The 57,671-nt window shown below is 64.2% G+C and carries 47 protein-coding genes and 1 pseudogene (2 of these 48 cut by a window edge); 29 read left to right on the top strand and 19 right to left on the bottom strand.

The window, feature by feature from the left end; translation table 11 throughout:
* The 4 genes from CXY73_RS13645 to CXY73_RS13630 form a co-directional block, all read right to left on the bottom strand.
* Window positions 1–907: the 5' portion of a hemolysin family protein gene (locus CXY73_RS13645; protein WP_104135225.1), read on the bottom strand. Its footprint begins 461 nt before the window's first position; 907 of the gene's 1,368 nt are visible here — the first part of the coding sequence; it begins with the start codon at window positions 905–907; the stop codon falls past the left edge of the window.
* 249 nt (window positions 908–1,156) lie between these two features.
* Window positions 1,157–2,803, bottom strand: a complete 1,647-nt coding sequence (locus CXY73_RS13640) for an AMP-binding protein (protein WP_369831244.1) — start codon at window positions 2,801–2,803, stop codon at window positions 1,157–1,159.
* Window positions 2,804–2,842: 39 nt separating this feature from the next.
* Window positions 2,843–4,024 carry an acyl-CoA dehydrogenase family protein gene (locus CXY73_RS13635; protein ID WP_233198341.1) on the bottom strand — a complete coding sequence of 394 codons (1,182 nt, stop codon included), beginning with the start codon at window positions 4,022–4,024 and terminating at the stop codon, window positions 2,843–2,845.
* A gap of 57 nt (window positions 4,025–4,081) precedes the next feature.
* Window positions 4,082–4,828, bottom strand: a complete 747-nt coding sequence (locus tag CXY73_RS13630) for a TetR/AcrR family transcriptional regulator (RefSeq protein ID WP_104135223.1) — start codon at window positions 4,826–4,828, stop codon at window positions 4,082–4,084.
* A gap of 166 nt (window positions 4,829–4,994) precedes the next feature.
* Here CXY73_RS13630 and CXY73_RS13625 point away from each other — a divergent pair, with 166 nt between their 5' ends.
* From CXY73_RS13625 to CXY73_RS13615, 3 genes are all read left to right on the top strand, one after another.
* Window positions 4,995–10,868 carry a peroxidase family protein gene (locus tag CXY73_RS13625; RefSeq protein WP_146071761.1) on the top strand — a complete coding sequence of 1,958 codons (5,874 nt, stop codon included), beginning with the start codon at window positions 4,995–4,997 and terminating at the stop codon, window positions 10,866–10,868.
* A gap of 107 nt (window positions 10,869–10,975) precedes the next feature.
* Window positions 10,976–12,673 carry a multicopper oxidase family protein gene (locus CXY73_RS13620; protein ID WP_104178011.1) on the top strand — a complete coding sequence of 566 codons (1,698 nt, stop codon included), beginning with the start codon at window positions 10,976–10,978 and terminating at the stop codon, window positions 12,671–12,673.
* Window positions 12,673–13,623, top strand: a complete 951-nt coding sequence (locus tag CXY73_RS13615) for a hypothetical protein (RefSeq protein WP_146071760.1) — start codon at window positions 12,673–12,675, stop codon at window positions 13,621–13,623. The genes CXY73_RS13620 and CXY73_RS13615 overlap by 1 nt, the downstream gene beginning before the upstream one ends.
* Here the strand turns inward: CXY73_RS13615 and CXY73_RS13610 are convergent.
* The 4 genes from CXY73_RS13610 to CXY73_RS13595 all read right to left on the bottom strand — a co-directional run bounded on the left by CXY73_RS13610 (window position 13,580) and on the right by CXY73_RS13595 (window position 17,416).
* On the bottom strand, window positions 13,580–14,923 hold the full coding sequence (locus CXY73_RS13610; protein ID WP_104135220.1) for a sensor histidine kinase: 1,344 nt from the start codon (window positions 14,921–14,923) through the stop codon (window positions 13,580–13,582). The two genes, CXY73_RS13615 and CXY73_RS13610, sit on opposite strands and share 44 nt — an antisense overlap.
* Complete coding sequence (locus tag CXY73_RS13605; RefSeq protein WP_104135219.1) at window positions 14,916–15,629, bottom strand: response regulator; 714 nt, start codon at window positions 15,627–15,629, stop codon at window positions 14,916–14,918. The genes CXY73_RS13610 and CXY73_RS13605 overlap by 8 nt, the downstream gene beginning before the upstream one ends.
* Window positions 15,630–15,752: 123 nt before the next feature.
* A complete protein-coding gene (locus tag CXY73_RS13600; RefSeq protein WP_104135218.1) occupies window positions 15,753–16,736 on the bottom strand; it encodes a BTAD domain-containing putative transcriptional regulator in 984 nt (327 codons plus the stop codon).
* Between the two features lie 101 nt (window positions 16,737–16,837).
* Window positions 16,838–17,416 (bottom strand): hypothetical protein, encoded by a 579-nt coding sequence (locus CXY73_RS13595; RefSeq protein ID WP_233198340.1) that lies wholly within the window; start codon window positions 17,414–17,416, stop codon window positions 16,838–16,840.
* 93 nt (window positions 17,417–17,509) lie between these two features.
* Here CXY73_RS13595 and CXY73_RS22025 point away from each other — a divergent pair, with 93 nt between their 5' ends.
* On the top strand, window positions 17,510–17,965 hold the full coding sequence (locus CXY73_RS22025; protein ID WP_158254127.1) for a hypothetical protein: 456 nt from the start codon (window positions 17,510–17,512) through the stop codon (window positions 17,963–17,965).
* Between the two features lie 65 nt (window positions 17,966–18,030).
* Here the strand turns inward: CXY73_RS22025 and CXY73_RS13585 are convergent, their stop codons facing one another.
* The gene (locus CXY73_RS13585; RefSeq protein ID WP_104135216.1) at window positions 18,031–19,014 is read right to left on the bottom strand and encodes a LuxR C-terminal-related transcriptional regulator; all 984 of its coding nucleotides are present in this window, start codon (window positions 19,012–19,014) and stop codon (window positions 18,031–18,033) included.
* A 113-nt stretch (window positions 19,015–19,127) separates the two neighbouring features.
* On the opposite strand from CXY73_RS13585, the gene hxlB reads away from it, so the two are divergent.
* The 3 genes from hxlB to CXY73_RS13570 all read left to right on the top strand — a co-directional run bounded on the left by hxlB (window position 19,128) and on the right by CXY73_RS13570 (window position 22,115).
* Window positions 19,128–19,712 (top strand): 6-phospho-3-hexuloisomerase, encoded by a 585-nt coding sequence (gene hxlB, locus CXY73_RS13580; protein ID WP_104135215.1) that lies wholly within the window; start codon window positions 19,128–19,130, stop codon window positions 19,710–19,712.
* A 53-nt stretch (window positions 19,713–19,765) separates the two neighbouring features.
* Window positions 19,766–20,389, top strand: a complete 624-nt coding sequence (gene hxlA, locus CXY73_RS13575; RefSeq protein ID WP_104135214.1) for a 3-hexulose-6-phosphate synthase — start codon at window positions 19,766–19,768, stop codon at window positions 20,387–20,389.
* Window positions 20,390–20,684: 295 nt separating this feature from the next.
* Entirely contained in the window at window positions 20,685–22,115 is a 1,431-nt protein-coding gene (locus tag CXY73_RS13570) for an FAD-binding oxidoreductase (protein ID WP_104178009.1), read from the top strand.
* Window positions 22,116–22,118: 3 nt separating this feature from the next.
* On the opposite strand, the gene CXY73_RS13565 is transcribed toward CXY73_RS13570, so the two are convergent.
* Window positions 22,119–22,787, bottom strand: a complete 669-nt coding sequence (locus CXY73_RS13565) for an HAD hydrolase-like protein (RefSeq protein WP_104135212.1) — start codon at window positions 22,785–22,787, stop codon at window positions 22,119–22,121.
* Window positions 22,788–22,882: 95 nt separating this feature from the next.
* Entirely contained in the window at window positions 22,883–23,578 is a 696-nt protein-coding gene (gene nucS, locus CXY73_RS13560) for an endonuclease NucS (protein WP_104135211.1), read from the bottom strand.
* A 145-nt stretch (window positions 23,579–23,723) separates the two neighbouring features.
* On the opposite strand from nucS, the gene CXY73_RS13555 reads away from it, so the two are divergent.
* On the top strand, window positions 23,724–24,779 hold the full coding sequence (locus tag CXY73_RS13555; protein ID WP_104135210.1) for a zinc-dependent alcohol dehydrogenase family protein: 1,056 nt from the start codon (window positions 23,724–23,726) through the stop codon (window positions 24,777–24,779).
* A 40-nt stretch (window positions 24,780–24,819) separates the two neighbouring features.
* On the opposite strand, the gene CXY73_RS13550 is transcribed toward CXY73_RS13555, so the two are convergent.
* Together CXY73_RS13550 and CXY73_RS13545 are read right to left on the bottom strand one after the other, a co-directional pair.
* Window positions 24,820–26,073: an MFS transporter gene (locus CXY73_RS13550; RefSeq protein WP_104178008.1), complete on the bottom strand. Its 1,254-nt coding sequence runs from the start codon at window positions 26,071–26,073 to the stop codon at window positions 24,820–24,822.
* A 92-nt stretch (window positions 26,074–26,165) separates the two neighbouring features.
* Entirely contained in the window at window positions 26,166–26,984 is an 819-nt protein-coding gene (locus CXY73_RS13545; protein WP_158253031.1) for an SDR family oxidoreductase, read from the bottom strand.
* A gap of 213 nt (window positions 26,985–27,197) precedes the next feature.
* Between CXY73_RS13545 and CXY73_RS13540 the strand changes: the two genes are divergently transcribed.
* From CXY73_RS13540 to CXY73_RS13480, 13 genes and pseudogenes are all read left to right on the top strand, one after another.
* On the top strand, window positions 27,198–28,238 hold the full coding sequence (locus tag CXY73_RS13540) for an extracellular solute-binding protein (RefSeq protein WP_104178007.1): 1,041 nt from the start codon (window positions 27,198–27,200) through the stop codon (window positions 28,236–28,238).
* Window positions 28,239–28,412: 174 nt separating this feature from the next.
* Window positions 28,413–29,984, top strand: a complete 1,572-nt coding sequence (locus CXY73_RS22870) for an iron ABC transporter permease (protein ID WP_233198339.1) — start codon at window positions 28,413–28,415, stop codon at window positions 29,982–29,984.
* Window positions 29,984–31,225, top strand: coding sequence for an ABC transporter ATP-binding protein (locus CXY73_RS13530; protein WP_104178006.1), 1,242 nt, complete (start codon window positions 29,984–29,986; stop codon window positions 31,223–31,225). The genes CXY73_RS22870 and CXY73_RS13530 overlap by 1 nt, the downstream gene beginning before the upstream one ends.
* 228 nt (window positions 31,226–31,453) lie before the next feature.
* The gene (locus tag CXY73_RS13525) at window positions 31,454–32,260 is read left to right on the top strand and encodes an IclR family transcriptional regulator (RefSeq protein ID WP_104178005.1); all 807 of its coding nucleotides are present in this window, start codon (window positions 31,454–31,456) and stop codon (window positions 32,258–32,260) included.
* Window positions 32,261–32,364: 104 nt separating this feature from the next.
* Entirely contained in the window at window positions 32,365–33,684 is a 1,320-nt protein-coding gene (locus CXY73_RS13520; RefSeq protein WP_233198338.1) for a cytochrome P450, read from the top strand.
* The gene (locus CXY73_RS13515) at window positions 33,681–34,772 is read left to right on the top strand and encodes a PEP/pyruvate-binding domain-containing protein (protein ID WP_104178004.1); all 1,092 of its coding nucleotides are present in this window, start codon (window positions 33,681–33,683) and stop codon (window positions 34,770–34,772) included. The genes CXY73_RS13520 and CXY73_RS13515 overlap by 4 nt, the downstream gene beginning before the upstream one ends.
* Window positions 34,773–34,841: 69 nt before the next feature.
* On the top strand, window positions 34,842–36,758 hold the full coding sequence (locus CXY73_RS13510) for a PEP-utilizing enzyme (protein WP_104178003.1): 1,917 nt from the start codon (window positions 34,842–34,844) through the stop codon (window positions 36,756–36,758).
* A gap of 40 nt (window positions 36,759–36,798) precedes the next feature.
* Window positions 36,799–37,530, top strand: coding sequence for an SDR family NAD(P)-dependent oxidoreductase (locus CXY73_RS13505; protein ID WP_233198337.1), 732 nt, complete (start codon window positions 36,799–36,801; stop codon window positions 37,528–37,530).
* Between the two features lie 10 nt (window positions 37,531–37,540).
* Window positions 37,541–37,852, top strand: coding sequence for a 2Fe-2S iron-sulfur cluster-binding protein (locus CXY73_RS13500; protein ID WP_104135201.1), 312 nt, complete (start codon window positions 37,541–37,543; stop codon window positions 37,850–37,852).
* Window positions 37,853–37,855: 3 nt separating this feature from the next.
* Window positions 37,856–39,151 (top strand): NAD(P)/FAD-dependent oxidoreductase, encoded by a 1,296-nt coding sequence (locus tag CXY73_RS13495; RefSeq protein ID WP_104178001.1) that lies wholly within the window; start codon window positions 37,856–37,858, stop codon window positions 39,149–39,151.
* A 4-nt stretch (window positions 39,152–39,155) separates the two neighbouring features.
* The gene (locus CXY73_RS13490; protein ID WP_104178000.1) at window positions 39,156–39,839 is read left to right on the top strand and encodes an HD domain-containing protein; all 684 of its coding nucleotides are present in this window, start codon (window positions 39,156–39,158) and stop codon (window positions 39,837–39,839) included.
* The gene (locus CXY73_RS13485) at window positions 39,836–41,314 is read left to right on the top strand and encodes an aldehyde dehydrogenase family protein (RefSeq protein ID WP_104177999.1); all 1,479 of its coding nucleotides are present in this window, start codon (window positions 39,836–39,838) and stop codon (window positions 41,312–41,314) included. Before CXY73_RS13490 ends, CXY73_RS13485 begins: the two co-directional genes overlap by 4 nt.
* 170 nt (window positions 41,315–41,484) lie before the next feature.
* Window positions 41,485–42,656, top strand: a pseudogene (locus CXY73_RS13480) (APC family permease).
* 89 nt (window positions 42,657–42,745) lie between these two features.
* Here CXY73_RS13480 and CXY73_RS13475 read toward each other — a convergent pair.
* Entirely contained in the window at window positions 42,746–44,068 is a 1,323-nt protein-coding gene (locus tag CXY73_RS13475; RefSeq protein ID WP_104177998.1) for an MATE family efflux transporter, read from the bottom strand.
* Window positions 44,069–44,486: 418 nt separating this feature from the next.
* Here CXY73_RS13475 and CXY73_RS13470 point away from each other — a divergent pair, with 418 nt between their 5' ends.
* The 3 genes from CXY73_RS13470 to CXY73_RS13460 are packed head-to-tail and all read left to right on the top strand — an operon-like array spanning window position 44,487 to window position 47,342.
* Entirely contained in the window at window positions 44,487–45,602 is a 1,116-nt protein-coding gene (locus CXY73_RS13470; protein WP_199185375.1) for an NAD(P) transhydrogenase subunit alpha, read from the top strand.
* A 1-nt stretch (window position 45,603) separates the two neighbouring features.
* On the top strand, window positions 45,604–45,921 hold the full coding sequence (locus CXY73_RS13465) for an NAD(P) transhydrogenase subunit alpha (protein WP_104135196.1): 318 nt from the start codon (window positions 45,604–45,606) through the stop codon (window positions 45,919–45,921).
* Window positions 45,922–45,923: 2 nt separating this feature from the next.
* Entirely contained in the window at window positions 45,924–47,342 is a 1,419-nt protein-coding gene (locus CXY73_RS13460; RefSeq protein ID WP_104135195.1) for an NAD(P)(+) transhydrogenase (Re/Si-specific) subunit beta, read from the top strand.
* Between the two features lie 216 nt (window positions 47,343–47,558).
* Here CXY73_RS13460 and CXY73_RS13455 read toward each other — a convergent pair whose 3' ends face one another.
* The 4 genes from CXY73_RS13455 to CXY73_RS13440 all read right to left on the bottom strand — a co-directional run bounded on the left by CXY73_RS13455 (window position 47,559) and on the right by CXY73_RS13440 (window position 50,556).
* The gene (locus tag CXY73_RS13455; RefSeq protein WP_104135194.1) at window positions 47,559–47,897 is read right to left on the bottom strand and encodes a hypothetical protein; all 339 of its coding nucleotides are present in this window, start codon (window positions 47,895–47,897) and stop codon (window positions 47,559–47,561) included.
* 57 nt (window positions 47,898–47,954) lie between these two features.
* Complete coding sequence (locus CXY73_RS13450; protein ID WP_104135193.1) at window positions 47,955–49,181, bottom strand: calcium:proton antiporter; 1,227 nt, start codon at window positions 49,179–49,181, stop codon at window positions 47,955–47,957.
* Between the two features lie 123 nt (window positions 49,182–49,304).
* Window positions 49,305–50,090 carry a DUF6671 family protein gene (locus tag CXY73_RS13445; RefSeq protein WP_233198336.1) on the bottom strand — a complete coding sequence of 262 codons (786 nt, stop codon included), beginning with the start codon at window positions 50,088–50,090 and terminating at the stop codon, window positions 49,305–49,307.
* A gap of 181 nt (window positions 50,091–50,271) precedes the next feature.
* Window positions 50,272–50,556 (bottom strand): MarR family transcriptional regulator, encoded by a 285-nt coding sequence (locus tag CXY73_RS13440; protein ID WP_104177996.1) that lies wholly within the window; start codon window positions 50,554–50,556, stop codon window positions 50,272–50,274.
* A 140-nt stretch (window positions 50,557–50,696) separates the two neighbouring features.
* Here CXY73_RS13440 and CXY73_RS13435 point away from each other — a divergent pair, with 140 nt between their 5' ends.
* The 5 genes from CXY73_RS13435 to mmsB all read left to right on the top strand — a co-directional run bounded on the left by CXY73_RS13435 (window position 50,697) and on the right by mmsB (window position 56,667).
* Window positions 50,697–51,641, top strand: a complete 945-nt coding sequence (locus CXY73_RS13435) for a sodium-dependent bicarbonate transport family permease (RefSeq protein WP_104135191.1) — start codon at window positions 50,697–50,699, stop codon at window positions 51,639–51,641.
* Between the two features lie 5 nt (window positions 51,642–51,646).
* Complete coding sequence (locus CXY73_RS13430) at window positions 51,647–51,949, top strand: transcriptional regulator (protein WP_104135190.1); 303 nt, start codon at window positions 51,647–51,649, stop codon at window positions 51,947–51,949.
* Window positions 51,950–52,410: 461 nt separating this feature from the next.
* Window positions 52,411–54,375, top strand: a complete 1,965-nt coding sequence (locus CXY73_RS13425; protein WP_104135189.1) for a M13 family metallopeptidase — start codon at window positions 52,411–52,413, stop codon at window positions 54,373–54,375.
* 261 nt (window positions 54,376–54,636) lie between these two features.
* The gene (locus CXY73_RS13420; protein WP_104135188.1) at window positions 54,637–55,620 is read left to right on the top strand and encodes a serine hydrolase; all 984 of its coding nucleotides are present in this window, start codon (window positions 54,637–54,639) and stop codon (window positions 55,618–55,620) included.
* 153 nt (window positions 55,621–55,773) lie between these two features.
* Window positions 55,774–56,667, top strand: a complete 894-nt coding sequence (mmsB, locus tag CXY73_RS13415) for a 3-hydroxyisobutyrate dehydrogenase (protein ID WP_104177995.1) — start codon at window positions 55,774–55,776, stop codon at window positions 56,665–56,667.
* A gap of 245 nt (window positions 56,668–56,912) precedes the next feature.
* On the opposite strand, the gene CXY73_RS13410 is transcribed toward mmsB, so the two are convergent.
* Window positions 56,913–57,671, bottom strand: the 3' portion of a protein-coding gene (locus CXY73_RS13410; protein WP_104133917.1) for a Gfo/Idh/MocA family protein. It continues 216 nt past the right edge of the window; 759 of the gene's 975 nt are visible here — the last part of the coding sequence; the start codon falls outside the window, past its right edge — the gene reads right to left on this strand; it ends in the stop codon at window positions 56,913–56,915.

The following is a 57,671-nucleotide window of genomic DNA, read 5'->3' as shown; positions in this document are numbered from 1 at the left end:
GCAGGGAATCCACGCCCATGGTCTCGGGAACGCGTAGCGCGGGGGCCTTCAGGTCGGCGGCGGTTACCGTCGCCCGCTCATCCAGCGTGACGGCGAAGGCTTGTTTTACGTGCAACACGCCGACGATGTCGTCGGAGTTCTTGTCGATCACGGGAAACCGTGAGTAACCAGTGCTGGTCGCGAGGCGCACGATGCTATCGGCGGTGTCGGTAATGTGCACCGAAGCCATGCGCACCCGGGGGGTCATGACATCCGCTGCTGAGTGGTCGGAGAATCGCAGCGTGCGGTGCAGCATCGCGGCGTGGTCGTCGTCCAACACGCCCTCGAGGGCCGATCGGCGCACCAGAAAGCTCAGTTCTTCGGCGCTGCGGGCGCCCGACAGCTCTTCTTTAGGTTCAATTCCAAACAGGCGAATGATCGAGTTGGCCGTGTTGTTGAACAATAGAATGACCGGTTTAAACACGGTCGTGAACACGGTTTGAGCCGGCACGACGATCTTCGCGGTTGCCAGCGGCACGGCGAGGGCGAAGTTCTTCGGAACGAGCTCGCCGATCACCATTGAGAACAGCGTCGCGAGCGAGATTGCGATGATCGTTCCCAGCAGTGGCACAATGCCGGCGGGCACGCCGACGCTGGTCAGCGGCCCGCTGAGTAGGGAGCGGATGGCAGGCTCGAAGGTGAATCCGGTCAGCAGCGTAGTGAGGGTAATGCCCAGTTGCGCGCTCGACAGGTGCGTCGAGGTGATCTTGAGCGCCTTGATGGTCGGACCGAGCCGCTTCTCGCCGCGATCCCGCCGAGTCTCGAGCTCATTGCGGTCGAGCGTGACGAGCGCGAACTCGGAGGCTACGAAAATGCCCGTTCCGACGGTGAGAACGAGTCCTACGCCCACCATGATCCACTCATACATGTTGTGCTCCTCTCAGATTGAAAGGCATGTCGGTGGTGGCGGGCGAGGGTTTATGCGAGGGAGGGTCTTCCATTGTGCTTATAAACCTATAGACGGATGCTGACAAAGCGCCGGTCTCTTGCGTTTCGGCCGTACAAGGACCGGGGTACCGGGGTGGGCGTACAGACCTGCGGAGCTTGTCGAAAGTGGTCCCCGTTAGGTCTTCACCGGGCAGATTTGCGGTTCTGAACGACATGGCCGACAGAAAGGTTAGGAGACGGCGGGCTCAGCGACCTCCTCGGGCAGTTCGCGCAGCACGACCTTCATGATCTTGCCGGTGGCCGTGCGCGGCAGGGCATCGACGAACGTAACGTAATCGGGAACCTTGAAGGCGGCGATCAGGTACCGGGTGTGGGCGAGCAGGTCGACCTCGGTCACCAGGGAGTCCGGACGCAACACGACGTAGGCCTTGGGCCGCTCGCCCCATTTCGGGTGCGGAATGCCGACCACGGCAACGTCGAGCACGGTCGGGTGGGTGAGCATCGCATTTTCCACCTCGATGGTGGAGATGTTCTCGCCGCCGGAGATGATGATGTCCTTTGCTCGGTCTTTGATCTCAATATATCCATCCGGATGCATGACGCCGAGATCGCCTGTGTGGAACCAGCCGCCGCGAAAGGCATCCGCCGTCGCCGTGGCGTCTTTGAAGTAGCCGAGCATCACGTTGTTGCCGCGCAGCACGATCTCGCCGATTGTCTGCGCATCCGCGGGAACGTCGCGCATGGCGGAGTCGACGATGCGGGCTGATTCGGCTTGCACCATGCCGACGCCCTGGCGGGAGATCTTGCGGGCACGCTCGTCGACAGGCAGGTCGTCCCACTTGCGCTGGTATTCGCAGATCGTGTACGGGCCGTAGACCTCGGTCAGTCCGTAGACGTGCACGACCGTGATCCCGAGCGCGTCGAGCTGCTCGATCACGCTCGGCGACGGCGGTGCACCCGCTGTGGTGATGGAGAGCGGCGTCTCGAGCACGTGCTTCATCGGCGCGTTCGCGATGACGCCGCACACAGTGGGGGCGCCGCACAGGTTGGTCACGCCCAGGGTGTCAATGGCCGACCAGACCGATTCGGCCCGCACCGTGCGCAGGCAGACGTGGGTGGCGCCGGCGGCAGTGACCGCCCACGGTGTGCACCAGCCGTTGCAGTGGAACATGGGCAGGGTCCACAGATAGACCGAATCACTGGTGAACTTGTTATGGAACACCTCGCCGAAGGAATTGAGGTAGGCCCCGCGGTGCGAGTACATCACGCCCTTGGGCTTGCCGGTCGTACCCGAGGTGTAGTTGATTGAGATCACCGCGCGTTCGTCGGAGACCTCCCAGGCCAGCGGTTCGGCGGTGTCATTGTCGGCTTCGACCAGAAATGACTCAAGGGTCTGCTGGCCGACGCTCCGGTCGCTTTCGGTCAGACCAAACTCGCCGTCGACGATTTCGATCACACCCTTTAGCGAAGCGGATGCCGCGATCGCGTCACAGACACCGTTGACCAGCTCGGCGTCAATGAAGAGCAGGGTCGCCTCGGAGTGCTCGAGCACGTAGCGAACTTCGGGCCCGGCCAGCCGAGAATTCAACGCGACCAGCACCCCACCGGCCAGTGGAACGGCGTAGTGGGCGATCAGCATCTCGGGTATATTCGGCGCAAGGAATATAACGCGGTCGCCCGGTGTGATGCGCGAACGGATGGCGTGGGCCAGCTCCTCGGCGGCCTGCGCGAACTGTTGGTAACTGTACCGACGAGCGCCGTAAACGATCGCATTCTTGTCCGGGAATACTTCCGCGCTGCGCTGCAGAAACCGCATCGGGGTTAGCGGTGAATCGTTGGGCGAGCCGATCGGGGTTATATTCATCGTTTCAATCACGCGGGACTCCTTTGTCCGGAAAGATGTAGCGAAGTGGGTTTAGTGGAAGGCGCTGACCCCGGTGAGGTCCCGGCCGATGAGCAGCGACTGGATGCTTTCGGTACCCTCGTAGGTGTGGATTGACTCGATGTCGGCGAGGTGCCGAATAACGTGGTTTTCGAGCAGGATGCCATTGCCACCGAGCATGTCGCGGGCCAGCGACGCGAGCGACCGCGCGGCCCGGGTGTTGTGGAATTTGGCCAGGCTGGCCTGGATCGGGCGCAGCGATCCGGCGGCGTCGAGTTCGGCCAGGCGCATGCAGTGCAACTGCATCGAGGTGAGCTCGGAGAGCATGAGGGTGAGACGTTCCTGCACGATCTGAAAACCGGCAATCGGCTTGCCGAACTGTACCCGCTGCTGGGCATAGTTGAGGGCTGCTTCGAACACCGCGGTGGCGTGTCCGAGTGCTGACCAGGCCACACCGAGCCGGGTTGCGAACAGCACGGCCGCGGTGTCCTTGAAGGTGTGGGCGCCGGGCAGCACGGCGTCGAGTGGTACCCGCACGTCGGTCAGGGTGATGCGGGCCTGGTGCACGGCGCGCAGCGAGCCCTTGCCCGTCATGGTCTCGCCGTGGTATCCCGCCAGCGACTGGTCGACCAGAAACCCACGCACGTTGCCGCCGTCGTCGCGGGCCCAGACCACGGTCACATCGCCGACCGAGCCGTTGCCGATCCACTTCTTTTCTCCGTTGATCACCAATTCGTCACCGTCGCGGTGGGCGGTGGTCTCAAGCGCGACCGAGTCCGAGCCGTGGTCGGGTTCGGTCAGGGCGAAGGCGCCGAGCTTCTCGGCCCGGGCCAGCGGCACCAGCCACGTCGCCTTTTGCTCGTCGCTGCCGAACATGGCGATGCTGCGCAGGGCCAGACCACCCTGAACGCCCACCACGGTGCCCATCGATCCGTCGCCGCGGGAGATCTCCATGTTCACGAGACCGGCCGCGAGCGGTGACATGGGGGTGAGGCCGGGGCCGGCCACGCCGTCGGTGAGCAGATCTAGCTCGCCGAGGCGGCGAGCTAGATGCAGTGGGTATTCCGCCTTGTCCCAGGCCTCGCTCAGCTCGTCGAGCGTCTCCAGGGCAAAGGTGCGTGCCCGGTTCCAGAACGCTCGATCCGTCTCGGGAACATCGGCGAAGATGCCGTAATAGTCGGTGTCAAGCGGGGCGGACACATCATAATCGGGCATCATTGCCTTTCACAGCAGCGGGTATAACTACAGTTCTACCTGACACTGCGTTTCAGGTCAAGTGACACTTGGTGTCACACTGCTCGATAGGAAGCGACTCGCGATTGCCCGAGCCACATCGTCGGGCAGGGCGGAGGCAGGAAACACCGCGACCAGCAGCTCGCTGGCGGGGGTGGCCGCGGCAACGCCGCCAGGGGCAAAGCGGGTGCGTACCGCCTGCAGGTGGGCGGCCAGTCCTGCCGAATCGAGCATCCGTTCCGTTTCGGCAGCGCGAATCATGCGGCGCAGCTCATAGTTGTGCGTGGCCGTCACCGCCGCAGCGAATTGAATGGCCAAGACCGGGTCGACGCCTGGCAATCGTCTCCGCAGATAGGCGGAGAAGGTCTTCTCGTAGCGCGAGACCATCACGGTTTCCCGGTCACGCAGAACGGATGTCTGGCGCACGACCCGGTCGCGTACCCGCACAATCTCGAGGCGCTCCCGAAACCGCTCGAACACGAGCGCGGCTGCCTCGCAGACGGCGAGCCACGGGTCATCGTGCTCGGCGGCGAAATACTCGCCAATCTGCTCGAGCAGCTCGTCGTGGTCGGCGAAGATCACGTCATCTTTCGAGTGGAACTGTCGAAAGAAGGTGCTGCGGGACACCCCGGCTGCGGCGGCGATCTGGGCCGCACTTGTGGCCTCATACCCCTGGGTGTGAAACAAGCCGACAGCGATGTCTCCGACGGCGACGCGGCTGCGGAGATCCGCTGGTCGCGAGCTGGAAACTGCGCTGAGGGCGGCTGGTGCAGACGGATCAGACATTGTCTGGTGAAACTAGCACGGAATGAGGTTGGCGCCCGTAGCGAGTGCCCGGCGAAAGGCGACCGGGCCAGGAAAGCAGGGGTGGGGGCGGAGGGTGCACAAGGTTTCCATAAGGCCCGCACAGCACTCTTGCAGCGTTCGCTCATCCTGAAGAGATAGGTGCGTCATGAGCAGGTTCGAAGGCAAAGGAATCGTTCGCAGCAACAGCAATTCCAGCGGAATGCGAGGTAATCCACGTTCCCAGGACAGTGCAAGACCCAAGCGGGTTTTCGGCAAGCCCATGCGCATACTCGCCGCCGGCATGGCCGCAGTGCTCTACGCCGGACTCGGCCTGTCGGCCGCCCTCCCGGCCCAGGCCGCCTTCGCCCCGGTCGGCCAGGGATTCGCCGTCACGGCCTCCGACCTCGCCTACATTCTCAAGCAGATCAAGATTGCTGAAGCCCACGTGGCCAACACTACTTCGACCACCGGACCCTGTGGCGCCCTGGTCGGAACGGGCCCCAACCAAATCGCCAGCCCGTTGCTCTCGCTCGGCCTGCGCACCGTCGACGGTTCCTGCAACAACCTGCAGCCCGGCCAGGATCAGTTCGGCGCCGCCGACCAAGTCTTCCCGCGAATGGCCGCTCCGGTCTTCTCCGACGCGGACGTCACGCCGGCCGGATTCGGCCCACCGAACGGTACCTCCTACATCCAGAAAAAGGGCCTGGTTTTCGATTCGGAGCCGCGCACGGTGAGCAACCTGATCGTTGATCAGACCTCCACCAACCCGGCCGCCATCGCCGCCGCCGGAAACCCGGTGCGCACCCAAGGCAACGAGGGCGTCATGGCGTGCACGACCGACCCGAGCACCTCCGTGCCATTCGGCGTCCCGGGTGGCTGTATCCCCTCCCACGAGACGCTGTTCATGCCGAACGTGACGACCGACGTCGGCCTCTCGCCGCCGTACAACTCGATGTTCACCCTGTTCGGCCAGTTCTTCGACCATGGCATTGACCAGACGGTCAAGGGTGGCGGCACCGTCTTCGTGCCGCTTCAGGCCGACGACCCACTGGTCGCGGGGCCGGACCACGTGTTCGGCAACGCTGACGACCTCGACCCGAACCTGCGCTTCATGGTGCTCACCCGTGGACAGAACCAGCCCGGAGCCGACGGCGTCGCCGGCGACGACCCGGCCACGACGACCGATGAGAGCGCCGACGACGTTCAGGACGCCCTCAACACCGACTCGCCGTGGGTCGACCAGAGCCAGACTTACGCGTCACACGCCTCGCATCAGGTTTTCTTGCGTGAGTACGCGACCGTGGGCGATCGACCCGTTGCCACCGGCAAGCTGCTCGGCGGACCGACCGGATCGACTGCTGGCGGCATGGCGACTTGGGCCACCACCAAGGCCCAGGCCGCGAACGTGCTCGGGCTTCTCCTGACGGACAAGGATGTGCTCAACGTTCCGATGCTCGCAACGGATGCCTACGGCAAGTTCATCCCCGGAACCCTGCGCGGAATGCCCCAGTATGCCACTACGACCGGCCTGGTCGAGGGCGACACCGGAAGCCCCGTGCCTGTTCCGAGCAATGTGCTCTCCTTTAAGACCCCGTTCCTAACCGACATCGCGCACAACGCGGAGCCGAAGCCCGGACTCGAGCCGGATGCGAATGGGTCGGCATCCGCTGACTTCGCCAGCCAGCCGGCCGGAACCTACGACGATGAGATGCTCAATGCGCACTTCATCGCTGGAGACGGTCGCGTCAACGAGAACATCGGCCTCACCGCCATTCACCAGGTGTTCCACTCCGAGCACGATCGCCTGATCGAGACCATCGAAAACACGCTGACCAACGACACGACCACCAAGGGCATTGCCGCCCTGGCCGAGTGGAAGCTGGCCAGCGGAGCCGCCGGCTGGAACGGTGAACGCCTGTTCCAGGCGGCCCGTTTCGTCACCGAGATGGAGTACCAGCACCTCGTGTTCGAGGAATTTGCGCGCAAGGTGCAGCCTGGTATCAACCCGTTCGAACCGTTCGCGTTCACCCAGACCGAGATCAACCCGGCGGTCAAGGCGGAGTTCGCCCACGCCGTGTACCGCTTCGGTCACTCCATGCTGACCGAGACGATTTCGCGTCGCAACGAGGACAAGCCCGGCGTTGACGGCCTGTTCGGTACTGGTGATGACGTTCTGGGCAGCCAGAACGACATCTCTCTGCTCGACGGGTTCCTCAACCCGCCCGCGTATACCGACGGCGGACCGGAGGGACGGTTGACCTCGGAGGAAGCCGCCGGCAGCATCATCATGGGCATGAGTGACCAGGTCGGCAACGAGCTCGACGAATTCGTTACCGATACCCTGCGCAACAACCTGCTGGGCCTACCGCTCGACCTGGCAGCGATCAACATGACCCGTGCGCGTTCGGAAGGCGTGCCGCGGTTGAACGTGTTCCGCCGCGACCTGTTCAACAAGACCAACGACGGGGCACTCAAGCCCTACACAAACTGGATCAACTTCGGGGAGAACCTCAAGCACCCGGAATCGCTGATCAACTTCGTGGCCGCCTATGGTCAGTTCCCCACCATCACGGGAGCAACCACGCTCGACGGCAAGCGCGACGCCGCGCGACTGATCGTGAGCCCCGATGCCCTGGCCTTGGAAGTTTCTCCGGACGGGGCCATGGACTTCATGAACAGCACGGGAGCGTGGGCCAACTCGAGCACGCACTCGATCACCGGGCTCGACGAGGTCGATCTCTGGATCGGTGGCTTGGCGGAGATGACCACCCCGTTCGGTGGTCTGCTCGGCACGACGTTCAACTATGTGTTCGAAAACCAGATGACCGACCTGCAAAACGGAGACCGGTTGTACTACCTGGCCCGCACGCCCGGCATGAACCTCCGCACCCAGCTGGAGGGCAACTCCTTTGCCGAGCTCATGATGCGCAATACCAACGCGCACACCCTGAAGGCTGATCCCTTCGCCACAGCTGACTGCAGGTTCGAGCTGAAAAACCTGGCTGGAACCGTTGCAGGCTTCGCGGCTTCGGGCAATGCCGTCGCGAACGATACGCAGTCCGAGTGTGATGAGTCGGCGTTGTTGATTCGCATGCCCGACGGCACGATCAAGTACCGTGCCCGCAACGCGGTCGACCCCACCGGCATCAACGGACAGGCTGTCTACAACGGCACCGGAAACATGGACCGGATGTACGGCGGCAACGACAACGACACCTTCTGGGGCGGCCTCGGCAACGACGTCATTGACGGCGGTGGCGGTGCGGACGTTGCTCTCGGTGGTGAAGGTGACGACATCATCACCGACTTCGCCGGAGACGACGTGCCCAAGGGCGGCCCAGGCAACGACGCGATCGATGCCGGGACCGGCCTGGACATCATCATGGGTGGCGAAGGCAAGGACTTCACGAACGGTGGAGCCAACGCCAATGAAACCTTCGGCGGCGCCGATGATGACTTCATCATGCTCGGTGAAAGCCTCGACGCAGCTTTCGGTGACGGTGGCGACGACTGGGAAGAGGGCGGCAACCAGCCCGACCTCATGATTGGAGACAGCAGCAACCTGTTCTTCCTGGACGACTCGCAGAAGCCTGGTAGCGACTTCATGATCGGCCAGGGCGGCGACGACGACTACGACATGGAGGGTGGCGACGACATTGGCGTCGGTGGCCCTGGCATTGAAAAGGTCGCCGGCGGTTCTGGCTATGACTGGTCCACTGGCCAGGGTGACCCCCAGGCTCAGGACTCCGACCTGGCGCTTCCGATCGCGCCACTCAATATTCTGCAGGTGGGAGTGCGCGACAAGTACAACGAAGTCGAGGCGCTCTCCGGCTGGAAGCTGAACGACATCCTCCGCGGTGACGACATCGTTCCCAGCGCTGTCGGTGGTGGCGGCTTCATCGGCTGTGACGTGGTAGACCAGGCCGGAGTAGACCGCATCGCGGGCTTGGATGCGCTGATTCCGGAATTCACAACCACGCTGGCATCCGTTGTCGCACTGTCGGCACAGGGCGACTGCCCGATCCTGACCGGCCCGAACGTCTGGGGTGCCGGCAACGTGCTCCTCGGCGGCGGCGGCAGCGACCTGATCGAGGGACGCGGCGCCGACGACATCATCGACGGTGACGCATACCTCAGCCTTCGCCTGAGCGTTCGCACCAACGCGAACGACCCCGCGACGGAGATCGGCAGTGCCAGCCTCAACGGCTCGAACCAGAGCGCGATGGCCAGCCAATACCTGTCCGACGGCGCTGGTGGACTCACCGGACCGACCCTGCAGGAAGCCGTCTTCGCCGGCACGGTGAACCCGGGCAGTATTGTGGCGGTTCGCGAGATCCTGTACGGATCTAGCGGAACCGACTCGGCCCTGTTCTCCGGTCTGACCAAGGATTACGAAGTCACCACTACCGGTGGCGACGGCACGCTCGGATCTGCCGGATCGACCACCACTGTGCTCGACAACCGTGGTACCGACGGAACAGACACCGTGCGCAACATCGAACGCCTGCAGTTCAGCGACACCGTGGCTCCGGGAACCCCGATCATCGGTGCTGCCATTGCCGGAAACGGGCAGGCAACCGTGGCCTGGACGGCGTCGCCGACCGGCATCGCCACCAGCTTCTCGGTGAAGGTGCTCGACTCGTTCGGAGACCAGGTGGGTGCACTGCGCACCGCAGTCGGAACCGCGTTCAACCTGATTGTCACCGGGCTGACCAACGGGTCCAGTTACACCTTCCAGGTATCGGCGACCAACGCAGAGGGGACAAGCGCATTCTCGGCTTCGACCAACGCGGTGACTCCGTCGGCCCCGGTGGTCGCCGAAGCTCCAACGATCGGAACCCCGGTCGCCGGCAACGCTCGCGTGGACGTGAACTGGACGCCGCCGGCAGCGGTGGCCAACCAGACGACGATTACGGGCTATCGGGTTCGCACCTATGAAGGAGCAAGCGCGACGGTGTTACGCACTTCCTTTGCGGGAGTCACCTCCACTATCGGGATCACTGTGCTGACCAACGGCACCGGGTACAGCTTCGATGTCGCCGCGATCAACTCGGTCGGCACCGGAGCGGCCTCGGCTCGTTCGACGGTTGTCACACCGACCGCCCCTGTTGTGCAGGTGGTAGCCGGCGCTCCTGTAATCGGAACCTCGGTCGCCGGGAACGCGTCGGTGACCGTGAACTGGGCCGCCCCGGCGGCTGTGACCAACGCCGCGGCCATCACGGGCTACCGCGTTCGCACCTACGTCGGGGCGGCCACCGGGGTAACCCGCACGACGACGGTGGCGAACGTCACGACGTCGGTGATCGCAACGCTGATCAACGGAACCGGGTACACCTTTGATGTTGCGGCGATCAACTCGGTCGGCACCGGAGCGGCATCCGCTCGTTCGGTCGTGGTCACACCGCGCACGGAGTTCGTGCTGCCGACGGTGATCACACGTACACCGGCGTCCGGTGCGCGTTCGGTCAGTCAGACTGAAAACCTGACGGCAACGTTCAGTGAACCGGTCACCGGGGTTAGCGGTGCGACGTTCGTGCTGCGGCGCGGTGCCACGGTGATCGCAGCAGCGGTCGGCTACAACGCCACGACGCGAGTCGCGACGTTTAACCCGAGCGTGACCCTGCTCGCCGACCGTACGTACACGGCTACGCTCTCGGGTATCCGTGACGCGGCTGGCAACACGATGGTGACGAGCACCTGGTCGTTCATCACCGGTCCGGCTCCGACGATCACCACGAGAACTCCCGCGGCAGGAGCCACCGCAGTTGGACGGCTGGTGAGCCCGACCGCGACCTTCAGCGAAGCCATCATTGGATTCACCGCAACGTCGGTGACTGTTACCCGTCCCGGCTCGACGATCGCTGCGACCCTGTCGTTCAACGCGACTACCCGCGTACTAACGATCAACCCGAATGCCACACTCCTGGCCAACACGACGTACACGGTGACCATCACCGGTGGCACGGGTGCCGTGCGAGACCTGGTCGGCAACCCGGTCGTCACCCGTTCGTGGTCGTACACGACGGGGGCTGTGAACTAAGACAATCAACCGAATAACCCGGCTGGCGATTCTCGTATGAGTCACCAGCCGGTCACCAAAACATCCTCAACTAAGCAGTGTGTTCCAGAAAATCAGCAGGAGACGGCATGACATCACGCAGGGAAGTATTACAACTCGGTGCATTCGGTGCATTCGGTGCTCTCGGCGTCATCGGAATGAGTGGAGAAGACGCGCCGGTTTCCACCGCCCCACTCCTGACGAAAAGCCAACTCGCACCTGCCAATATGCCGGTGCCCTACGATGGCGTGTTCTGTCGTCCCCCCGAATTAGTGCCGTACCAGACAGGCTTCGATGACGGCGATCCGTCGCGTCCCTTTGCCCGCTACGCTCTCACCCAGAAGCTCGGCCAGGCCCAGTTTGTTCCCGGGCTAGCCACGACGGTCGCTGGCTATAACGGGATTTTCCCCGGCCCGACCATCCGGCTGACCCAGGGAACTCGGAGCGAGGTGCGTATTCGCAACGCTCTGCCGGCCAACGGTCTGCTTCACCCGAGTGCGTTTCGCACCGTCACTCACCTGCACGGCTCGGCGTCGCTACCGCAGTACGACGGGTACGCCAACGATTTTACCGCCGTTGGCAAGGTCAAAAACTATCAGTATCCCAACTGGCAGCCGGCGCGTACCCTGTGGTACCACGATCACAACATGCACCTGACCGCGCAGAACGTGTACTCGGGGTTGGCCGGCATCTATCCCCTGCACGACCCGTTCGAACTGGCGCAGCTGCCGCAGGGTGAATTCGACGTGCCGCTTATGATATCCGACGTCATGTTCAAAGCCGACGGCTCCCTCGGCTACAACGACAACGAGCACAAGGGGTTGTGGGGCGATATCATCATGGTCAACGGGGTGCCGTGGCCCACGATGAAGGTCAGGCCCCGCATTTACCGCTTTCGGGTGCTGATCGCCTCTATTTCACGCTCCTACCGGCCGACCCTCTCGACCGGTGAGCCGATTTATATAGTCGGCACGGACGGCGGCATGACTCCCGTCGTTCAAGCAGTGAAATCCTGGCGCCAAGGTACGGCCGAACGCTACGAGATTTTGATCGATTTTCGCAGGTACCGGCCCGGGCAATCAGTCGAGCTTCGCAACTTGAGCAACAAGAACAACATGGACTTCGCCAACACCGGCAAGATTATGAAATTCACAGTCGTAGCCGACTCTGGTTCGAGCGCTGGGTCGATCTCGGCCATTCCTACTTCCCTCGATGACGGCGGTGCGACCCATCCCGATTTGGGCGGCCTGGCAACCATGAGCCTCACGCCGGACATGGCCAAGGTGAAACGGAAAATGGTGGTGGAGCGAGGCAACGGCCTGTGGAAGATCAACGGGACGACCTGGGCCGACGTTGAGCAGTCGAATTTCACTAAACTGTTCGGCAATCCGCAGCCCTACGACGTGGAGCAGTGGACCATTACCAACGCCTCGGGCGGCTGGTTCCACCCGGTCCACATCCACCTGATTGACGGAAAGATCATCGGGCGAAACACCAATGGCGGTAAACCGTTTGCTTGGGAGAAGGGCCCAAAGGATGTCTTTTATATCGGTGAGAATGAATCTGTCACGGTGCTGATGCAGTTTGATACCGGCAAGGCTGCCGGCGGTCGCTACATGATCCACTGTCACAACCTCGTGCACGAGGACCACGACATGATGATTCAGTTTGCCGTGGGCGATTATCGAGTGAACGATCCGATCACCTCGGACGTTCCCGTGCTTGACAGCACGCCGATGGGCTCATACCCGCCGGTCTACCAGCCGGGATTACCGGCGGGTACCTGATGTTTTACGTGAATCGACTGGCTCCGGCGATGTTGTTGGTGCTCATTCTGAGCGGCTGCACTGCCGGGGTAGTTGCTCCGGATATTCTGCCAAAATCGACTATTGCGCGGGAGCCTGGCGCCGACCTCGGCAATGACCGGCCCGATGTGACTTTTGACGGCCTCATGGTACGTCGGAGAGTGGCTCTCGCTGTGCAGGCCAACGAAAACGCCGACCTCTCGGGTCTGCGCGCCGAGCTCGAGCGGCGGGCGACGGATGCCAACCTGACGTTGTCGGACATCCCTCCCGACGTACTCCCAGCGGGCCTCCTCGACCAGACTGTGCCGATGCTGACGATGCTGCTGCCGGCCGGCACGACGACTGCCCAAACGCGCGCTTTGGTTGGGCCGGAAGCATCCGTCTCGTCGCTGTCAGCGAGCCAGGACTCGACCTTCTTCGTGGTCGATGTGCTCGTGCACGATCTTCGATTCGAGGTCGCGGCGGCCGACCCGGCGCAGGTGGCCGATTCGATGGCGACGGAAGGCATAGTTGCTGACGCGATCGGCAACTACAGCACGACTTTTAGCACTGGCTTGCTCGCGGTTGACTATGTCGGACCACTGCTCAGCGACTCCGTGGTGGAGTCTGTGCGCGTTGGAATCGCTCGTGGGGTCGGCGCGGCACCGGCGGAGGTAGCGGTGCGGCCCGAGTCGGTGACCGGGGTTGGTGTGGACATGGCGATCGAGCCGTTGCCAGCTCCCGCAGTCATCGCCCAGGCCATAATGGATCACTCCGTCGACGAGGCGGCCCCGGTGCCCGCTTCGCCCGGCCCGTGGATCGGCTATTGGGTTGGAATCACAGTGCTGCTGTGTGCGAACTTGGCGATCATGTTATGGGGCGGGTTCCAGCGGCGGCGCCGGCTTCTGGCTAACGCGTTTGAACGGGAACAACCCGATTCAGGGTCGCCATGACCGAGGTGCCACCGCCGATCCAGGAGCGTACCTCGAGCGAGCCGCCGGCGACCTCGATGGTGTCGCGCATGATGCGCAGGCCCAAGTGATTTTCGGGGGCGTCTGCGGCCATGTCGAAGCCGCAGCCGTTGTCATGGATGAGGAGGATGGTGCGATCCGCATCTTGCATGAGCGTCAGTTCGAGGGTGCCGGCTTTGGCATGCTTCACAGTGTTGGCGAGAACCTCGCGGGCCACCCGATAGAACATCGCCGCGCGGTCTCGGTCGAGATCACAGTCGGGGGGGATGTGCAGTTTGACCTCGATGCCGCGCTCAAGCAGCGGGGCGGCCAGCCGGGTGAGCGCGGCCGGCAGCCCAAGTTCGGCCAGATCGGGCGGGTAGAGCTCGGTGGTCATGGCGCGCAGCGTGCGCACGTTCTTTTGCAGGATGGCCTTGGCCTGCGCGAAGAGCGCCCGATTCTCGTCGGTGGAGTGCCTTTCTTCGGCTTCGAGGGCGTAGGACAGCCCGGCCAGGTCCTGGATGACCTCGTCGTGCAGATCACGCGCAATGCGCTGGCGTTCCAGGTCGGAGGCGTCGATCGCGTGCTGCAGCAGGCGGCGTTTGGTTGACTGGTGGCCTTGGATGCGCCGGGCCAGCTGGATCGCTGGAATGAGCTGTGCCAGTTGCAGGGCGCCGAGGGACAGTAAAAAGGTTGGGATCAGCCCGAGGACGAGGGCATTTTGCTCGTCACGCACCCCGTCGTCGTTGAAATACGCCTCGACGATCAGCGCCTGACCGTTGGTCGCAGTGGTGCGCACGTGCACCTCGACCAATTCACCGGACTGGGATTCGTGCAAGTCGTCGGCGGCGTCCTGCACGCCAAGACTCGCATACCCCTCGCCGCCGGCGAAGAGTTCTGGTGCAAAGCTGGGAAGGTCGAAGACCTGGCCGATCAGGGAGGGAACGTCGGAGTATACGATTCTTCCCCCGGAGTTCCAGACCTTGATGCGCACCATCGATCCGTCGGAGATACGCGGAGCCAGACGATCGTCCAGCCGACGGGTAGACCCGGGCAATCCCGCGAGGAGATCATTGGAGATGAGCGGCCCGATGGAGTAGTCGGCGAGGCGCTGAGCCTGCTGGATAGCGTTGTCCATGGCGTTGCTCTTGGATTCAGCGCGGACCCAGAGTGCAGCGGGCAGGGCGATGACGACCATGGCGATGACGCCGACAGTAATAAACCGACTCACCGCTGAGCGCACCTCTGAGCGTTCGTCCGACTGGGTTCGGTCGAGGCTGCTCGTCTTTGCCGGATTAGACATGCTGGGCGGGAACCAGGCCCAGACGTGTGGCGATCACGACCGCCTCCAATTGGGAGTGCGCTCCGAGCTTTCCCAGGATGGATTTCACGTAACCACGGCAGGTGTTCTCCGAGATGCCCAGGGTCTTAGCGTTGGCACGCACATCGGAACCCTCGCCCATGAGGCGGAGTACGGCCAGCTCGCGCTTGGTCAGTTCGGGAAACGGAATCTCCTCGTTGCGTTGACGGCGTCGTGCGCCGAGCAGACCCACGAGCGACGGGTGCACGATGAAGCCGCCCAAACGTGCATGCCGGAGAGTGTCGAGCACAGTGGCGAGCGAACCATCCTTGGGCAGAAAGGCGCAGACGCCGATCGCCGCGGCCTGTTCGAGGGCCTCCAGGGCCGGGTCGCCGGTGAGGATGACGATGCGGGTCTGCGGGGCGCGGGCCAGGATAGCGGCGGCCGCGACGAGGCCGCTGCCGTCGGGCAGGTGGTAGTCCATAACTACGACGTCGGGGAGCAGCTCCAGACATGCTTCAACGCCGCTCGCAACACTGTTCGCTGAGCCGACGCTCTGCAGGTCGGGCTCGCGATCGAGGGAGCCGGTGAACAACTCCGCAAAAGTTGTGTGGTCATCGACGATGAGAATGCGAATCGGGGCGGTCGGCGTGGATTGGACGGCCGTCTCCTGCAAGCGCGGTTCGAGGGGGGACATTTGCGTGGTCATCTGCGGCAACCTCTCTGCCCGGTCGCGTGCTGCGGTAGCCCGGCCGACGAAAATATTATCTGCAGAACCTGAAGTTCTGTCGAGTCCTGTTGTTTTTGTCCCCCATATGGTAGGGCTCGGAGATCAGGCGCGAGCGACGACGCGGCGCAAAAATGAGGTAATGACATCAGTGGCCTCTCGGAGGGAAGCCGCGACCGGCTCTGGTCGCGGCGCAGTCGTGGTGCAGGGAAGAAAATCGGATGCTGGGACTCTGAGTTGTTCGTGCAACACCAGGAAGGCCGAGAGCACATCGGCCAGATCGCCGTCTTCGGCGGCCGTTGCGTGCAGCAGCCGGAGCTGGGCTGATCGCAGAACGTGGCCGGGCGCACAGCCCAGTTCGCTTCGCATGGCGTGGCGGCAACGGTCGTAGGCCTGCAGCCCCTGGGCGTGGCGCCCGGCAGCCTCCAGCCCGAGGATAAGGGCCGTCCAGGCTCGTTCATTGAGCGGATCGTCGGCAATCGCGAGGTTGGCGAGATCGACGGAATCGTCGACGCGGTGCAGAGCGGCAGCGGTTTCGGACGCCAGAACGCGGGTTGCGGTCAGCCGGGACGCGTGCAGGTCGCGTGCCTCCGATGCCCAGGCTGCGACCAACTCATCGCCGAGCAATGGGGCTTCGGCGATGTCGAGGGCGCGAAGTAAGAGTGGGTATGCCAGCTCGAGATTGGATTTCTGGGCGCGTTGTAGCAAATCGTCAAACTGGTCAAGGTCGACATTGACCAGGTCGTGGTCCAACACGTAACCGCCGGTTGTGGTTTGCAGCGGCCCGAACTTTCCCGCACCGGGCTGTAGGTGGCGGCGCAGCACGCTGACATAACTTTCCAGGGTTGGTAGGGCCTCGACCGGCGGGTTCGCTCCCCAGAGCAATTCGATCAGGTGGTCTTTCGATACTGGGAGGCCAACGTGCACGAGGAGAATCTCCAGAATCTGGCGCGGTTTCGGGCCACCGAGTTGGTGAGCGTGCAGAACTACGGATCCGCGTCGAATGGTCAAATTACCGAAGAGCTGAACGCTGAGACGCGCGGCGGGTGCACTGGCTGGATTCACTCGGGTGTCGGATTCCATTGTCATGACGACCTCCACTGTTGGAATGCGACAATGGTGCCTGTTTGCCTACGCTCGAGGTAAGCCGCGGGTGGGCTAGAGAATTACCCCCAATTTCGGGGACCAATTCAGAAGCCGGTATGGTGCCCAGTGCCGAGGGACAGGTGGGCCGCCTGCGGCCCCTCCAGAACGAGGGCAATGGCCTGATTGGGGATCTCGAAAACGAGGGTCGCTTGAACGGATGCTCCGGCCCGCTCGGTCGTGTCGACCCAGAGTGCGGTGGACCGCGCGCCGAGTCCGGACAGGGAATAGTCGGTAGCGCGGAAGACTAGACCGGCAGCATCCGTTTCGGCCAGTTCGAGCAGAATGCGCACGCGATGGGCCCCCGGCTGCACCGGACCGGAGAGCAGATCGGCGTCGGTTGGCGGCACCCAGCCATCGGTTTCGAGCGGGATGATCGCGCTGATGCGGGCGAGCCCGCCGGGCACGGCGGCCGTGTCACCGAATGGGGTGCTCGGCTTCGCACCGGTGAGCAGCAGCACGCCAGCCAGAGTAGCCATCATGAGCCAGACGATGGCCAGTGGAATCAGAATTTTGTGGCGCCGCTGTAACAGGGTGCGAGGTCGGGGACGCGTGTGCTGCGTCGCGCCCGGATGCTTCTCGTCGTCGGGACGCATCAGGCGCAGGGTCATGTTCGCGGGAGTCATGTGCGGAATTCTGGCCGCGGGACCATGGGAAAACCCTGCTCCGGTGGCGCGGCGGTTTGGGAGTTATCGAGTCTCTACCCGATCCAGAAAACGATGGGTACGTTGGTGCCGAAGCTCGCTAAAAATCTGGACAGCGCAACCTTGTTCTCTGATCCTGCCCGCATCCATAAATGCAACGTAGTCAGCCACCGCACGGGCGATACGCATTTCGTGCGTAACGATGACCATGGTGAGACCTTCAGACGCAAGTTCCACCATCACCGCCATCACCGCCAGAACTTCGTCGACGAGTTCTACGACCTTGTCGACTTCGAGATCATGGTCCCCGAAGCCGACCCCGCAGTGGTGGCCTACCCGGAGATCCGACGTTTTACCTTCGGACAACACCACGCCTGCAGTGAGGCTGCCGTGACGCCGATTGGCGAATGGGAATTGCTTGACCATGTTGCCGCCGAAGGCCTTTCCGTCGCTCCGGACGTTGAATTCGCTGTCGCCTGGGCGAACAAGCACATCGGCAGCCTGCGTTTAGTCGGTGACTCTCTTCTCTGATCAGAATCGTTTTCTTGGTCTAAGGTGCCGTTGGCTCGAAGAACGGATGCGGGTGCTCGCCGGGCTCAGCGGGCGAGGGCGGCCAGCTCGGCGCGGGTTGAGGCGCCCACCTTGCGCAGCAGGTTGGCCACGTGAAACTTTACGGTGTTCTCGCTGATGGTCAGCGCCTCGGCGATCGCCTTGTTGCGGGCTCCCGAGGCGACGAGTTCGAGCACGCCGCGTTCGCGTGGGCTGAGGCCCCAAGCTGCCGCGGCAGTGACGGAGGCCGTCGGCGCGTCGAGCGGCAGCGACACGGCCATTTCGGAGCCCCAGCCCGCCGTCGCCTCGACGTTGAGGGTGCCGCTGAGCGCAACGACGCGGGCGGCGAGCTGGCGCACGCTCGGAACCTCGGCGTCGAGGTCGCCCGGCCCATCATCGCGAATGCGGATGAGCAGGTTGCTGCCATCGCAGTCCCACTGCACGCGCACCCGGGCGACTCCGGTCTGCTCGACCAGGGCGAGCACGGCGCCGCGCACGATGGCACGGGCCTCGTGCGCGACCTCGCCGGGCAATGCCCGACCGTTTACGGGCGGCTCGATGAACTGCACGTCGAGGTCGCCGAAACGCACCAGCGGGCGCAGGTCGTTCCTGAGGCGTTCGAAGGCGCGGGCGACGGGTTCTTCGGTGAGGCTGCGATCCAGATCACTCACCGCGCGCAGGGCGACCATCGCAGCCGCGGCGAGCTCGGTGGCCTTTTGCCGGGCGGCGGTATCGCTCGTGTCACTCGAGCGAAGCACGGCGAGCAGGGATTCCAGCGTGGTGGCGTGCGCGTCGGTGAGATCAGCGATGAGTTTGGAGCGTTCGGCGGCTGCGCTGCGCGCGGTTTGAATGGCGGAGTCCGTGGGGAGCGTCGAGCGTTTTGCGGCCGTGGTCGCGGGGGATGACGCGGTGCATGCGGCCGGTTCGGCGGCTCCGGTATTCGCATCAGGCCGGAGGGACGCCGCTGTGCTGCGCGCGACGGCCTCAGTGGCGGTGGCGCGCACGTTGGGGGTAGATGGAGCGAAAGTCATGCCCTTAGCCTACCCGGGTCATCCTTAGGACTCGCCCAGAGCTATCCGTTTGGATAGGAAAACCGTTCGTTTGGCGGGCCGCAGTCCCACTCAAAGGAGTGGATCATTGAGCTATGCCCGAAACAACAACCACCCCGCCGACAGCGGATGCCCTCGGCCTCATTTTCGCGGAAAACAGCCGTGTCGTCGACGCGTTGCGATCGACATCCGGTTCAGTAATGGATGCGGCGGCAACTCTGCTCGCCGCGGCGCCCCGAGTGTTCGTGCTCGGTGCTGGCCGCTCTGGGCTTGCGCTGAAGATGACCGCGATGCGGCTCATGCACCTCGGTCTTGAGGTGCACGTGGTTGGCGAGGTGACCAGCCCGGCGATTGCGTCGGATGATGTGCTGCTCGTCGCGAGCGGGTCCGGAACGACGGGCGCCATTGTGCGTGCCGCCGAGACGGCTCACGGTGTGGGCGCGAGTATTCTCGCGCTGACGACGGCGCCCGACTCGCCGCTCGGGCGACTCTCTGAGGTGACCGTGGTCATTCCGGCAGCCGCCAAGCAGGACCATGCCGGGCAGGTGTCGGCCCAGTATTCGGGCGGCCTGTTCGAGCAGTCGGTGTTGCTCGTCGGTGACGCCCTGTTTCACACGCTCTGGAAGGCGAGCGGTTCCACGGCCGAGCAGCTTTGGCCACGCCACGCCAACCTCGAATAAAACCGACCGGGCCCGGTCGCAAAATCACTTACCCCAACAGAAAGTAGAACCCCATGAAGCTTCAGGTAGCAATGGACGTACTGACCACCGAAGCGGCACTCACGCTGGCTGCCCAAGTCGCCCCGCACGTCGACATTATCGAGCTCGGCACCCCGCTGATCAAGGCCGAAGGCCTGCGCGCCGTCACCGCGATCAAGGCTGCGCACCCCGACAAGATCGTCTTCGCCGACCTTAAGACGATGGATGCCGGCGAGCTCGAAGCCGACATCGCTTTCGCCGCCGGCGCCGACCTTGTGACCGTGCTCGGCACGGCCGGGGACAGCACCATCATCGGTGCCGTCGCCGCAGCGACCAAGCACGGCAAGGGTATCGTTGTTGACCTGATCGGCGTCGCCGACAAGGTCACCCGCGCCCGCGAGGTCACCGCGCTCGGGGCCCAGTTCGTCGAAATGCACGCTGGACTCGACGAGCAGGCCGAGCCCGGCTTCTCACTCGCGACATTGCTCAACCAGGGTGAAACCGCGAAGGTTCCGTTCTCGCTCGCCGGTGGCGTGAACCTCACGACGATCGCCTCGGTGCAGCGCGCCGGGGCGTCCGTCGCCGTCGCCGGCGGAGCAATCTACGGCGCCGGGGACCCGGCCGCCGCCGCTGCGGCCCTGCGCGCCGCGATCATCTAGTCGCAGAGCTTGAACTCAGTGCCGTCCCGTTTTTGCGGGGCGGCACTTTTGCGTAAGCGAATGCCCGCGCTACCGCGAATAGAAAGCGTTTCGAGGCCCGGACCCGGTGGTTCGCGCGGTGTCACACTTGGTACCCAGACCACGGATGCCCGGGCCCGGTGCATGCACGTCGGTACACGCACGCACGCACGCACGCGCGCCGCCGTGTCGGTGGGCGCCGCTAGGCTGGTGGCGCCGAGAACAGTTGGCGGCACTGTCGCCGCGAGAGGACGCCACCCATGAAGAACAGCCACGCGTGAGCAGCACCATTTTCGACCGAGCCAAGCCAGCAGCATCCGTTGTCGCCGCCTCGCTCACCGGAACCCGTCAGGGCTCCTTCTGGCTCGACGACCTCGAGCCGCGCACCGGGTACCCCGCACTCACGGGCGATCTACGCTGCGACCTCGCGATTGTCGGCGGCGGCTACCTCGGCCTGTGGAGCGCGGTACTGGCCAAGCAGCAGAATCCGGCGGCTCGGGTGGTATTGCTGGAGGCGCGCACGGTCGGCTGGGCGGCATCCGGTCGCAACGGCGGTTTCTGCGAGGCGAGCCTCACTCACGGTGAAGACAACGGGCGCAGTCGCTGGCCGAAAGAGATCGCCCGACTGACCGAACTCGGCAACGAAAACCTCGACGAGATCGAACGAGCTGTCGCAGCCCTCGAGCTAGACTGCGATTTTAAACGCACCGGAGCCATCGACCTCGCGGTCGAAGAGCACCAGATTGAGTGGCTGCGGGAGCAGACGAGCGACGAGAACACCGTGTTTCTTGACGAGTCCGCGGTGCAAGCCGAGGTCACGTCACCGACCTATCTCGCTGGCGTCTGGCACCGGCGCAGCAATGCCCTCGTGCATCCGGGCAAGCTTGCCGCCGAACTAGCTCGCGTGGCGGCCGAACTCGGGGTCGAGATCTTCGAGCACTCCCTCGTGCACAGCATCGACACGGCCGGTCGCCGGCCGGCCCAGGGCGCCCGGGTGGTTACCACGGGCGGCACGGTGACGGCCGACAAAACGGCACTCGCGACGAATGTGTTTCCCTCCCTGCTCAAACGCAACAAACTCGCAACGGTGCCGGTCTACGACTACGTGTTGATGACCGAACCGCTCGAGCCGAGCCAGCTCGCCGCCATCGGCTGGCAGAACCGGCAGGGGCTGAGCGACCTGGCTAACCAGTTTCACTACTATCGGCTGAGCGCCGACAACCGCATTCTGTTCGGCGGCTACGACGCCGTCTACCACTACGGTGGCCGCGTGCGCAGCGGATACGAGAATCGGCCGGAGACTTTCGAGAAGCTGAGCCGCCACTTTTTCACGACGTTTCCGCAGCTGGCCGGGGTGCGTTTCAGCCACAAATGGGCTGGCGCGATCGACACGTCCACGCAGTTCTGCGCCTTTTTCGGCCAGGCACGCCAAGGTCGCATCAGCTACGCGGCGGGGTTCACCGGGCTCGGCGTCGGCGCGACCCATTTTGCCGCCAAGGTCATGCTGGACCAGCTCGCCGGCCGCACCACGGAGCGCACTGAACTGGCCATGGTGCGCGGGTCGCCGCTGTCGTTCCCGCCTGAGCCGATCGCATCCCTTGGAATTCAGGCCACACGCTGGGCGCTGAACCGTGCCGATCATAACCGCGGGAAGCGCAATGTCTTGCTCAAGACCCTCGATGCGCTCGGGCTCGGTTTCGACTCCTAAAAACTAGCCGAGCAGTAGTTTGCCCAGTTGGTCGGTCGAGTGCACGACCGCGGTTGCCGCCTCGGCCTCAGCCGGCGAGCCGTAGCCCCACTCCACCAGAATCGCCGGAATCCCATTGGCCTGGGCGCCAATGGCGTCGTAGCTGCGGTCGCCGACCAGGACTGCTCCGCTGGTGTCGACGCCGGTCGTGGCGAGGCGCGCGAGGGCTTCAGCGACGATGTCGGCCTTCTTACTGCGGGATTCGTCAGCGGAGGCGCCGACGGTGGCCGTGAAGTACTGGGCGAGGTTGAAGTGCGTGAGAATGGCAATCGCACTGAGCTCGGGCTTGCTGGTGGCGAGAGCGAGGGGAATTCCCGCGGCATGGATGCGCGCGAGCAAGCCGGCAACGCCGGGAAAAACGGCCGTGTCGAGCGCGGCGGCGCCCTGGTACTCGGCGCGGTAGACCGCGATGGCTTCCACGGCCTCGTCGGGAGTCATCCCGGCGTATTCCTGAAAGGCATCGAGCAGGGGCGGACCGACGTAGGCAAGAAGTTCCGCTGCGGAGGGAACCGGGCGGCCAAGCAGCGTAAAGGTGCGGGCCAATGAGCTGGTGATGGCTGGTGCGGAATCGGTTATGGTTCCGTCGAGGTCAAAGAGAATGGCGCTCCAGGTGCGCGTCAATGTTGCGTTCATTCGGCATAGCCTAAGCGGTTAGTCATCCAAATGTCCCATTTGCCCATTTACTCAGCTTTCCCACGGTTTGGGGCTCGTCGACCAGTGCTCCAGCGCTAGAACAGTTTCGATGCCGTGTCGTCGAGGCCGCGCATGGCGTCGTAGTCCAGCAGCAGGCAGCGGATGCCGCGATCCTCCGCCAACTTGCGAGCCTGCGGTTTGATCGTCTGCGCGGCAAAAACCCCACTGACCGGCGCCAAGTGCGGGTCGCGGTTCATGAGTTCGAGGTAGCGCGTGAGCTGCTCCACCCCGTCGATGTCACCATTTCGCTTGAGTTCTACCGCGACGGATCGGCCAGCGGCATCCTGCGCGAGGATATCGACCGGCCCGATGGCGGTCATGTACTCGCGGCGCACGAAGGTGAAACCCTCGCCGAGCAGGTGAATGTGCTCGGCCAACAGCTTCTGCAGGTGCGACTCCGCGCCGTCCTTGATCAGGCCGGGGTCGAAGCCGAGCTCGTGCGCCGAGTCGTTGAAAACCTCGAAGATGCTCACCACGAGTCGATCCAGGGTTTTCAGGTGAGTGACCGTCCAGAGAGCGGTGATGCCGGCATCCGCTTGATCGCTGTCAGGATCGGAGATGGTGATGGAGCAGGGCGGGCTCATCCAATTCAGCGGTTTGTAGGAGCCGCCGTCGGAGTGCACGAGCACGCTGCCATCGGATTTGATCATCAGCAGACGGTTGGCCAGCGGCAGGTGCGCGCTGAGACGCCCGGCATAGTCAACGGAGCATTTCGCAATTACAAGGCGCACCGATCGAGCTTAACCGATAAGTGGCGCACAGCCGGCATGCCTCCAACTCCCAGATTGTGAGCGCAAACTGGAATTAACGAGCCCAGACGGGGGCGAAATCTCCTGGGTGTTAGAAGCTCGCGATTCAATCTAAAGGAGAGAGTCCTTGAAGGCACTCGTATATAACGGCCCGGGCAACATGTCCTGGACAGACGTTCCAAATCCACAGATTACTCAGCCCACCGACGTGATCGTTCAGGTAGACACGACCACTATTTGCGGTTCTGATCTGCATATTCTCAAGGGTGATGTGCCCGCCGTCACGAAGGGTCGAATTCTCGGCCACGAAGGTGTTGGCACCATCACCGAAATCGGCTCATCCGTGAGCACCCTGGCCGTCGGCGACCGGGTCATCATTTCCTGCGTGAAGTCCTGTGGACACTGCGCCAACTGTAAGACCGGCCTGTACTCGCACTGCCTCGGTGACGAGGGAACGAGTGGCATCGGCTGGATCTTCGGCCACCTGATCGACGGCACCCAGGCCGAATTCGTGCGCGTTCCTTATGCCGAGAACTCGCTCTACAAGGTGCCGGAGGGCGTCACCGAAGATCAGGCCGTCATGCTGTCTGACATCTTGCCGACCGGTTTCGAAATCGGCGTGCAGAACGGACAGATCAAGCCGGGCGACGTTGTCGCCGTGATCGGCGCCGGGCCGGTTGGCTTGTCGGCCATGGCCACCGCCGGACTCTACGGAGCCGCAACCATTATCGCGATAGACCTCGACGTGAACCGCCTCGAGCGGGCCAGGGAATTCGGTGCGACCAACGCGGTCGTGTCGTCCGCCGCCGACTGGAAGGCACAAATTCTCGCGCTCACCGATGGCGCCGGAGTCGATGTGGCCATTGAGGCCGTCGGAATTCCGCAGACCTTCGCCATGGCGACCGATATCGTTCGCCCCGGCGGCCACGTCGCCAACGTTGGAGTGCACGGCAAGCCGGTCGAGCTCCACCTCGAAGAGCTCTGGATCAAGAACATCAACATCAGCATGGGGCTGGTCAACACCAACACGACCCCGATGCTGCTGAAGCTCGTCGCCCAGGGCAAGCTGCCCGCCGAGAAGTTCGCCACCCACCACTTCAGCTTCGATCAGATGCTGGAGGCGTACGACACCTTCGGTCGCGCCGCCGAAACCAACGCGCTCAAGGTTGTCATCAGCCGATAGCTCGATGTCGGGGCCCTGCGGTCGCAGGGCCCTTTTCGCGCTAGCGACGAGCGGATACCGCCGGCCGCGCCGCCGGGGCGGCCAGCCCGGCCAAGACCATCAGCACTAAAACCAGGTACAGCGCGTTGAGAATGCCCCCGGCTTCGCCGAGCAGTCCGAGCACGGGCGGTCCGACGAGAAATGCGCCATAGCCGATGATCGCGACGGCGCTCACCCGCGCCGCAGCGTTCTTGGTGTCGTCGGCGGCCGCCGACATGCCCACCGGAAACCCAAGCGAGGCGCCGATGCCCCAAAGAATGGCGCCGACGTAAACCAACGGAGTGTTCGGCGCGAGGATAAACAGTACGAGCCCCGCGATGCCGATTGCAGCGCACGCCCGCAGCACCAGCACCCGGCCGAACCGGTCGAGCAGGGGTCCGCCAATCACGCGCCCCACGGTCATCGCGGCCACGAACACCCCGAACACGATGGCGCCGTCGGTGTTGCTGAGGCCATGTCCATCGACCGAGGCGAGGGCGAGCCAGTCGTTCGCCGAGCCCTCGGCGAAGGTCATACCGAGCACAATCAGGCCGATCAGCAGCAGTTTACGGTCGCGCCAAACGGCGAGGCTGTCGCGCAGGCGCTCGCGCCAAGGGACGCGCGGGGCATCCGCTTTAGTATCGATTTCGATGGCGGCCGGAAGGAATCGCACGGCCACGAAAATGGTGCCCAGAGCGAGCGCCGCCATGACCAGTAGATGCCAGAACACTGCGATCTCTAAAGCGGATGCCGCGGCGCCGCCGAGCGCGCCGACTACCGTGCCGAGGCTGAAGCAGGCGTGCATGAGTGGCATGAGCGTGCGGCCGATGGCTCGTTCGGCGGCTGCGCCCTCGACGTTCATCATGACGTCGAGGGATCCCATGCCCACGCCGAACACGGCGAGGGCCGCGAACACAAACGGCGCCGAGGGCGTGAGGCTGACGCCGACGCCCATGAACACGAGTCCGGTCGCCGACAGTGAGATGCTGACCAACATGGCGCGGCGTGCGCCGAAGCGGGCGAGCAGGCCAGCCGCGATCAGCAGTCCGACAACCGAACCGGCGGAGAGCCCGAAGATGAGGATGCCGACCTGCGCGGTGTCGAGCCCCAGACCGTCGCGCACGGTGGGAACCCGCGACATCCAGCTGGCCAGGCCAAGTCCGGAAACGAAGAACGCGGCGAACACGGCGTTGCGCCAGCCGATCAAGCCCGCCCGTGCGGTCGCACGACCGACGGTGACAAAGGTATCGGCAGTGGACTTCGCGGGGGTGTTCACAATGGGCAGACGGTTCCTGTAGGGGTGGCGCGCTTCGATTCGAGACGGGCAGATTCGTCAACGGTACAACGAAAACCGCCCGAATGACCGGCCTAGATGCTGCGGTGGTCTCTGACTGCAGATTCCAGATTCGCCAGTCCGGGGGCCATCGCGGCGTCGACGGCCATGGGGTCGGAGATGTTCAGTAATTGCATTTCTCGGCGTCCTTTCGGGGCCGTGTTGATTTCGTGGTCGTCAGCCTCGAGACCGGCCAGTAGATCGGTGATCACGTCGTCGAGGGATCGACGTTCCCAGCCTAAATCGGCGCCGGCGTTCTGAGATGACATCATGGCCGTATCCGTCGCACCCGGGTAGACGGTCGCCACGTGCACGCCCGTTCCGGTCAGTTCGCGCCGCAGGGATTCTCCGAAACGAGCAAGGCCGGCCTTGGTGGCGGCATAGACAGAATAGAAGGGCATGCCGACGAGGGCGATTCCGCTGGAAATGTTCAGGACAATGCTGTCTCGGTCACCACCGGCCCGAAGTCGCGGCAGCAGTGCCCTGGTGAGCAGCACTGGGGCGACGAGATTGAGGTCGATCATCGATCGAATGTCCGCTTCGCTGGTCAGTTCCAGCCTGCCGGCACGCACATTACCCGCGTTGTTCACCAGGAGGTCGACGGTGGGCCACGGCTCGACGGCTTCGGCTACTCGGTCAACGCTGCCGGGACGGGTGAGGTCCTGGGTCAGGATTTGTGCAGTGCCGCCTGCCGCTTCGACCAGCCGCGCCGTCGCAGTGAGCGTTGAGTCCTTACGGCCCACGAGAAGCAGCTGTGCGCCCCGAGATCCAAATTCTACGGCTAGAGCCCGCCCTATTCCTTGCCCTGCTCCGGTGATGATGCCGTGTCGGTTGCTGAGATCCAAAATAGTCATTCCTCTGATTCGGGCAAGACGGGCCGCGAGTTCGCGGTTCATGGAAAATAACGGACTGCTGGCGAGGGCTATTCCCCCGCACGCCGTTTGCCTAATATTCGGCGCATCAGCTGGTGCGGCTTGCGACTGTTGGGCTAACGCACATGATTCGCCCCAGTCAGCGTGTTAGCGTAGCCTTACCTTAGCAATCGTTCGCCACGTCTTTGGAGTTTCATGCGCATCCCTCTTTCTGTCGCCGCCCTCGTTGCCGGCGCCACCGTTTTTGCCCTCTCTGGTTGCACGCAGGCCGCTGAGCCGGCAGTGACCGGCACCGAAACCAGCGATAACGCCTTCACTCTCTATTCGGGGCGGGACGAAGCGCTCATCCAGCCGCTGATTGACCAGTTTGAAGAGACGAGCGGCATCAGTGTCGAGGTGCGTTACGGCAACACCGCCGAGCTCGGCGCGCTGCTGCTTGAGGAGGGCAACGCCACGCCCGCCCAGGTCTTCCTCGCGCAGGACGCCGGGGCGCTGGGCGCCCTCGCTAACGCCGACCTGTTTGCCACGCTTCCGGCTGAGACGACGGACGCGGTCCCGGCTGGATTCACCTCGACCGACGACCGCTGGGTCGGCGTCACCGGCCGGGCTCGCGTGATCACCTACGACAGCGAGGCGATGAGCGCGGCCGACGTGCCAACATCCGTTGATGCCTTCACCGACCCGTCCTGGTCAGGAAAGTTTGGCATCGCGCCGACGAACGCTAGCTTCCAGGCCTTCGTCACCGCCTACCGGGTGCTGAACGGCGAAGAGGCCGCCGACGAGTGGGTAGCCGCGGTTGCCGCGAACAGCCCGGTCATCTTCGACAACAACCGGGCCATTCTGGCCGCCGTCAATGAAGGGGTCATCCGGGCCGGACTCATTAACCACTACTACTGGTTCGCCCAGGCTGCCGAAACCGGCGAGGCGAACATGCGCGCCCAGCTCTCCTATCCCGATGCCGGTGACGCCGGCTCCATCGTCAACGTGACCGGTGCTGGCCTGCTCAGCGGCGCCGCCGAAGACGCCGACGCCCTCGAGTTCATCGCTTATCTGGTCGGCGCCGAGGCGCAGCAGTACTTCGTCGACGAGACCTACGAGTACCCGCTTGTGGCTGGAATCGACGCCCCGGCCGGACTGCCAGAGCTCGACTCGCTGGTCAACCCCGACCTCGACCTGGCCGACCTCGACACCCTCGCGGACACTCAGGCACTGCTCGGCAAGCACGGCCTGATCTAACATTGAAGCAGTGAAGGCGCGGTTGCGGGCTCAAGTCGGCAGCCGCGCCATACCCTTTACCGAAGCGGATGCCCCGGCGCCCGTTCGGTCTCGGAGCGCTACCCGCTGCGGAGAGCTGCGCCCGACCAATCCGTTGGTCGCTCCGCGAGCCGCCCGATCGCCCGGGTCGCGCGCGTGACCGAACTACTGATCCCGCCGCCGGAAACGGCCGCACCTCGCGCGCCAGCCCGTTACCGCTTCGGCGCCCCGCCCTGGCTCGTGCTGATAGCCGCGCTCTGCGCCGCAACCGCCGCCATTCCCCTGGTCTACCTCGTCGTGCGCACGACCGAGGCGGGCCTGGCCGAACTGCTCGCGACCCTGGTGCGCCCCCGGGTGCTGCAACTCACGGTCAACACGGTGCTGCTCGCCGCCGCCGTTACCCTGACTTGTCTCGTGCTCGGCACGATCTGCGCCTGGATTCTCACCCGCATCCGCCTGCCGTTTCAGCGCACGTTGCTGCTGGTCTCGGCGCTGCCGCTCGCGGTTCCGAGCTACCTGGCCGCCTACGGTTGGCTGGTCTGGTTTCCGAACATTAACGGATTCTGGGCCAGTTGGTTCGTCATGACCATGGTCTGCACTCCCTATGTGACGCTGCCGGTTGCGGCGGCGCTGCGCGGGGCATCCGCTGATCTGGAATCAGTGGCCCGCACCCTCGGTCGCGGCCCGCTGCGTGCCTTTGCAGCTGCCACCTGGCCGCAGATTCGCCCGGCCGCGATCGCCGGCGCGCTGCTGGTCTGCCTCTACTCGCTGAGCGATTTCGGGCTGGTCTCGATGCTGCGTTTTCAGACGCTCACCTGGGGAATCAACGCCGCCTACGGTGCGAGCTTCGACCGCAACCAGGCTGCCCTGCTCGCCCTCGTGCTCGTCGTGCTCGCGCTCGTGGTCGTTGCCGGCGAACGCCGCAGTCGCCGTCAGGTCCCCAGCGTTCCCGGTCGCAGCACCATGCCGGCCCGCGCGCCCGGCCGTACCTGGCCCGTCTATATCGCAGTGCTGCTCGCGGCGCCGGTCGCCGGGGTCGTGGTTCCGGTAGTCGGACTACTCAGCCGCCTGCTCGAGGCCGAAACCCTGCGCGCCATCGACGTGCCTCGGCTGTTCGAAGCGATCGGCGCGACCCTCGGACTCGCCCTCGCCGCCGCCGTGGTTGCCGTGCTCGTGGCGCTGCCGATCGCCGCCCTCGCTGCCCGCTACTCTGGTCGCTTAGTCGCCGTGATCGAGGCCGTCGGGTTTCTCGGCCACGCCCTGCCCGGCATCGTCGTGGGCCTCGCGCTCGTATTCTTCGCGCTCGCCGCGGTGCCGATGTTCTACCAAACATCCGTCGTGCTGGTCTTTGCCTACGTCGTTCTGTTCATGCCGCGGGCGATCGGCAGCGTGCGCAGCGGCATCGCTGCGGTACCGACGAGCCTCGGCGACGTCTCCCGCATGCTCGGTTTGTCGCCGCTTCAGGCCTGGTGGCGGGTCACCGCGCGTCTCGCCCTGCCCGGCATCGCGATCGGTGCACTGCTCGTGGCCATCTCGGCCATGAAAGAATTACCAGCGACGCTGCTGCTGCGGCCGACGGGCGTGTCCACGCTCGCGACCGAGTTGTGGAGTCGTACGGCCCTGTTCGAGTTCGGCGCAGCGGCGCCGTACGCTGCGGCGCTCGTGCTCGTGGCGATGGTGCCCGCGGTGCTGCTCTCCGGCATACGCGGCACAGCAAGGGAGAACTAGTGGGCTGGGTAGCAATCGAGGCGCTTCGAGTCGCGTACGGTGAAACGCGGGTCCTCGACGACATCAGCTTGCGCATTCCGCGCGGCTCGCTGGTGGCGGTTCTCGGCCCAAGCGGATGCGGCAAGACCACGCTTCTGCGCGCCGTCGCGGGTTTGTTGCCGGTCACCTCCGGCACCATCACGGTTGGTGGACGCCTCGTCACCGGCCCCGGTGTGCAGCGGGCGCCGGAGAAACGCGGAATGGGCTGGGTTCCGCAAGATGCCTCGCTGTTTCCGCACCTCACTGTCGGAGAGAACATCGGCTTCGGCCTGCCGCGCACGAAGCAGAGCGACGATCTGTACTGCGAGCCCGGCGAGGCTTCTGGGGGAGTTGCGGGCCTGCTGTCCGGCCTCACCCGAAGTGGGCGAGCAGCACGACGCACCCCCGTGCGGGTGAGTGCGCATGCGAGCCCGTTGGCGCCCGCGCCGATCAGCCCCGACCGGAGTAACCAAAACAGCCGCGCGAGCCGCATAGCGGAGCTCGCCACCCTGGTCGGCCTGTCCGAACTCGTCGATCGCGCCCCGTCGCAACTCTCCGGCGGCCAGGCTCAACGGGTCTCGCTGGCCCGCGCACTCGCTCCGCGGCCCGACCTCATGTTGCTCGATGAACCGTTCGCCGCCCTCGACCCCCTGCTGCGTTCGGCCCTGCGCACCGACGTAGCTGCGCTGCTGCGCGACCAGCACAACACGAGCTTGCTCGTGACCCACGACCAGGAAGAAGCTCTCTCCCTCGCCGACTTCGTCGCCGTGATGCGCTGCGGTGAGATTTTGCAATTCGGCACGCCAGCGGATGTCTACGAACGCCCGGTCAACTCGTGGGTCGCCGGCTTCGTCGGCGACACCGTCGAGCTCGACGGGGTCTGGCGCGGTGGCCGCGTCGAGTGTGCCCTAGGCTCACTCCCGGCGGACTGGACGGGTGCGCTGTCTGCGGGGAGGGCATCCGCTCCCGTTGACGGAACGCCGGTGCTCGTGCTGCTTCGTCCGGAATGGCTGACCCTCGCGGAGCCAACCACCGAGCACGGAACGGATGCCGTCGCCACGGCCATCGCCTACGCCGGCCACGACGCCCTGGTCACCTTCGCCCTCGCCGACGCAGCGAAGACTGAGGTGCGCGCTCGCGTCGCCGCACCCGACCTGCCGCAGCGCGGCGCGCGGGTGAAGCTCGGGGTGCGCCAGAACGCCCTCGCCTACCCGCAGGGGTAGACGCGACTGGCGGTTCCGGCCCGCGCGCCGCGCTTCGCGCTGCAGATTGTTGCTGACGCTCGCGGCCCGCCTTTGGCGGGAGCAGTTTTCTGTCGCGTCAGCACCAGAGGCGCGGGCAGGAAACAGGTGCGGGCGGGGACCCTCGGTCCTCGCGCCCGTGCACCGCAGCTGACTAGAGTGAGCTTGCTAGCCGTTTGAGGGCGAGTACAACAGTGAAACGAGGCGCCCGTGGCCGGTCATACATCAGCTCCCGGGCAGTCGGTGACCAGCCGTGTGCTGAGCCTCCTGGCGGCATTCGAACACAGCGCATCCGCTCGTTCGCTGTCGGAAATCAGTCGCGAAAGCGGGCTGCCGCAGAGCACCGCGCACCGGCTGCTCGGCGAACTCGAGACTTGGGGCGCCGTGCAGCGGGACGCCCAGGGCCGCTACCAAATAGGATTGCGCCTGTGGGAACTCGGCCAGCACGCCGGTCGCAAGCTGCGCGATGTGGCCCGGCCCTACCTGCAAGACCTGTTCGGACTCACCCAGGAGACCGTACACCTCGCCATTCGTGATGGCGCCGAGGTGCTCTATATCGACCGCGTTTATGGCAGTCGGCGTGTGCCGCAGGCCAGTCGGGTCGGCGGTCGCCTTCCGCTGCACGCTACCGCCGTTGGTCGCGCCATTCTCGCCTTCGAGGAGGAATGGGTGCAAAACGCGGTACTCGATGGCGAACTCGTGCGCCGCACTCCGCTGACGAAGACCGATCCGGCCGAGCTGTGCCGGGAGCTGGCCAAGATTCACGAGCTCGGCTTCGCTCTCGCCTCCGAAGAGGTGCGGCAGGGATCGTGTTCGCTGGCTGTGCCGGTATTTCAGCCGCCCGGTCAGATTTTCGGTGCACTCGGAATCGTGCTGCCGACCTCGCGCGCCCACCAGCTAGGGCGCTACCTCCCGGTGCTGCAGGGCACTGCGCAGCGAATTGAGGCCGGAATTGCGCACCTGCCAACCGCCACCCTGCGCCCGTCGGCCAGCGTGACGCAACTCACGCATCCGTGAAGCCACTTCCACCCAGTGGGACACTGCGGCGTTTGAAGCTGCCGTCGTGCCTTAGATAGATCTCGTCGACCTCAAAGTTGAGAAAAGCAAACCAAGGAGCAATCGTGACCGCTCAGCCCGCACTCGCCCACCCGGCGGCTTCCGCCCGAGCAGGCCAATGCCCCGTTACCCACGGCACTTCAGATGCCAACGCTCACGGCTTCGCCCCCTTCGCGATGACCGACCCGTTCCCCTCTTATACCGCCCTGCGCGAGAACGAACCGGTCATGTTTGACGAAGAGATCGGCTATTTCGTCGTCTCCCGCTACGACGACGTGAAGGCCATCTTCGACAACTGGAAGTTCTTCAGCAGCGAGAACGCCCAGGCCCCGGTGCGAGCCCGCGGCGCGGCTGCCACGAAGATCATGAACGACGGCGGCTTCACCGCCTACTCCGGCCTCAGCGCCCGCATCCCCCCTGAGCACACCCGCATGCGCGCCATCGTGCAGAAGGAATTCACGCCCCGCCGCTACAAGGCCCTCGAACCGACCATTCGCGAGAACACCGCGCGCCTGTTGCAGCAAATGCTGGCCCACCTTACTGGACGGGGCGACTTTCTGCAGGACGTTGCGGTAGATATCCCCACGATCACCATCCTCGGCCTGCTCGGAGTGGGGCCGGAGATGGTCTCGACCTACAAGAAGTGGTCCGATTCCCGCGCGGCGATGACCTGGGGCGACCTGAGCGACGACGAGCAGATTCCGCACGCGCACAACCTCGTCGACTACTGGACCGAGTGCCTGCGCCTGGTCTCGAACGCCCACGAGCAGCTCACCGCTGACCTGAATGGCGACAACCTCGTCTTCGACCTCGTGCAGGCGCAGTCCACTGGTTCGGACATCTCGGACCACGAGATCGCCTCGGTCTATTATAGCTTGCTCTTTGCCGGCCACGAGACCACCACGACGCTCATCTCCAATACCATTCGCGAGCTCCTCGCGCATCCGACAGAGTGGCAGAAGCTGCTGGATGACCCGAGCCGCATCCCGGCCGCGATCGACGAGACCCTTCGTTTCTCGCCGAGCATCGTCGGGTGGCGGCGCAAGGCCCTGGTCGACACCGAGATCGGCGGAGTGCAGATTCCGGCCGGGGCGAACATCCTCTTGCTGATGGGGTCGGCCAACCGCGACCCTGGCACCTTTGAACAGCCTGAAACCTTCGACATCAACCGGGTCAACGCCCGCAACCACCTGTCATTCGGCTTCGGCATTCACTACTGCCTCGGCAATATGCTCGCCAAGATGCAAGACAAGATCGTCGTCGAAGAGACCCTCAAGGCGGCACCGACGCTGCGCCTGATCGACGCCGAAAAGATCGCGTTCGGAGACAACCTGTCGTTCAGGGCGCCCACCGCGGTGCCCGTTACCTGGGGAGAAACGAAATGACTACCGCACCGTACATTCAGTTCTTTGACGGAGCGGATGCGCCCCGCCACGACCTGCTCGGCGGCAAGTGTGCCTCGCTCGTCGCCCTCACCCAGGCCGGCATGCCGGTGCCCCCCGGATTCGCCATCACCACCGCCTCCTACGACGCGTTCATCGCGGCCGCCGGGATCGAACAGGACATCCACTCGATGCTGGCCCACCTCGACGCCGACGACGTGGCCGAGGTCGACCGGGTCTCGGCCCAGCTGCGCTACGAGATCGAGAGCCGCCCGGTGCCCGCTGCCGTGCGCGCCGACTTCGTTGCCGCCTACCACGCCCTTCAGGCGCGGTTCAGCGAACCGGTTCCGGTGGCCGTGCGCTCCTCCGCGACTGCCGAGGACCTGCCAGACGCGAGCTTTGCCGGCCAGCAAGACACCTATCTATGGCTGAACGGTATCGACGACGTTACCGAGCACATCCGTCGCTGCTGGGCCTCCTTGTTCACCTCCCGCGCGATCACCTACCGGCTCAAGAACAACATTCCCAACGAGGGACTCTCCATGGCCGTTGCCGTACAGAAGATGGTCAATGCCCGCGCCGCCGGTGTGGCCATCACCATGGATCCCACCACCGGCGACCGCTCCAAAATCGTCATGGAGGCCTCCTACGGCCTCGGCGAACTCGTTGTCTCCGGCCTGGTCACCCCCGACAACGTCACCGTCGACAAGATCATGCTCATGGTCGTCAAACGCGTAATCGGCGACAAGCACGCCGAACTCGTGCCAGACCCGGCCAACACCGGCTTGGTCGAACTGGAGGTTTCGGCCGCGCGCCGCGCCGTGCTCTCGATCAGCGAGACCGAGATCACTGCCATCGCGACCATCGCCAAGAAGGCCGAGAAGCATTTCACCTGCCCGCAGGACATCGAGTGGGCCCTTGACCGTGACCTGCCCAACGGGCAGAACCTGCTGCTCCTGCAGTCCCGCCCCGAGACCGTGCATTCTTCGCGCACGAAAACGGATGCTGCCGGCCCCGCCCGCACCACCGGCTACGGAATCGAGAGCATCACCCGATCACTCCTGGTTCAGGCCGGCAAAGCCACGGATTAAACCCGACCCGCAACATCCGTTTGAAAAACAACCACTCACCCGCGCACCACCTTCGAGAACGGTTTTCTTATGACAGAGAAGTCATTTCCCAGCCCCTATGACCAGGCTCCCGCCGACGGCGCCGAGGGGTGGAAAGAGCTGTACGCCTACAACCTGGTATTTCAACAGAACCGCCGCGAGGTCGAAGAGGCCAAGTTCTGGTTCTGCGACAGCCAGCACTGGCCCACAGTGACCAAGCCGTTCGAGACGATCGGTTTCGAATTCGCCGTGTCGTGCCTCGGCCAGTACAACACCCGCCACCTGCTCATTCCGCCGGCCAACGGCATCGAATTTCGCATTCACAACGGCTACGTCTTCATGTCACCGGTGGGCGTACCGGAGTCGGAGATCGCCGCCCGTGTGCCAGAGTTCATGGCGCGGGCCGGCCACTATTTTCAGAACTGGGACGGGCTGCTCGAACAGTGGCAGGGCAAGATCCGCGGCACGATCGACGAGCTCGGCGCCCTGAATTTCGACGCGCTGCCCGACAAGGTCAACATCAACGATGTCACGAGCGGCAAGGGTACCGGCCCGAACAACGACCTGCTGGCCCAGTACGACGCGTTGATCGCACTGACCTACCGCGCCTGGCAGTACCACTTCGAGTTTCTCAACCTCGGCTACGTCGCCTATCTTGACTTCTTCAGCTTCTGCAAGGAGGTCTTTCCCGGTATCCCCGACCAGGCCGTCGCCAAGATGGTGCAGGGCGTCGACATGGAGCTGTTCCGACCCGATGACGAACTCAAGAAGCTCGCCAAGCTCGCCATTGAACTGGGCCTGACCGGCCTGTTCGGCAACACCGCCAACCCGGAACAGACGCTGGCCGGCATCACGGCCGTCACCGGTGGCCCCGAGTGGATCGCCGCCTTCAACGACGCCAAGGACCCGTGGTTCAACTTCACCGTCGGCAACGGCTTCTACGCCCACGACAAGTACTGGCTCGACCACCTCGAACTGCCGCTAGGTTACATCAGCGACTACATCGGGCGCTTGCAGGCCGGCCAGACCATCGACCGCCCGGTCGCCGAACTCGTCGCCGAACGCGACCGCATCACCGAGGAATACTCGGAGCTGCTCAGCCCCGAGCAGCTCGCCGCCTTCGAAGGCAAGCTCGGCCTGGCCCGTCAGGTCTACCCCTACGTCGAGAACCACAACTTCTACATCGAGCACTGGACCATGGGCGTCTTCTGGCGCAAGGCTCGCCAGCTCTCGGCGATGCTGCAGGAGCAGGGCTTCTGGCCCGATGCCGACGGCATGTTCTTTCTGCGCCGCGACGAGGTGCGCGAGGCCCTGTTCGACTACGTCACCGGCTGGGCCGTTGGCGCCCCGGCGATCGGCCCGTCGTACTGGCCCGAGGAGGTCGAGCGTCGCCGCGTCATCGTCGACGCGCTGCAGAAGCAACGCCCGCAGCCGGCTCTCAACACCCCGCCGGCCGTCATCACCGAACCGTTCACCCTCATGCTCTGGGGCATCACGAGCGACCAGATCAAGAACTGGCTCGGCGACTCCGACGCCCCCGAAGGAGAATTCCGTGGCATGGCGGCCTCGAGCGGCGTGGCCGAAGGCCCGGCCCGCGTGATCAGCAGCTCCGACCAGCTCTCCGAGGTGCAGGAGGGCGACATTCTCGTCGCCCCCGTGACGGCACCGTCGTGGGGACCGATCTTCGGCAAGATTCGCGCCACGGTCACCGACATCGGCGGCATGATGAGCCACGCAGCCATCGTCTGCCGGGAATACGGCATGCCGGCCGTCACCGGAACCGGCACCGCATCGTCGCAGATCGTGACCGGCCAGTGGCTGCGCGTCGACGGCAACAACGGCACGGTCACCATCGTGCTTGATCATGCGGACGCGGATCACGCACACGACCTCAGCCTGGCCCACGAAGCTGTCATTCAATTGGAGCAGGCGCTTGACGGCCCCGTTCTCGAAGGCAGCCATGCCTGATGAGTGCACGGACCAGCCCGCTCTTAGACCTGTTCGAACGGTGCTGATCACCGGCGCCGCCGGCGGGCTGGGCCGTGCCTTTGCCGTGAGCTTCGCGGCCCAGGGTGACCGGGTGGTTGTCGCCGACACCAACGTGGAGGGCGCCCAGCAGACCGTGGCGCTCCTCGAGGCGGCCGGCGGCACCGCCCTCGCCCTGCAGGCCAACGTGACGCAGCTCGACTCCGTCACCCAGCTCGCAGCGGATGCCTCAGCCTTCGCGAGCGACGGCAAGATCGACGTCATCATCAACAACGCGGCGATCTACGCCACCGTCACCCGGTCGCCGTTCGAAGAGATCGACGTCGACGAGTGGGACCGCGTGATGGCCGTCAATCTCAAGGGACCCTGGCTGGTCACCCGCGCGTGTTCCTCCTACCTCTCCGACGGAGCCGCGGTGATCAATCTGTCGAGTGCGACCGTGCTTAGCGGATCCGCCCAATGGGCGCACTACGTGGCCTCGAAAGGTGGCGTGATCGCGCTCACCCGGGTGCTCGCCAAGGAACTCGGGGAGCGCAACGTCACCGTGAACGCGATCGCCCCCGGCTTCACCCTCACCGAGGCCAGCTACGGCCTCATCGAGGGCGCCGCCGATTACGGCGTCGACCGCGGCTCGATCAAACGGGCCAGCGAGCCCGACGACATCGTCGGGGCGGCCCTGTTTCTGGCTGGCCCCGGCTCGCGCTACATCACCGGTCAGACCCTCGTGGTCGACGGTGGTCGACAGTTTTTGTAAGGAGATCTGAATGCCTTCTGTAACCTATATTTCTGCCGCCGGCAGTGAAACGGCCGTCGCGGGATTCGCCGGCGATTCCGTGATGGAGACCGCCGTGCGCAACGGCGTTCCCGGCATCGTCGCCGAGTGCGGCGGCAGCCTCTCCTGCGCCACGTGCCACGTCTTCGTCTGCGCCGACAGCGTCTTTCCGCCCATGGAAGACCTTGAGGACGACATGCTCGATGGCACCGCCGTCGACCGCGAGTCCAACTCCCGGCTGTCCTGCCAGCTCAAGCTGCGCGACACCGATATTCGCGTCACTACTCCCGAAACACAGGTGTAGACCATGCGAACCGGGACTCTCATCATTGGCGCCTGCCAGGCCGGCGTACAGCTCGCCTGCAGCCTGCGTGAACTCGGCGACACCGATCCGATCGTGCTCGTCGGCGAAGAGCCGCACGCCCCGTACCAACGGCCGCCGCTGTCAAAGGCGTTTCTCAAGGGCGAGGCCACGGCCGACTCGCTCACCTTTCGCACCCACGAGTTCTATACCGAGCACAACATCGAACTCGTCACCAGGGAGCGCATCGTTTCGATACAACGCGATGCCGACGGCGGGGAAGCGACGGCCGAATCCGGCCGACGGTTCGAATTCGCCCGGCTCGCCCTCACCACCGGTGCCGTTCCGCGCCAGATCCCGTTCGAGGGCAGCGAACTAGAGGGAGTCAGCTACCTGCGCAGCATAACGGATGCCGCCCTGTTCGAACGGAGAGTGCACACGGCTCAAAACGTGGTCGTCGTTGGCGGTGGGTTCATCGGACTCGAAGTGGCCGCCGGAACCTGCGTCGTCGGCAAGACCGTGACCGTATTGGAGGCCGCGCCCCGACTGGTCGGGCGGGCGGTCTCCGAGGCAACGAGCGCGTTCTACCTGGCCGCGCACCGGCGCCGAGGCACCCGGGTGGTGTTGAACGCCCAGGTCAGCCGTTTTCTCGGGCAGCACGACCGGGTCACCGGGGTTGAATTGGCCAGCGGCGATGTGATCCCGGCCGACGTCGTTCTGATCGGCGTCGGCGTGATCGCCCGCACCGAACTGGCCGATCAGCTCGGCCTCGCCGTCGACAACGGCGTCGTCGTCGACGCGAGCGCCCTTTGCTCCGACGGGCTCACCGTCGCCGCAGGGGACTGCACCAACCTGCCCAACCCCACGCCGAAATCTTCGGCGACGCCCGGTGGCATCGAACGACTCCGACTGGAAAGCGTGCAGAACGCGGTCGAACAGGCCAAGGTCGCCGCCGCGACGCTGCTCGGCCTGCCCGCTGAATACTCCACGGTTCCATGGTTCTGGAGCGACCAGGCCGACCTCAAACTGCAGATCGCCGGCCTCAGCGGCGGACACGACCAGATCGTGCTGCGCGGCGACCCCGAGACCGAGAAGTTCTCGGTGCTCTACTACCGCGCTGGGCAGCTCATCGCCGCCGACTGTGTGAACCGCCCGCTCGACTTCATCGCCGTGCGCGCCATGCTGCACTCCGGGCAGCAGCTGCCCGCCGACCGCGCGGCCGACCTGTCGCTGCCACTGAAGAAACTCGCCGCATCCGCTGTCGAAACTGCCCCTGCCGTGCCCGTCCTGATCGGAAAGTAACCCCATGACACTGCAGACCGAAGAACTCGTCGACACCTCACCGATCGCGGCCGGCGTCGTCTCGTTCGACCTCAACCCGCTCTGGCGAGCTGTGCGCCTCGAGATGCGCTCGCGCTCCAACGACATCCACATCCCCATCTCGTTCGCCTTCGCCGAGCGGCTCTGCCAGGCCTACCCAGAAGCCGACGCACTCGTGGTACGAGTGGCCATTCTGCTGCACGACACCGGCTGGGCCAGGGTCGACGAGACCAAGATCATCTCCGAGGGTTTCGGCGCCAACTGGCGCCAGGCCGATATCCGCTACGAACACGAGGTGAGGGGTTGCGAGATCGCCCGTGAGGTGCTGCCAGCCCTCGGCTACACCCCCGAATTCGTCACCAGCGTCACCGACATCATCGACGGGCACGACACCCGCCCCGAGAGCTACTCGATCGAGGATTCCCTTGTGCGCGACGCCGATCGACTGTGGCGCTTCACCACCACCGGCATCGCGCTCGCCTCCGGCTGGTTCGGCCAGGAGCCCTCGGCCTACTGTCGGCGTCTGCGCACCGACATCGTTCCCGAGCTCATCACCGCGGCAGCCCACGAGATGGCGCTCGCCGAACTCGAACGTGCCGAGGCCCTGCTGCAATCGGATGTCCTAACCACCGGCATCGACGCGCCCGCGCTTGATGGCAGCGGCGCGTGACCAGCCTGCTGCCGATTCCCGTGACCGCGAACCTGCCTTACCGCCAAACCAACGATGTGTTCATCGACGGGCAGTGGCAGGCCGCGACGGGAACCGGCCGCACCTCGGTGACCAACCCGGCAACGGAGGAGGTCTGGGGGTCGGTGCCGCAGGCATCCGCCGCCGACCTGGACCGGGCCGTCGGTGCTGCCCGCCGTGCATTCAGTGGATGGCGGGACCTGACTCCCACGGTGCGTGCCGGCTTTCTGTTGCGGTTGGCCGACGAGGTGGAGAAGCGGGCCGAGGCCATCTCGCACACCAACACCTGGGAGAACGGGTCGCCGGTCGCGGAATCCAGCCGGGCCGCCGGCAACGCCGCCTCGATCTTTCGCTACTTCGCCTCGCTCGCCGGCCTGCTCGAAACGCCGGACGTTCGGCCGTTTCCTGACGGGTCGGGCGAAACCGTGGTGCGCCAGGACCCGATCGGGGTCTGCGCGCTGATCGCGCCGTGGAACTTTCCGATCAACCTGGTCGTCGCCAAGCTCGCGCCAGCCCTGATGGCCGGCTGCACCGTCGTGATCAAGCCGGCCTCGCCGACGCCGCTCTCGGTCCGGCTCATCATCGATGCTGCCCGCGCCGCCGGCATCCCCGCCGGGGTGGTCAACCTCGTCACCGGACCGGGTTCGTTCGGCGACGCGCTGGTCAGGCACCCCGGCATCGACAAGGTGGCCTTCACCGGGTCGACCCCGGTCGGCCGAACGATCGCCGGCGCCTGCGGGCAGCTGCTTCGACCGGTCACGCTCGAACTCGGCGGCAAGTCGTCGGCGCTCGTGCTGCCCGACGTCGACCTCGACGCTCTATCGCGCGTTCTGATTCGCAGCTGCATGCGCAACACCGGCCAGACCTGCTATATCTCGACCCGCATTCTCGCCCCGGCTGAGCGCTACGATGAACTCGTCGACATGGTCACCGCCACCATCGCGACTGCCAAACAGGGCGATCCGATGCAGCCGGACACCGTGTTCGGACCGTCAGCTACGCGCGCGCAGGAGCAGACCGTGCGCGCGTATATTCGCAGCGGCCTAGCCGAGGGCGCTCGCGCCACGACCGGTGGCGACGTGGCATCCGGCTTTGATCAAGGCTTCTTCGTGAAGCCCACGGTCTTCGCCGACGTGACGCCGGGCATGCGCATCGCCAGAGAAGAGATCTTCGGTCCGGTGCTGACGATCCTGCGCTACTCCTCGCTCGACGAGGGCGTTGCGCTGGCCAACAACACCTCGTTCGGGCTGGGTGGCACGATCTTCTCCGAGGATCCAGATCTGGCCTTCGCGCTCGCCGGTCGGTTCGACACCGGCTCGGTCGGCCTCGGCTTCTTTGCCTCCAATCACGCTGCGCCATTCGCCGGTCGGCACGATTCTGGCCTCGGTGCCGAGTTCGGGCCGGAGGGTCTGAAGGCCTATCTCGCGCCGCAGTCGGTGCACCGCCGCATCCGCTGACCTCTACACCGGGAAACCCGAATGGTCCCACATCCAGCGAGTTGCATGGCGCCGGCTCGCGCATCTACCACCCTTAGGAATGGTTAAAGTTTCGGTCGTGCGCACGGGGACCGCCCGAATATAGGTGCAAGCGCGCCAAACGTAGTTGTAGCCAAGCCAATAAAGGCCTGATGAACGAGCGCAATCCCTACTCGATCATGGAGCGCAAACCCATTACCGATATTGGCAGCGGGGCTGCCAAGAACGGTTTCTTCAAGAGCCTCGGACTCTGGCAGCTCACCGCGATCGGCGTCGGCGGCATCATTGGAATCGGCATTTCCACCCTCGTTGGACTCGTTGCAAATGGCGGTCCGGACGGCGAACGCGCGGGTCCAGCCATGCTCATCTCGGTCCTTATCGCCGGACTCGCGAGCGCCGCCGCCGCCCTCAGCTACGCGGAGTTCGCCGGAATGATTCCTCGCCGGCTCTGCGTACACCTGCGGCTATGTCGCCCTCGGTGAGATCGTCGGCTGGTTCATCGGCTGAGATCTGTTGCTCGAGTACATCGCGATCGTCGCCGTCGGGCTCAAGGTGTTACTGATCCTTGCAATCATCGCGCTGGGGTTCTTCTACATCAACACCCAGAATTACGTTCCATTCTTGCCGAACGGTTTCGGCGCGGTCTCCACTGGCGCGGCCACGGTTTTCTTCGCCGTCTTCGGCTATGACGCCATGAGAACTGCCGCCGAAGAGGCCAAAGATGGCAAGAAGCACATGCCGAAGGCGATCTTGCTCTCGTTCGCCATCGCCCTGGTGCTCTACGTGCTCGCCACTCTCATGCTCACCGGCATGCAAAATTGGCAGGACTTCGACCCGACCGCCGCCTGTGCCGTCGCATTCCAGTCCGTCGGGCTTCCGATCGTCGCGACCGTGCTCTCGGCCTTCGCCGCTATCTCGATCCTCACCGTCATGCTGACGTTCCTTCTCGGCGTCAGCCGGGCCTGGTTCTCGATGAGCCGCGACGGCCTGCTTCCCAAATAGTTCTCCGGAACCGACAAAAAGGAAACTCCCGCCCGCGTCACCTGGATCGCCGGCCTTGCCGCGGCCGTGCTGGCCGGGTCTTCCCGAGCCGGCTGATTGCCGACCTCACCAATATTGGAATTCTCGTCGCCTTCGTCGTGGTCTGCGGCGCCGTGATTGCGTTGCGACGCACCCGCCCCGATGTTCCTCGCACCTTCAAGCTGCCTTTGATGCCTGGGTGCCCGTGTTCGGGGTGCTGTCCTCCGTCTTCCTCATCACGCAGCTGCACTGGCAGACCTGGCTGCACTTCGGCATCTGGCTCATCATCGGTTTGGTCATCTAATACTTCTATGGTCGCCGCAACTCGGTCATGAACCCGAAGAGCCCGCGGTACATCGAGCATCCGGTCGATCCCGCATTCGCGGCGCGTAGTCAGCGCGCCCCGATGACCATCCAGGCCATGCTGCGTGCCCGCAGCGACAGCGTCGCGGCGCGGGCACCGAGGTAGCCGAGCGCGAACGCGGCCATGAGCAGCGCGAGGCCGACCGAGCCCGCCGGAGCCCAGACCAGCACTGCCGCGGCCAGCGGCACGAACACGGCTAGGTTGATCAGCCCGGTCAGGGCGAGATAGCGGGCGTCGCCGGCGCCAATCAGCACGCCGTCGAGCACGAACACGACCGCCCCGAGGGGAACGGATGCCCCGAGCACGATCAGGGTCAGCGGCAGCAGCGAGGTGACAGCGTCGGCATTGGTGAACGCGTGCCCGAGCACCCCGCTTGTGCCGATCACTAATGCTGCGAGCACGAGACCGGCCAGCACGCCCCACTCCAGGCAGCGGCGCAGCACGGCGCGAACCTGCACCACGTTTCCGGCTCCGAGCCCGCGACCGACGAGGGCCTGTGCGGCAATCGCGAGAGCGTCGAGGGCGAAGGCGAGGGTGCCGAACAGGGTCATTGCGATCTGAAAGGCGGCGAGTTCGGGGGAGCCGAGCTGGGCGGCCACGAACACGGCGAGCAGCATGGCCGCGCGCAGGCTCAGCGTGCGCACAAACAGCCAGCCACCGCTCCGGGCACCGAGCAGCAGCCCGGCCCGGTGTGGGCGGAGCGGGGCGCTGTGGCGCCGGGCATATTTGGCGACCACGACAAGGTAAACAGCGACCATGCCCCACTGGGCCACGACGGTACCTACGGCCGACCCGGCGATGCCCCAGCCGAGCAGATAGATGAACACGTAGTTCAGTGCGATGTTCGCGCCGAAACCGATCCCGGCCACGTAAAGCGGGGTGCGGGTGTCTTGCAGGCCGCGCAGTAGTCCGGTCGCCGCGAACAACAGCAGCATGGCGGGCAGGCCGAACATCGAGATACCGAGGTAGCTGGCGGCATCCGCTGTTACGGCCGTTTCGGCGCCGAACGCGCCCACGAGTACCGGGGTAGCGAGCAGGCCGCCGGCGGCGAGCAGCAGGCCGAGACCGAGGGCGAGCCAGAGTCCGTCAATGCCGACGGAGACCGCCCTCCGCGTGTCGCCGGCGCCGAGCCAGCGGGCCACGGCCGGGGTCGTACTGTAGGCCAGAAAAACCATGAGGCCGATGATGGTCTGCAGCACTGCGCTCGCAAGGCCGAGGCCGGCCAGCGGCGTGGTGCCGAGGTGCCCGACCATCGCCGAATCGGCCAGCAGAAACAGCGGTTCAGCCACGAGGGCGCCGAGCGCGGGTACGGCGAGCCGCAGAATGTCCCGGTCGATGGGTTGTGCCCGCAAAATGTTGATGTGTCGACTCTACGGCGGGCGCGCCGGCCTTCCGAACTCCGTGTGGCCGCGCCCAATACCGGTGCGCGCTACGCCGGTTACCGTAGCGCTCACCCGCGGCCACTTCCAACAATGCCAACAATGCCTAACGGATACTGACTGCTCAATTTGCGAGAACGCCTCAAGTCAGCCCCGGCAGCCGGGGAAATTGTTAAGAATTCCGACTCTTTTATGAGCGAGGCCCCCGAATCGAGCCCATCCCCCGCCCCATCCCGCTAAGTTCGTCCCAGGACCTTCTGCCGACCGTGAACGCTTCGGGTGCGCTTAGCCGGGAACTTCATTTCCGGCCCTCGGTGCCCCTGTTTATCCCACAAGGATGTTTGCCGCCTCAGTGACGAGCGCGCGGACATCCGCTTCGAAAGGCTCGACCGTGCCTGTTAATCAACCACAGCCCGAGACACCCACTATCGGCGTCGTCCGCGAGAGCGGGGAGGACGAGCGGCGAGTCGCCCTTGTGCCGCGCGCTGTCGCATCCCTGGTCGCCGCGGGGCTCGACGTCGTCGTCGAATCCGGCGCGGGGGCTGAAGCCCTCATGGGTGACGACCTCTATGTCGCAGCCGGGGCTACCATCGGTGACGCCTGGCGCGCCGACATCGTGCTCAAAGTCGCTCCACCCACCGACTCGGAAATAGCCCGCCTCAGGGCGGGCGCGACCTTGATCGGGTTCCTGGCACCGCGCAACGCTGAGAATAAGATCGCTGCCCTGCAGAGCGCTGGCATCGTCGGCTATGCGGTCGAGGCGATCCCGCGCATCTCGCGTGCTCAGGTCATGGACGCCTTGTCGTCGCAGGCGAACGTTGCCGGCTATAAGTCGGTCATCCTCGCTGCATCGCTCTCGACCAGGTTCTTCCCGATGCTCACCACGGCGGCGGGCACCGTCAAGCCGGCCAGTGTGCTCGTGCTCGGCGTCGGCGTGGCCGGGCTGCAGGCGCTCGCGACCGCCAAGCGGCTCGGCGGTCGGGCAACCGGCTACGACGTGCGTCCTGAGGTCGCCGATCAGGTGCGATCGGTGGGCGCCCAGTGGCTCGAGGTAGGGATCGACGCGGCCGGTGACGGCGGCTATGCCCGCGAACTCACCGACGACGAACGTGCCGTGCAACAGGCCGCGCTCGAGACGGCGATCTCCACGTTCGACGTCGTCATAACGACCGCTCTCGTGCCGGGACGGCCGGCGCCGCGACTGGTGACCGCTGCGGCCGTGTATGGCATGAAGGCGGGCAGTGTCGTCATCGACATGGCGGGCGAGACCGGCGGCAACTGCGAGCTCACTGTTCCCGGCGAGAGTGTGGTCGTCGGCGGCGTCACCATTGCGTCCCCACTCAATCTGCCCTCGACTATGCCCGAGCATGCGAGCGAGCTTTACTCAAAGAACCTCACCGCCCTGCTCGAGTTGCTCGTGCGGGACGGCCGACTCGACCCCGACTATTCCGACGACGTGGTAGCGCTGTCCTGCGTGACGCGTGACTCAGTCTCGAACAGGATCTGACATGGACTACACCGGTTTCCTGGCGAACATTGCCATCCTCGTGCTCTCGGGCTTCATCGGTTTCGCCGTCATCTCCAAGGTGCCGAACACGCTGCACACCCCGCTCATGTCGGGTACCAACGCCATTCACGGCATCGTTGTGCTCGGCGCCCTGGTCGTGCTCGGCACGGCACACAACCCGAGCATCCCGCTGCAGATCATCTCGTTCGTGGCTATCGTGTTCGGCACGGTCAACGTCATCGGCGGTTTCGTCGTGACCGACCGGATGCTCGCCATGTTCAAAACCCGCTCCGTCGCTTCGACTGACGGGAAGAATTGACCATGGACATCCTCGTCTACGCCCTCTATATCGTCGCCGTCGCCATGTTCATTATTGGGCTCTCCGGGCTGACCGCGCCCCGGTCCGCTGTGCGCGGCAACAAAATCGCTGCGGCTGGCATGGGCGTCGCCTTCATCGCGACCCTGATCCACATCCGCGACACCAGCAGCTGGTTGGTGATCGTCGCAGCTCTCGTCGTGGGCGTGATCGTCGGTATCCCGCCTGCACGGAAGGTAAAGATGACGGCGGTGCCGCAGCTCGTCGCCCTGTTCAACGGTGTTGGCGGTGGAACCGTCGCGCTCATTGCCTGGGGTGAGTTCATTGAAAGCGACGGCTTCACCGGCCTGCGCGTTGCCTCCGGACCGGTTCTCCCTCTCGTGATCGCCTCCCTCTTCGCGGCCATCATCGGTTCACTATCGTTTTGGGGTTCCGTCGTCGCCTTCCTCAAATTGCAGCAGATTCTGCCCGGGCATCCGCTGTCGGTCGGCCGACTGCAACAGCCGCTGAACGCGATCCTGTTCCTGGGCTCCGTCGTCGCGGCCATCATCGTCGGTATCGGCTCGGCCAACACCGGCGCGGACCCGGTCTGGTTCGGCGCAATTCTCATCTTGGCGGGCATCCTCGGGGTCATGACCGTGCTCCCGATCGGCGGCGCCGACATGCCGGTCGTTATCTCGCTGCTGAACGCGCTCACCGGTCTCTCCGCGGCGGCGGCCGGGCTCGCGCTGAACAACATTGCGATGATCGTCGCCGGCATGCTCGTCGGGGCCTCGGGTACTATCCTCACTAACCTCATGGCGAAGGCAATGAACCGGTCCATTCTCTCTATCGTGGCCGGCGGCTTCGGCGGCGGTTCCAAGGGCGTTGCGGCCACGAGCAGCGGAGACCAACTCGCAAAGTCCACCTCGGCAGCGGATGCCGCCATCAAGCTCGCTTACGCCAATCAGGTCATCGTCGTGCCAGGCTACGGACTCGCCGTTGCCCAGGCTCAGCACGCGGTAAAGGACATGGCCAAGGTGCTCGAGGCACGTGGCATCGAGGTCAAGTATGCGATCCACCCGGTGGCCGGGCGCATGCCGGGGCACATGAACGTGCTCCTCGCCGAGGCCGACGTCTCGTACGACGCGATGATCGAAATGGACGACATCAACGACGAGTTCTCCCGCACCGACGTCACCATCGTCATCGGCGCCAATGACGTCACCAACCCAGGCGCACGTACCGACCCGAACTCGCCCATCTTCGGGATGCCCGTACTCAACGTCGACCAATCTCGCGCGGTGATAGTGCTCAAGCGCTCAATGAGCTCTGGCTTCGCCGGCATCGAGAACCCGCTGTTCTTCGGCGCCAACACCACGATGCTCTTCGGCGACGCTAAGAAATCCGTCGCCCAGGTGACCGAGGAGCTCAAAGCGCTGTAGGCAGTCGCCTCTGTCATGTCGGCGCCCATCCGCGCTCAAAGATAGAAGGATGAAACGGATGCCCAATGCTAAAACCACGCGCTACCGAGCCAGGATCGCCAGTCCAGCCTGGGTCGCGGCATCCACGAGCGCACGAGCGCGAAACAGGTGGTTGGCGGCTGCCAACAACAGGTCATCATCGTTGACCGCGGGCGCGGTGCCATAGTTCTGACGAAATCATTCACACGCGCTGGCAAAGGAGTACATCGCCCAGCCATCGCCCGATAGCGGTGCCGGAAAGTTTCCCGGTCCCCGCCGACCCTGCGCGATCAGCTGCAGCCCTCCATCGCTGTGCCCGACCCGCTGCGTAACGGTCTTCAGTGACACGACATCTTCTTGCTGCACGCCGACGACGCGAAACCCGGCCCGACCGGCGTTCTCGACGACACCCACGAGTGCGGCGCTCAGACTGCCGGACTCGCGCGTGACCATGAGTACACTGCGACCGTCTTCGGTTTCGCGAGTTGTGCTCTCAAACCCCGCGTCAACGAATCGGTCGTAGTCGTCATCAACCAAGACCCGGTCGAATCAGGAATTATCATCATGTTTAGTTCGCCCTTGAGCAAAGTGCAGCTAAGGGGCAAAGAGGAGAACGGTGAACATGCCGAACAGCACTAGGTGGACAGCTCCGTGGAGGGCAGTGGTGCGGGGCGAGAAGTAGGTGATGATGCTCGTTGCCAGTGTCACCGCGATGAGCACCATGTTTGCGTTTGATTCCCCAAGAATGACCTCTTGGCCTGTCATTAGGCCGATGATCAGTACTGCCGGGATGGTGAGTCCGACCGTGGACACGAACGCCCCGAGCCCGAGGTTGAGGGTGCGTTGGCCCTCGTTGGCCAGCGACGCCCGAACTGCGGTTATCGCCTCCGGTGTGAAGACGATGATCGCGATGATCACCCCGCCCAACGCGACGGGGGCACCCGTGGCCGCGATACCAGCGTCGACCAGGATCCCAAGGTCGTGGGAGAGCAGCACGATCGGCAGGACAGTGCCGACTAGCAGGAGCGTCCGCCGAACAAGCTCGCCTCTGCCGACGCCGACGCCGACGACAGCGGTCGCACGAGAGTCGGAACGGGGTTCGGGAATATTGGCGGTAGTGACGCTTCCAAAGATTGCCTGAGCGTGGCTGGGCTGCTTGAACAACGCCCGGCTCTTCCCCGTCTGCAGGTAGATGAAGAACCCGTAGAGTGCCGCCGCCAGCACCGAGACGGCGATGGCTTGCGCGGGCACCAGACTCCCGTTGGAGGTGGACACTGTGAAGTTTGGCAGTACGAGCGTGCACAGCGACAACACGGCGATCATCGCAACATAGACCGACGCGCCTTCCATGTTGTAGCGCTGCGGGCCGTGCTTCATGCCGCCTAGGAGGAGGGACACACCCATGACCCCGTTGATGATGATCATCATGACGGCGAATACCGAGTCGCGTGCGATCGTCGTCGAACCCGACGGCCCAAGCATGACGGCGGAAATGAGGACCACTTCAATGATGACGACGGTCAATGTCAGAATCAGCGTCCCGAATGGTTCTCCCAGCTTGTGGGCCAGCTCCTCAGCCTGGTGGACAACTCCGAACGCGGCGACCATGATCGCTGCGAGGACGATCAGAAACACGCCCACCGCGACTGCCACACTCGGCGGGTGGGCGACAAGATCACGGCCGACTGTCAGCACACCGATCGAGACCAGCCATGCGATCGCGAGGGTCACCGTCGTTGATCGGCTCAACAGAACCCGCCAGCCGTCATTCGAGCGGACCTGGGTAGGGGTAGGAGAATTCGCGGGGTGCTTGGTGGACATGAGCCTGCCTTTATTGGAGGCCGTCCCCCTGCAAACCGCAGCGCCCGAGGTCGTCCCGTGACGCATGAACGCAGCGTGCATTCATCAAATAGACGATACCAGAATCGTGGTTCTCACCGGAGATCACGGGTTGCAGGTGTCGCAAAAACGCGGGTCGGCGTAGCTTCGGTCGGTGAACTCGCGAGTGTAGCGATGAGGACAGATGAGGCATCCCTGAGTTTCAGCGCGGGTTGCGTTCGTGGGCGCGTAGCAGTCGCTGCAAGGTAGTCCTGCCACTCGTTCTACGCTCCAGAAACCTGGGGTGCCGCAGGCTGGACACAGGGAGCGCAGTTTCTGTGCGAGGTCTTCGGCCGCGAGACGGATGTTTTCCATACGCGTTGGATTGGCATGGGCGCGCACGTCTGTCTCGAGAAAAACGTGGCCGTTTTTCGATTCCGCCAGCGCCCACGCAAAGGTGATTTCCAGTTCCGTCCAGGCGGCGATTCCCTTGCGGATGCGGGGGTCGTGTTCACTTTCCGGGCGTACGACTACGTGGTGTTTGGGAAACTTCGATTTGCGGGCGAACGTTTCGGCCGTTCCCCAGTCCGCTGTCAGCAGGTGGGCGAAATTTGCTTTGCCTTGCGCCACGCCCACGATCTCCAACTCGCGCTCACGGTCGAGCCAGATAAGGATTTCAACGTTCCAGGGGAACATCCCCATGAACGGATCCTGACCAAACGATCCCTCGCTGGCAAGGCCCAGGGGTAATGTCGACATTTCCATACCCATGCGCGCTTTCTTGCGCGCCGCCTCAAGCTGTGTGCCGGCGCGGGGGATATCGCGGGTGAAAGTACCGAGTAGATCCGTGTCGTAGCCCACGACGTGTTCGACCCGGCAACCAAGTTCTCGTTCCAACACAGGACCGACCACGCGCTCCTTGCCATGCTGGGTAAGCAGAGCGACCCGTTTACCGGAGTAGATGGAGATCGAGTCAGAATTGCCTGAATCACTGCAGACCACAACTCACCGGTCCTGCTGACCAGGAGTTGCTGGCACAGACTTTTCGAAGACAGTGCCACACGGTAAAGGCTGGCGGTTTCGACCTCGGCGGCTAGACACGGTCTATGGATCCAACCGCTCTGAGAAGCTCACCAATGTGGTGGTGGCGTTCCAGAGGATGCCGAAGAGGTAAGTCTGGGTAGAGCTGATAGCTGTTGCGCCGTCCGTCGCGTTGACGTGTGAGATACCCATCTGCGACAAGTTCGGCGATGATGCGCTGGGCGGCGCGTTCGGTGATGCCCACTTCGACTGCGATATCGCGCAATCGCATGCTGGGGTCTTGGAAAACGCAGAGCAGAACGTGTGCGTGATTAGTAAGAAAGGTCCAGTCGGCCATCGTCTCAGCATAGACGATACACGCTCCACAATACGCGCTAGTGTTAGCACGTATTGGTCAGCGTGCATTGACGGGGTTGGTCACCATGGAGTCGCGCCGCTTCTTCGAACTTCGAGCAGAGTAAATCAGAGAGCCACAATGTGATCGATCCCATCATTCTTTTCTTTCTGCTCGGAGCCGTGGCCGGCCTCCTGCGTTCAGAGTTGCGTCTTCCGGCGGCGATTTACGAGTTCGTCAGTATCGTGCTGTTGCTGGCCATTGGCCTCAAGGGCGGCGTGGAACTCGCCAGGCAGCCCTTCGCCAGTCTGCTGCCACAGATGCTCACGGTGGTGGTCATGGGCTTTGGCCTCACCCTGTTCGCATTCCCCGTACTGCGTTATCTGGGCCGTTTTAAGCGAGCGGATGCGGCATCTATCGCGGCCCATTACGGTTCCGTGAGCGTGGGCACCTACGCCGTGGCCGTCGCCTACCTCGGCAGCCAGCAGATCTCGTTCGAAGAACACATGCCGCTGCTTCTGGTGCTGCTGGAAGTGCCAGCTATCCTCGTAGGAATTGTTCTCGCGCGAGGCATCTCGCGCGAGACGGCGTGGAAATCGATCGCCCATGAAGTGTTTCTGGGAAAGGGCATCGTGCTACTCTTGGGCGGACTGTTCATCGGCTGGGTAGCTGGCCCGGACGGGTTGTCGTCCATCGAACCGCTGTTCGTGGATCTCTTCAAGGGAATTCTCGCTCTCTTTCTGCTGGAGATGGGCTTGATTACGGCGACACAAATGGGAAGCCTGCGCCGACACGGCCCATTTCTGGTGGTCTTTGCAATCGCAATGCCGCTTTTTTCGGCGTTGGTGGGAACGTGGCTGGGGTGGTCTTTGGGCCTCTCCATCGGAGGAACGACCATTCTGGCGACTCTGGCGGCTAGTGCGTCCTACATTGCGGTACCGGCAGCCATGCGCACCTCTGTACCCGAGGCCAACCCCACCCTGTCCCTGGCCGGTGCACTCGGGATAACATTCCCGTTCAACGTCATGATCGGAATTCCGCTCTACCACGCACTCGCCGTGTGGGCTCACACGTTCGCGAAAGGTTGAACCCAATGCACCGCCATACACGCAAGCTGTTGACCGTCATCACCGAAGCCGCTCTCGAGAGCACTCTCGTTCGGGATATCGATCGGCTTCACGCCCACGGGTATACCATCACTGACGCTCGCGGCAAGGGGAGCCGTGGTACTCGCAACGCAGGCTGGGAAGCGAATGGGAACATCCGCATCGAGGTGGTGTGCGACACAGCGACAGCTGTGAATATCACCGCCTATTTTCAAGAGCATTACTACGACGACTACGCCATGATCCTGTTCGTAAGTGATATTGAAGTACTCCGACCTGAGAAATTCTGAGACCCAACTCAGGTTCGTCCGGTGATTTATCGCAGGCGTCGGTGACTGTCCGTGGGTCTGCACAATCCTTCCGCAGGGCAACCGGATCGGGCAGCGCCGAGCGATCCCGCATCCAGTCTCAACGCGTCTCGCATTTCGATTCGTGTTTGTGGTGGCTCGAAACCTACGTGTGGGAACACATAGGTTGAAAGACGCCTGCCGCGATCATTGGGGTCGTTCAACGGGTGTCCGACTCGTCGATCGCGGCTGTCGCACGGGGCCGTCGCTCCATCCGTCTCCAGGAACCGCCCGTAAGCGGGCTCAGGGTGATGGGCGTGTAAACGACTGCGATGATGCCGAAAGCTAGTGGCAGACCGATCGTGTCGGCGGCATGTATACCCCGGAACATGAGTACGCGGCGTGGCCGCGCCCGCGGCACGCCTGCACGGCTCCCAGCCACCGGCCCCAGATAAGCTGAACCCATGACTGAGCTGGCGACTGCATCCGGAATCAACACAAGCGAACTCGACCCGGAGGTGCGCCCGCAAGACGACCTCTTTCGGCACGTGAATGGCCAGTGGATCGCGCGCAGCGAGATTCCCGCCGACAAGGCCCGTTGGGGCTCCTTCATGATGCTCGCCGAAGACGCTGAGAAGGCCGTGCGCGAGATCATCGTCGAGGCGCAGACTGCGCCGGCTGGCAGCCTCGAGCGCAAGTTCGGCGACCTCTACACGAGCTATCTCGACGAGGAACGCATCGAAGCGCTCGGTGCGGCACCATTGCAAGAAGACCTTGCAGCGGTCGACGCGATCACCACCATCTCCGAACTGCTCGCGACTCTCGGCCGCCTTGAACGTGGCGGAGTTGCCGGAGCCTTCCACCTTTACGTCGACAACGACCCAGGCAACCCAGAACGCTACCTCGTCTTCATCGCGCAGGGCGGCATCGGCTTGCCAGACGAGTCCTATTACCGTGAAGAAAAGTTCGCAGACATTCGCACCAAGTACCAAGAATTTCTCGAGCGAATGCTCACCCTCGCCGGTTTCACCGACGCCGCCCCCCGCGCAGCGCGTGTTTTCGACCTCGAGACCGAACTCGCCTCGCACCACTGGGACAAGGTCGCTACTCGCGACAGTGAGAAGACTTACAACCTGCGCACCTGGGGCCAGGTCTCCGCGCTAGCCGCCGGCGTCGATGTCGACCTGTGGCTTGCGGGCCTCGACGCCCCGGCCGGCGCCCTCGAGGAGGTCGTCGTGCGCGAGCCCAGCTACATCGCCGGACTCGCCGCCACCCTCACCGACGACCGCCTGGAATCATGGCAGGACTGGCTGCGGTGGCAGGTCATCCGCTCGAGTGCTGCGTATTTGTCCGGCGAATTTGTCGAGGCGAACTTCGACTTTTATGGTCGCACCTTGAGCGGCACCCCGCAGTTGCGAGATCGTTGGAAGCGTGGCGTCTCACTCGTGGAGGGCGCACTCGGCGAGGCTGTCGGCCGCATCTACGTGGAGCGCCACTTCAAGCCAAGCGCCAAGGCCAGCATGGACGTGCTCGTGGCCAATCTTGTGCAGGCCTACGAAAACAGCATCAGCACTCTCGAATGGATGACCGAAGAGACACGCACACGAGCCCTCGAGAAGCTCAGCAAATTCACGCCGAAGATCGGCTATCCGGTGAAGTGGCGCGACTATTCAAGCCTTGAGATCAACGCCGACGACCTGATCAGCAATGTCAAAGCCGCCGGAGAGTTCGAGTTTCAGCGCGAGCTCGGCAAAATCGGCAAGCCGCTCGACCGCGACGAATGGTTCATGACCCCGCAGACCATCAACGCCTACTACAATCCCGGATTCAACGAGATTGTTTTTCCGGCGGCAATTTTGCAGTATCCGTTCTTCGACGACGCGCGCGACCCGGCCGCCAACTACGGCGCGATCGGCGCGGTCATCGGCCACGAGATTGGCCACGGCTTCGACGACCAGGGCTCCAAGTACGACGGCGACGGCCGGCTCACCGACTGGTGGACCGCCGACGACAAAGCCGCATTCGAGCTGCGCACGACGGCGCTCATCGCACAATTCGAGGGCCTCGAACCGCTGGCTATCCCGGGCAACACAGTGAACGGCGCGCTCACAATCGGCGAGAACATCGGCGACCTCGGCGGGCTCTCCATCGCTTGGAAGGCCTACCTGCTCTCGCTCGACGGCCAGGAAAGCCCGGTTATCGACGGCTTCACCGGTGCCGAACGGTTCTTCCTCTCGTGGGCCCAGGCCTGGCAAATGAAGCTGCGCGACGCTGAGGCCATCCGCTTGCTGGCCATCGACCCGCACTCGCCGAACGAGTTTCGCTGCAACCAGATCGTCAGCAACATTCCAGCGTTCTACGCGGCGTTCGACGTTTCCGAAGCGGATGCCCTCTGGCTTGCCCCCGACAAGCGCGTCACGATCTGGTAGCGGCACTGTCAGTGGCGGGCGAGTCGCGTTGGCGCGCCGGGGCCCGGGTGGCGTGTCAGGACCTAGTGTCGGGGCTTTTGACCTCGGCCAGTCCGTGCGTCTCCGCCTGGGTTAGGGTTGGCCGTGCGCCTTGGTCCGACCAGAGGCTGACATTGAGCGGTTTGGCGCTGGCTGAGCAGATTAGCGCTGAGCCGATGGACTCAGTTGGGCGCAGTCCGGTTTTGTAGTAAGCGGCAGCACCGAGGGAGGAATGCGCCAACGATGGTCTTCTCCAGTGGTTCTGCGGGCGGTTCTGGTTCTAGCGACGGCGGCGGGCATCGGTCTGGCCAGAATGCGGGCGATGCCGTCGCCTCAGGCGGCTTCGTGCGTTCCCGCCACGCCGCAGCGCCCGGTGGTAAACACCGTGGTGCCGAGGCTCCAGAAAGCTTCGCTCGCGGCTTCGCTGCACTGGGCGATCTCGCCTTGAACGGTGTGCAGGTCTCGGCCCGGGCGACCGACCTCGCGACCGGGCGGGTCTTGTTCTCGGTCGACGACCACGTCTCGATGCCGACCGCAAGTATCGGCAAGGTGCTGCTGCTGATCGAGGTGGCCGCGCGCCTGAAAGACGCCGAGTTCGGAATGGCCACGATGCTCGAGCGAACGAATGTCGATGCCGTGAGCGATTCCGGCGTCTGGCAGCACCTGCAGGTGGCCCGATTGGGCGTGGCCGACCTTGCCGCCCTCGTCGGGGCGACGAGCGACAACCTCGCGACGAATGTGCTCATTCGAGCCGTCGGGCTGCACTCGGTGCGCGCCCGCACCGAGCAGCTCGGCCTCAGCCGCACGGCACTGCTCGACCTGGTACGCGACAAACGCGGGCCGGATGACGCACCCCAGCTGTCGGTGGGCAGCGCCAAGGAACTGACCTGGCTGTTCACCGCGCTCGCCCGCGGCGAGATCGTGGACGCCGAGACGAGTGCGCGCGTTATCGGCTGGCTGTCGCTCAACACCGACCTGTCGCTCGTGGCGAGTGCCTTTGGGTTGGATCCCCTGGCGCACCGGGAGAGCGACCATGGTTTGCTGATGGTCAACAAGACCGGGGCTACCGCCGGGGTACGCAGCGAGGTGGGTATCCTCCGTGGCCCTCGGGCCGGTGCGACTTACGCCGTGTCGATGGCGTTCGACGACGCCCTGCTGATGGCCCGTCTTGCGGTGCTCGACGGGATGCGCGCTGTCGGGGCTGACCTGCTGGAGTACGTGCACTGAAGCATTCAGGGCGTTCGCCGAGACGTGAAACTTGGATCGGTTATAATTTGTCGGCCCTAAATTCACGTCTCAGCGACCGGGCAGCCCGCCAAGTTGTGCCATCGTGTACAGGACGGGCATCGACGCCCGTCACCTGAGCGAAGGAGCTATGCCATGGCGGTTATCGGATGGATTGGACTCGGCCACATGGGTGGCCCCATGACGGCGAACCTGGTAAAGGCGGGCCACAGTGTGCGCGGCTTCGACCTCAACGCCGAGGCCCTCGATGCCGCAGTCGCCGCTGGCGTGACCCGCGCGACGAGCATCAAGGACGCCGTTGAAGGTGCCGAGGTCGTCTTCACCATGCTTCCCAAAGGCGAGCACGCCCGCGCGGTGTACTTCGGCGAAGCGGGAGTGTTCGCCAACGCCGACCTGAAAACGCTTCTGGTGGAGTCCTCGACGATCGACATCGAATCGTCCCAGGCTCTGCATGACGCGGCGATAGCGGCGGGTTTTCGCCTCGTTGACGCCCCTGTTTCCGGCGGCATCACCGGTGCTGAGGCCGGCACGCTGACCTTCATGGTCGGCGGTGAAGCGGATGCGGTCGCCGCCGCGACCACCTACATCCAGCCAATGGCGGCGAACATCATTCCGACCGGTGGTGCAACGACCGGTCAGGCGGCGAAGATCTGCAACAACCTCATGCTGTTCATCAACCTCGCCGCAACTTCCGAGGGGGCGGTGTTGGCCGAGCGGCTGGGACTGGACCCGCAGGTGTTCTGGGATATCGCATCCGTATCATCGGGCGACAGTTGGGCGCTGCGAACCTGGTATCCGATCGAGGGCGTGGTGCCGTCGGCGGCCGTGAACCGTGATTTCGCGCCGACCTTCACCGCCGAGCTCGCCAATAAGGACATCGGCCTCGCGGTCGCCGCCGCGGTCGCCACCGACACGCAGCTCGAGATCGGCAAGCACGTGGCTGAGTTGTTCCAGCGCCTGGTCGACCAGGGTCAGGGCGGCAAAGACTGCTCGATGATCGTGAAGCTCGTCGACGGCACCCTGGCGTGACGCTGCTGCGGCGAGGTGTGAGTCCGTGACGAATTCACACGCTTTGCTGGGTCGAATTGACACCTCGGTGCGCGACTGCGAACATACCGGACTTTACGATCCGTGGCAGGGCGTCAATGTGTGTGACGACACCTGTGGACATTGCCGGTTGGTGGCGGTGTCCTGTGCCCCGCCGTGTCGTTAGCCTTCGATGATGAGGATGCTTGCGGCGACCACGTCCCGGGCACGATTTGTGTACGAAGGTGTTATTCGTTCGGGTAGCGTAGACCGATCTTTGCCCGGATAGCATCCATTGTGCGCATGATCGTCACCGATTCCTCGGGAGTGATCAGGGCGCTGCGTTGATTGCCGTCTCGGATGACGCGTTCCACTTCGGCCGCTTGAAACTGCATGCCACGTCCGGACACTGGTTGGTCATAGACGTCAATCAGTGAATTCCTTGCGTCGTAAAGCGACATCGTGGTTGGTGCGTACCAGGTGTCCGCGATCTCGATGCGGCCCTCGGTGCCAAGGATTGTGGCTCGGTTGGGTCCTCGCGTCTGGAGTGATGAGAACGATGTCGAAATCGCGCCGTTCTCGTGAGTGAGGATCGTCGCGACCGACGCGTCAACTCCCGATCGTGTGAACGTTGCGTGAGCGTCGATGTCGACGGGTTCACCAAGAACATCGTGTGCGAAGGAAATGGGGTAGATGCCGAGGTCTAAGAGAGCGCCACCGGCTAGATGCAGGTTGTTGATGCGGTGGGTATCTTCACGGGGAAGGTTCTGGGTGTGGTCGGCGTGGAGGGAACGGATCTCCCCGAGGCGGCCCGCCGCGATCAATGTGCGCACGTGTGCCATGTGTGGGAGGAACCGCGTCCACATGGCTTCGACCACTACGAGGCCCGTTCGCAGGCCGAGTTCGACGACGTTGGAAGCCTCTGCTTGGGTGAGAGTAAACGACTTCTCGACGAGGATGTGTTTGCCGTGCTCTAGCGCGAGTGTTGCGTTTTCGTGGTGCAGGTT

The sequence above is a fragment of the Cryobacterium sp. Y50 genome (genome assembly GCF_002929805.1).
GTDB lineage: Bacteria > Actinomycetota > Actinomycetes > Actinomycetales > Microbacteriaceae > Cryobacterium.
The sequence above is the reverse complement of the archived record's forward strand: the minus strand, read 5'-3'. Positions and strand labels throughout refer to the sequence as shown.

What these genes read in the sequence shown, in the direction of transcription:
- CXY73_RS13495 (WP_104178001.1), top strand. Translation starts at nt 37,856, where the DNA reads ATGCGAACCGGGACTCTCATCATTGGCGCCTGCCAGGCCGGCGTACAG.
- CXY73_RS13440 (WP_104177996.1), bottom strand. Translation starts at nt 50,556, where the DNA reads ATGGCCGACTGGACCTTTCTTACTAATCACGCACACGTTCTGCTCTGC.
- CXY73_RS13490 (WP_104178000.1), top strand. Translation starts at nt 39,156, where the DNA reads ATGACACTGCAGACCGAAGAACTCGTCGACACCTCACCGATCGCGGCC.
- CXY73_RS13615 (WP_146071760.1), top strand. Translation starts at nt 12,673, where the DNA reads ATGTTTTACGTGAATCGACTGGCTCCGGCGATGTTGTTGGTGCTCATT.
- CXY73_RS13625 (WP_146071761.1), top strand. Translation starts at nt 4,995, where the DNA reads ATGAGCAGGTTCGAAGGCAAAGGAATCGTTCGCAGCAACAGCAATTCC.
- CXY73_RS13510 (WP_104178003.1), top strand. Translation starts at nt 34,842, where the DNA reads ATGACAGAGAAGTCATTTCCCAGCCCCTATGACCAGGCTCCCGCCGAC.
- CXY73_RS13620 (WP_104178011.1), top strand. Translation starts at nt 10,976, where the DNA reads ATGACATCACGCAGGGAAGTATTACAACTCGGTGCATTCGGTGCATTC.
- CXY73_RS13600 (WP_104135218.1), bottom strand. Translation starts at nt 16,736, where the DNA reads ATGACAATGGAATCCGACACCCGAGTGAATCCAGCCAGTGCACCCGCC.
- CXY73_RS13460 (WP_104135195.1), top strand. Translation starts at nt 45,924, where the DNA reads ATGGACATCCTCGTCTACGCCCTCTATATCGTCGCCGTCGCCATGTTC.
- CXY73_RS13465 (WP_104135196.1), top strand. Translation starts at nt 45,604, where the DNA reads ATGGACTACACCGGTTTCCTGGCGAACATTGCCATCCTCGTGCTCTCG.
- CXY73_RS13420 (WP_104135188.1), top strand. Translation starts at nt 54,637, where the DNA reads ATGGTCTTCTCCAGTGGTTCTGCGGGCGGTTCTGGTTCTAGCGACGGC.
- hxlB (WP_104135215.1), top strand. Translation starts at nt 19,128, where the DNA reads ATGCCCGAAACAACAACCACCCCGCCGACAGCGGATGCCCTCGGCCTC.
- CXY73_RS13430 (WP_104135190.1), top strand. Translation starts at nt 51,647, where the DNA reads ATGCACCGCCATACACGCAAGCTGTTGACCGTCATCACCGAAGCCGCT.
- CXY73_RS13585 (WP_104135216.1), bottom strand. Translation starts at nt 19,014, where the DNA reads ATGACTTTCGCTCCATCTACCCCCAACGTGCGCGCCACCGCCACTGAG.
- CXY73_RS13605 (WP_104135219.1), bottom strand. Translation starts at nt 15,629, where the DNA reads ATGACCACGCAAATGTCCCCCCTCGAACCGCGCTTGCAGGAGACGGCC.
- CXY73_RS13515 (WP_104178004.1), top strand. Translation starts at nt 33,681, where the DNA reads ATGACTACCGCACCGTACATTCAGTTCTTTGACGGAGCGGATGCGCCC.
- CXY73_RS13425 (WP_104135189.1), top strand. Translation starts at nt 52,411, where the DNA reads ATGACTGAGCTGGCGACTGCATCCGGAATCAACACAAGCGAACTCGAC.
- CXY73_RS13540 (WP_104178007.1), top strand. Translation starts at nt 27,198, where the DNA reads ATGCGCATCCCTCTTTCTGTCGCCGCCCTCGTTGCCGGCGCCACCGTT.
- mmsB (WP_104177995.1), top strand. Translation starts at nt 55,774, where the DNA reads ATGGCGGTTATCGGATGGATTGGACTCGGCCACATGGGTGGCCCCATG.
- CXY73_RS13595 (WP_233198340.1), bottom strand. Translation starts at nt 17,416, where the DNA reads ATGACTCCCGCGAACATGACCCTGCGCCTGATGCGTCCCGACGACGAG.
- CXY73_RS13635 (WP_233198341.1), bottom strand. Translation starts at nt 4,024, where the DNA reads ATGCCCGATTATGATGTGTCCGCCCCGCTTGACACCGACTATTACGGC.
- CXY73_RS13565 (WP_104135212.1), bottom strand. Translation starts at nt 22,787, where the DNA reads ATGAACGCAACATTGACGCGCACCTGGAGCGCCATTCTCTTTGACCTC.
- CXY73_RS13450 (WP_104135193.1), bottom strand. Translation starts at nt 49,181, where the DNA reads ATGTCCACCAAGCACCCCGCGAATTCTCCTACCCCTACCCAGGTCCGC.
- CXY73_RS22025 (WP_158254127.1), top strand. Translation starts at nt 17,510, where the DNA reads ATGGGTACGTTGGTGCCGAAGCTCGCTAAAAATCTGGACAGCGCAACC.
- CXY73_RS13630 (WP_104135223.1), bottom strand. Translation starts at nt 4,828, where the DNA reads ATGTCTGATCCGTCTGCACCAGCCGCCCTCAGCGCAGTTTCCAGCTCG.
- CXY73_RS13610 (WP_104135220.1), bottom strand. Translation starts at nt 14,923, where the DNA reads ATGTCTAATCCGGCAAAGACGAGCAGCCTCGACCGAACCCAGTCGGAC.
- CXY73_RS13545 (WP_158253031.1), bottom strand. Translation starts at nt 26,984, where the DNA reads ATGACTATTTTGGATCTCAGCAACCGACACGGCATCATCACCGGAGCA.
- hxlA (WP_104135214.1), top strand. Translation starts at nt 19,766, where the DNA reads ATGAAGCTTCAGGTAGCAATGGACGTACTGACCACCGAAGCGGCACTC.
- CXY73_RS13500 (WP_104135201.1), top strand. Translation starts at nt 37,541, where the DNA reads ATGCCTTCTGTAACCTATATTTCTGCCGCCGGCAGTGAAACGGCCGTC.